58 protein-coding genes (2 of these 58 running past the window's edge) are annotated in these 55916 nt (G+C 53.3%); 29 read left to right on the forward strand and 29 right to left on the reverse strand.

Annotation, left to right across the window (positions count from 1 at the left end):
• From hisH to OZ410_RS11665, 15 genes are all read right to left on the reverse strand, one after another.
• Positions 1 to 236, reverse strand: partial view of an imidazole glycerol phosphate synthase subunit HisH gene (hisH, locus tag OZ410_RS11595; protein WP_277708128.1) — the 5' end (the start) only. It extends 346 nt beyond the left edge of the window; the window shows 236 of its 582 coding nt (coding positions 1-236); its start codon is at positions 234 to 236; its stop codon lies beyond the left edge, outside the window.
• 3 nt (positions 237 to 239) lie between these two features.
• Positions 240 to 1379: a bifunctional histidinol-phosphatase/imidazoleglycerol-phosphate dehydratase HisB gene (hisB, locus tag OZ410_RS11600; RefSeq protein ID WP_277708129.1), complete on the reverse strand. Its 1140-nt coding sequence runs from the start codon at positions 1377 to 1379 to the stop codon at positions 240 to 242.
• A complete protein-coding gene (hisC, locus tag OZ410_RS11605; RefSeq protein ID WP_277708130.1) occupies positions 1376 to 2440 on the reverse strand; it encodes a histidinol-phosphate transaminase in 1065 nt (354 codons plus the stop codon). The genes hisB and hisC overlap by 4 nt, the downstream gene beginning before the upstream one ends.
• Entirely contained in the window at positions 2437 to 3747 is a 1311-nt protein-coding gene (hisD, locus tag OZ410_RS11610) for a histidinol dehydrogenase (protein ID WP_277708131.1), read from the reverse strand. The genes hisC and hisD overlap by 4 nt, the downstream gene beginning before the upstream one ends.
• Positions 3747 to 4604 (reverse strand): ATP phosphoribosyltransferase, encoded by an 858-nt coding sequence (gene hisG / locus OZ410_RS11615; RefSeq protein ID WP_277708132.1) that lies wholly within the window; start codon positions 4602 to 4604, stop codon positions 3747 to 3749. The genes hisD and hisG overlap by 1 nt, the downstream gene beginning before the upstream one ends.
• Positions 4605 to 4795: 191 nt before the next feature.
• Complete coding sequence (locus tag OZ410_RS11620) at positions 4796 to 5611, reverse strand: prohibitin family protein (RefSeq protein WP_277708133.1); 816 nt, start codon at positions 5609 to 5611, stop codon at positions 4796 to 4798.
• A gap of 12 nt (positions 5612 to 5623) precedes the next feature.
• Positions 5624 to 7648: a hypothetical protein gene (locus OZ410_RS11625; protein WP_277708134.1), complete on the reverse strand. Its 2025-nt coding sequence runs from the start codon at positions 7646 to 7648 to the stop codon at positions 5624 to 5626.
• A 183-nt stretch (positions 7649 to 7831) separates the two neighbouring features.
• The gene (fabG, locus tag OZ410_RS11630; RefSeq protein ID WP_277708135.1) at positions 7832 to 8578 is read right to left on the reverse strand and encodes a 3-oxoacyl-[acyl-carrier-protein] reductase; all 747 of its coding nucleotides are present in this window, start codon (positions 8576 to 8578) and stop codon (positions 7832 to 7834) included.
• Between the two features lie 103 nt (positions 8579 to 8681).
• A complete protein-coding gene (gene sucD / locus OZ410_RS11635) occupies positions 8682 to 9554 on the reverse strand; it encodes a succinate--CoA ligase subunit alpha (protein WP_277708136.1) in 873 nt (290 codons plus the stop codon).
• A gap of 57 nt (positions 9555 to 9611) precedes the next feature.
• Positions 9612 to 10550: a UDP-3-O-(3-hydroxymyristoyl)glucosamine N-acyltransferase gene (locus OZ410_RS11640; protein ID WP_277708137.1), complete on the reverse strand. Its 939-nt coding sequence runs from the start codon at positions 10548 to 10550 to the stop codon at positions 9612 to 9614.
• A gap of 5 nt (positions 10551 to 10555) precedes the next feature.
• A complete protein-coding gene (gene efp / locus OZ410_RS11645; RefSeq protein ID WP_277708138.1) occupies positions 10556 to 11122 on the reverse strand; it encodes an elongation factor P in 567 nt (188 codons plus the stop codon).
• Positions 11123 to 11125: 3 nt separating this feature from the next.
• On the reverse strand, positions 11126 to 11911 hold the full coding sequence (lpxA, locus tag OZ410_RS11650) for an acyl-ACP--UDP-N-acetylglucosamine O-acyltransferase (RefSeq protein WP_277708139.1): 786 nt from the start codon (positions 11909 to 11911) through the stop codon (positions 11126 to 11128).
• Position 11912: 1 nt separating this feature from the next.
• On the reverse strand, positions 11913 to 13307 hold the full coding sequence (locus OZ410_RS11655) for a bifunctional UDP-3-O-[3-hydroxymyristoyl] N-acetylglucosamine deacetylase/3-hydroxyacyl-ACP dehydratase (protein WP_277708140.1): 1395 nt from the start codon (positions 13305 to 13307) through the stop codon (positions 11913 to 11915).
• Positions 13308 to 13311: 4 nt separating this feature from the next.
• A complete protein-coding gene (lpxD, locus tag OZ410_RS11660) occupies positions 13312 to 14334 on the reverse strand; it encodes a UDP-3-O-(3-hydroxymyristoyl)glucosamine N-acyltransferase (protein WP_277708141.1) in 1023 nt (340 codons plus the stop codon).
• Between the two features lie 49 nt (positions 14335 to 14383).
• Positions 14384 to 15613 (reverse strand): HD domain-containing protein, encoded by a 1230-nt coding sequence (locus tag OZ410_RS11665; protein ID WP_277708142.1) that lies wholly within the window; start codon positions 15611 to 15613, stop codon positions 14384 to 14386.
• A gap of 105 nt (positions 15614 to 15718) precedes the next feature.
• Here OZ410_RS11665 and porX point away from each other — a divergent pair, with 105 nt between their 5' ends.
• Positions 15719 to 17263, forward strand: a complete 1545-nt coding sequence (porX, locus tag OZ410_RS11670) for a T9SS response regulator signal transducer PorX (RefSeq protein WP_277708143.1) — start codon at positions 15719 to 15721, stop codon at positions 17261 to 17263.
• Positions 17264 to 17268: 5 nt separating this feature from the next.
• On the opposite strand, the gene OZ410_RS11675 is transcribed toward porX, so the two are convergent.
• On the reverse strand, positions 17269 to 17577 hold the full coding sequence (locus OZ410_RS11675) for a DNA-binding protein (RefSeq protein ID WP_277708144.1): 309 nt from the start codon (positions 17575 to 17577) through the stop codon (positions 17269 to 17271).
• 166 nt (positions 17578 to 17743) lie between these two features.
• Here OZ410_RS11675 and OZ410_RS11680 point away from each other — a divergent pair, with 166 nt between their 5' ends.
• On the forward strand, positions 17744 to 18115 hold the full coding sequence (locus OZ410_RS11680) for a hypothetical protein (RefSeq protein WP_277708145.1): 372 nt from the start codon (positions 17744 to 17746) through the stop codon (positions 18113 to 18115).
• A 6-nt stretch (positions 18116 to 18121) separates the two neighbouring features.
• Here OZ410_RS11680 and OZ410_RS11685 read toward each other — a convergent pair whose 3' ends face one another.
• Positions 18122 to 19273 (reverse strand): hypothetical protein, encoded by a 1152-nt coding sequence (locus OZ410_RS11685; RefSeq protein ID WP_277708146.1) that lies wholly within the window; start codon positions 19271 to 19273, stop codon positions 18122 to 18124.
• A gap of 3 nt (positions 19274 to 19276) precedes the next feature.
• Between OZ410_RS11685 and tsaE the strand changes: the two genes are divergently transcribed.
• The 5 genes from tsaE to OZ410_RS11710 all read left to right on the forward strand — a co-directional run bounded on the left by tsaE (position 19277) and on the right by OZ410_RS11710 (position 22587).
• Positions 19277 to 19705, forward strand: a complete 429-nt coding sequence (gene tsaE / locus OZ410_RS11690; RefSeq protein ID WP_277708147.1) for a tRNA (adenosine(37)-N6)-threonylcarbamoyltransferase complex ATPase subunit type 1 TsaE — start codon at positions 19277 to 19279, stop codon at positions 19703 to 19705.
• Between the two features lie 177 nt (positions 19706 to 19882).
• On the forward strand, positions 19883 to 20107 hold the full coding sequence (locus tag OZ410_RS11695; protein ID WP_277708148.1) for a hypothetical protein: 225 nt from the start codon (positions 19883 to 19885) through the stop codon (positions 20105 to 20107).
• 141 nt (positions 20108 to 20248) lie between these two features.
• Positions 20249 to 20890, forward strand: coding sequence for a hypothetical protein (locus tag OZ410_RS11700; RefSeq protein WP_277708149.1), 642 nt, complete (start codon positions 20249 to 20251; stop codon positions 20888 to 20890).
• Positions 20891 to 21013: 123 nt separating this feature from the next.
• Entirely contained in the window at positions 21014 to 22210 is a 1197-nt protein-coding gene (locus tag OZ410_RS11705) for an alanine dehydrogenase (protein WP_277708150.1), read from the forward strand.
• Between the two features lie 2 nt (positions 22211 to 22212).
• Entirely contained in the window at positions 22213 to 22587 is a 375-nt protein-coding gene (locus OZ410_RS11710; RefSeq protein ID WP_277708151.1) for a DUF4258 domain-containing protein, read from the forward strand.
• A gap of 1 nt (position 22588) precedes the next feature.
• Here OZ410_RS11710 and OZ410_RS11715 read toward each other — a convergent pair whose 3' ends face one another.
• Complete coding sequence (locus tag OZ410_RS11715) at positions 22589 to 23755, reverse strand: proline dehydrogenase family protein (protein ID WP_277708152.1); 1167 nt, start codon at positions 23753 to 23755, stop codon at positions 22589 to 22591.
• Between the two features lie 95 nt (positions 23756 to 23850).
• Between OZ410_RS11715 and aroB the strand changes: the two genes are divergently transcribed.
• Both aroB and OZ410_RS11725 read left to right on the forward strand, forming a co-directional pair.
• Entirely contained in the window at positions 23851 to 24912 is a 1062-nt protein-coding gene (gene aroB / locus OZ410_RS11720; protein ID WP_277708153.1) for a 3-dehydroquinate synthase, read from the forward strand.
• A gap of 118 nt (positions 24913 to 25030) precedes the next feature.
• Positions 25031 to 25348: a hypothetical protein gene (locus tag OZ410_RS11725; protein ID WP_277708154.1), complete on the forward strand. Its 318-nt coding sequence runs from the start codon at positions 25031 to 25033 to the stop codon at positions 25346 to 25348.
• On the opposite strand, the gene OZ410_RS11730 is transcribed toward OZ410_RS11725, so the two are convergent.
• From OZ410_RS11730 to OZ410_RS11740, 3 genes are all read right to left on the reverse strand, one after another.
• Positions 25349 to 25870: a DinB family protein gene (locus OZ410_RS11730; RefSeq protein WP_277708155.1), complete on the reverse strand. Its 522-nt coding sequence runs from the start codon at positions 25868 to 25870 to the stop codon at positions 25349 to 25351. It abuts the gene before it with no gap.
• A gap of 10 nt (positions 25871 to 25880) precedes the next feature.
• Positions 25881 to 26360 carry an Lrp/AsnC family transcriptional regulator gene (locus OZ410_RS11735; protein WP_277708156.1) on the reverse strand — a complete coding sequence of 160 codons (480 nt, stop codon included), beginning with the start codon at positions 26358 to 26360 and terminating at the stop codon, positions 25881 to 25883.
• An 83-nt stretch (positions 26361 to 26443) separates the two neighbouring features.
• Positions 26444 to 27466: a M14 family zinc carboxypeptidase gene (locus OZ410_RS11740; RefSeq protein ID WP_277708157.1), complete on the reverse strand. Its 1023-nt coding sequence runs from the start codon at positions 27464 to 27466 to the stop codon at positions 26444 to 26446.
• Positions 27467 to 27803: 337 nt separating this feature from the next.
• Here OZ410_RS11740 and OZ410_RS11745 point away from each other — a divergent pair, with 337 nt between their 5' ends.
• Genes OZ410_RS11745 through OZ410_RS11755 form a run of 3 tightly spaced genes read left to right on the forward strand, consistent with a single transcriptional unit; the run spans position 27804 to position 29371 of the window.
• Positions 27804 to 28172: a helix-turn-helix transcriptional regulator gene (locus OZ410_RS11745; RefSeq protein WP_277708158.1), complete on the forward strand. Its 369-nt coding sequence runs from the start codon at positions 27804 to 27806 to the stop codon at positions 28170 to 28172.
• 33 nt (positions 28173 to 28205) lie between these two features.
• Complete coding sequence (locus tag OZ410_RS11750; protein ID WP_277708160.1) at positions 28206 to 28577, forward strand: DNA topoisomerase IV; 372 nt, start codon at positions 28206 to 28208, stop codon at positions 28575 to 28577.
• A gap of 2 nt (positions 28578 to 28579) precedes the next feature.
• Positions 28580 to 29371 carry a TerC family protein gene (locus OZ410_RS11755; protein WP_277708161.1) on the forward strand — a complete coding sequence of 264 codons (792 nt, stop codon included), beginning with the start codon at positions 28580 to 28582 and terminating at the stop codon, positions 29369 to 29371.
• A gap of 30 nt (positions 29372 to 29401) precedes the next feature.
• Here OZ410_RS11755 and OZ410_RS11760 read toward each other — a convergent pair whose 3' ends face one another.
• The 4 genes from OZ410_RS11760 to ychF form a co-directional block, all read right to left on the reverse strand.
• The gene (locus tag OZ410_RS11760) at positions 29402 to 30334 is read right to left on the reverse strand and encodes a sterol desaturase family protein (RefSeq protein ID WP_277708162.1); all 933 of its coding nucleotides are present in this window, start codon (positions 30332 to 30334) and stop codon (positions 29402 to 29404) included.
• A 101-nt stretch (positions 30335 to 30435) separates the two neighbouring features.
• Complete coding sequence (locus tag OZ410_RS11765; protein ID WP_420917754.1) at positions 30436 to 33093, reverse strand: DNA gyrase/topoisomerase IV subunit A; 2658 nt, start codon at positions 33091 to 33093, stop codon at positions 30436 to 30438.
• A 19-nt stretch (positions 33094 to 33112) separates the two neighbouring features.
• Positions 33113 to 34972, reverse strand: coding sequence for a DNA topoisomerase IV subunit B (locus tag OZ410_RS11770; RefSeq protein ID WP_277708164.1), 1860 nt, complete (start codon positions 34970 to 34972; stop codon positions 33113 to 33115).
• 123 nt (positions 34973 to 35095) lie between these two features.
• Entirely contained in the window at positions 35096 to 36190 is a 1095-nt protein-coding gene (gene ychF / locus OZ410_RS11775) for a redox-regulated ATPase YchF (protein ID WP_277708165.1), read from the reverse strand.
• 122 nt (positions 36191 to 36312) lie between these two features.
• Here ychF and OZ410_RS11780 point away from each other — a divergent pair, with 122 nt between their 5' ends.
• Complete coding sequence (locus tag OZ410_RS11780; RefSeq protein ID WP_277708166.1) at positions 36313 to 37806, forward strand: carboxypeptidase-like regulatory domain-containing protein; 1494 nt, start codon at positions 36313 to 36315, stop codon at positions 37804 to 37806.
• On the opposite strand, the gene OZ410_RS11785 is transcribed toward OZ410_RS11780, so the two are convergent.
• A complete protein-coding gene (locus OZ410_RS11785; protein ID WP_277708168.1) occupies positions 37803 to 38153 on the reverse strand; it encodes a 4Fe-4S dicluster domain-containing protein in 351 nt (116 codons plus the stop codon). The genes OZ410_RS11780 and OZ410_RS11785 overlap by 4 nt on opposite strands.
• 108 nt (positions 38154 to 38261) lie before the next feature.
• On the opposite strand from OZ410_RS11785, the gene OZ410_RS11790 reads away from it, so the two are divergent.
• The 8 genes from OZ410_RS11790 (at position 38262) to OZ410_RS11825 (ending at position 45714) form a co-directional block, all read left to right on the forward strand.
• Positions 38262 to 39323, forward strand: a complete 1062-nt coding sequence (locus OZ410_RS11790) for an acyl-CoA reductase (RefSeq protein ID WP_277708169.1) — start codon at positions 38262 to 38264, stop codon at positions 39321 to 39323.
• Between the two features lie 64 nt (positions 39324 to 39387).
• Positions 39388 to 40452 (forward strand): 3-phosphoserine/phosphohydroxythreonine transaminase, encoded by a 1065-nt coding sequence (serC, locus tag OZ410_RS11795; RefSeq protein WP_277708170.1) that lies wholly within the window; start codon positions 39388 to 39390, stop codon positions 40450 to 40452.
• 31 nt (positions 40453 to 40483) lie between these two features.
• Positions 40484 to 41452: a D-2-hydroxyacid dehydrogenase gene (locus tag OZ410_RS11800; protein ID WP_277708376.1), complete on the forward strand. Its 969-nt coding sequence runs from the start codon at positions 40484 to 40486 to the stop codon at positions 41450 to 41452.
• 50 nt (positions 41453 to 41502) lie between these two features.
• The gene (locus OZ410_RS11805) at positions 41503 to 42141 is read left to right on the forward strand and encodes a DUF937 domain-containing protein (protein WP_277708171.1); all 639 of its coding nucleotides are present in this window, start codon (positions 41503 to 41505) and stop codon (positions 42139 to 42141) included.
• A 74-nt stretch (positions 42142 to 42215) separates the two neighbouring features.
• Positions 42216 to 42662 (forward strand): DUF6146 family protein, encoded by a 447-nt coding sequence (locus OZ410_RS11810; RefSeq protein WP_277708172.1) that lies wholly within the window; start codon positions 42216 to 42218, stop codon positions 42660 to 42662.
• A gap of 33 nt (positions 42663 to 42695) precedes the next feature.
• Entirely contained in the window at positions 42696 to 43013 is a 318-nt protein-coding gene (locus tag OZ410_RS11815; RefSeq protein WP_277708173.1) for a DUF6787 family protein, read from the forward strand.
• A gap of 53 nt (positions 43014 to 43066) precedes the next feature.
• Positions 43067 to 43384 carry a hypothetical protein gene (locus OZ410_RS11820; RefSeq protein ID WP_277708174.1) on the forward strand — a complete coding sequence of 106 codons (318 nt, stop codon included), beginning with the start codon at positions 43067 to 43069 and terminating at the stop codon, positions 43382 to 43384.
• Positions 43385 to 43455: 71 nt separating this feature from the next.
• Entirely contained in the window at positions 43456 to 45714 is a 2259-nt protein-coding gene (locus tag OZ410_RS11825) for a TonB-dependent receptor (RefSeq protein WP_277708176.1), read from the forward strand.
• Positions 45715 to 45736: 22 nt separating this feature from the next.
• Here the strand turns inward: OZ410_RS11825 and OZ410_RS11830 are convergent, their stop codons facing one another.
• Entirely contained in the window at positions 45737 to 46048 is a 312-nt protein-coding gene (locus OZ410_RS11830) for a hypothetical protein (RefSeq protein ID WP_277708177.1), read from the reverse strand.
• The gene (gene folE / locus OZ410_RS11835; protein ID WP_277708178.1) at positions 46048 to 46647 is read right to left on the reverse strand and encodes a GTP cyclohydrolase I FolE; all 600 of its coding nucleotides are present in this window, start codon (positions 46645 to 46647) and stop codon (positions 46048 to 46050) included. The genes OZ410_RS11830 and folE overlap by 1 nt, the downstream gene beginning before the upstream one ends.
• Before the next feature lie 153 nt (positions 46648 to 46800).
• Between folE and OZ410_RS11840 the strand changes: the two genes are divergently transcribed.
• Entirely contained in the window at positions 46801 to 47469 is a 669-nt protein-coding gene (locus tag OZ410_RS11840; RefSeq protein ID WP_277708179.1) for an ABC transporter ATP-binding protein, read from the forward strand.
• A 1-nt stretch (position 47470) separates the two neighbouring features.
• On the forward strand, positions 47471 to 48238 hold the full coding sequence (locus OZ410_RS11845) for a TIGR02757 family protein (RefSeq protein ID WP_277708180.1): 768 nt from the start codon (positions 47471 to 47473) through the stop codon (positions 48236 to 48238).
• 3 nt (positions 48239 to 48241) lie between these two features.
• On the opposite strand, the gene OZ410_RS11850 is transcribed toward OZ410_RS11845, so the two are convergent.
• A complete protein-coding gene (locus OZ410_RS11850; protein ID WP_277708181.1) occupies positions 48242 to 49381 on the reverse strand; it encodes a Gfo/Idh/MocA family protein in 1140 nt (379 codons plus the stop codon).
• Positions 49382 to 49487: 106 nt separating this feature from the next.
• On the opposite strand from OZ410_RS11850, the gene OZ410_RS11855 reads away from it, so the two are divergent.
• The 6 genes from OZ410_RS11855 to OZ410_RS11880 all read left to right on the forward strand — a co-directional run.
• Complete coding sequence (locus OZ410_RS11855; RefSeq protein WP_277708182.1) at positions 49488 to 50978, forward strand: S10 family peptidase; 1491 nt, start codon at positions 49488 to 49490, stop codon at positions 50976 to 50978.
• A 2-nt stretch (positions 50979 to 50980) separates the two neighbouring features.
• On the forward strand, positions 50981 to 51565 hold the full coding sequence (locus OZ410_RS11860; RefSeq protein ID WP_277708183.1) for a hypothetical protein: 585 nt from the start codon (positions 50981 to 50983) through the stop codon (positions 51563 to 51565).
• 56 nt (positions 51566 to 51621) lie between these two features.
• Positions 51622 to 52302: an SGNH/GDSL hydrolase family protein gene (locus OZ410_RS11865; protein WP_277708184.1), complete on the forward strand. Its 681-nt coding sequence runs from the start codon at positions 51622 to 51624 to the stop codon at positions 52300 to 52302.
• Between the two features lie 24 nt (positions 52303 to 52326).
• Complete coding sequence (locus OZ410_RS11870; protein WP_277708185.1) at positions 52327 to 53337, forward strand: glycosyltransferase family 2 protein; 1011 nt, start codon at positions 52327 to 52329, stop codon at positions 53335 to 53337.
• A gap of 95 nt (positions 53338 to 53432) precedes the next feature.
• On the forward strand, positions 53433 to 55352 hold the full coding sequence (locus OZ410_RS11875; RefSeq protein ID WP_277708186.1) for a BatA domain-containing protein: 1920 nt from the start codon (positions 53433 to 53435) through the stop codon (positions 55350 to 55352).
• Positions 55349 to 55916: the beginning of a dihydroorotase gene (locus OZ410_RS11880; RefSeq protein WP_277708187.1), read on the forward strand. The gene runs 689 nt beyond the window's last position; the window shows 568 of its 1257 coding nt (coding positions 1-568); its start codon is at positions 55349 to 55351; its stop codon lies off the right edge, out of view. The genes OZ410_RS11875 and OZ410_RS11880 overlap by 4 nt, the downstream gene beginning before the upstream one ends.

Consider the following 55916-nt stretch of genomic DNA (forward strand, 5'->3'; position numbering starts at 1 on the left):
CCCAGGCAGATGCCGAGAACCGGCTGCCGAAGCTGTGGGATCAAACCATCCAGGCCGGTGTGTTTTAATTTTTCCATAGCAGAGCCTGCCTCCCCAACGCCGGGAAAGATAACCCGGTCCGCCCGGGCAATGCGTTCGGCCTGGTCGCTCAGTTCCGGGTGGATGCCCAGCCGTTCAAAGGCAAAGCGGATGCTCTGGATATTCCCTGCCCCATAATTGATAATGACTACGTCCATGCTTTACAATATACCTTTGGTAGAGGGCAGCACCATCCGGTCCGGGTCTCGTTTTACCGCCATTTTCACGGCTTTGGCAAAGGCCTTGAAGATGGCCTCGATCTTGTGGTGTTCATTCTGCCCTTCCGCTTTAATATTCAGGTTGGCCCGTGCACTATCGGCAAAGGATTTAAAAAAATGTAAGAACATTTCTGTGGGCATATCCCCGATCTTTTCCCTTTTGAATTCCGCCTCCCAGACCAGCCAGCTGCGCCCCCCGAAATCCAGGGCTACCTGGGCCAGGCAATCGTCCATCGGCAGGGTAAACCCGTAGCGCTCCACCCCCATTTTGGATCCCAGGGCCTGGTAAAAAGCATCTCCCAGGGCTATGGCCGTGTCCTCTATGGTGTGGTGTTCATCGACCTCGAGGTCACCGTTTACCCGAATGTCCAGGTCCATCTGGCCATGGCGAGCCAGCTGGTCCAGCATATGGTCAAAGAAGGCCAGTCCTGTACGGATCTGGCTTTTTCCGCTTCCGTCCAGGTTCAGGCGGATGTCGATTTCGGTTTCTGCGGTTTTACGATGAACTTCGGCTTCCCGGGACCCCAGCTTCAGGAAGGCATAAATCCCCTCCCAGGATTGGCCTTCCCAGGCTATAACGGGCTGTAAATCCGAACTGGGAGTAGCCACCTCGCCTGCACCCAGTTCCGGGTGACTGTTGATAAATATACCTTTAGCCCCCAGGTTTTTGGCCAGCTCCATATCCGTAAGCCGGTCGCCCAGCACAAAACTGCCCTCCAGGTCGTAGCCATCCCCGAAATACTCGCCCAACAAACCGGTTCCGGGTTTGCGCGTGGGAGCCCCTTCCTCCGGAAAGGTACGGTCAATGTGGACTGCCGAGAAGTGTATCCCCTCGGCTTCCAGGGTGCGCAGCATAAACTGTTGTACAGGCCAGAAGGTATCTTCTGGAAATGCTTCGGTGCCCAAACCGTCCTGGTTGGTCACCATAACCAATTCAAAATCCAGTTCCCGTACAATACGTCCCAGGTAATGGAACACCCCGGGAAGGAATTCCAGTTTTTCAAAGGCGTCTATTTGCTCGTCAGCCGGTTCCCGGATCAGGGTGCCATCCCGGTCTATAAAGAGGACTCTCTTGCGCTTCATAAGAGGTGTGTTTTATCGAGTTGGGTTAAGGCTTCCAGCAGGCGGTCGTTTTCCTCCGGGGTGCCTATGGTAATCCGCAGGGTATTTTCGCACTGCAGTTCTGAAGAGCGGTTACGGGCCACAATTCCGGCTTCCAGCAATTCGGTATAGCGGCGGGTGGCATCGTCCACCCGGATCAGCAGAAAATTCGCTTCGGAAGGGAAGATGTGCTGCACCAGGGTAAGGCCCCGCAGCGCCTCTTGCAGCCGCTGTCGTTCGGCTTGAAGCAGGGCTACATCCCTGTCCACGCGCTCCGGGTCTGAGAGTACCTGCAGGGCCCGTTGTTGCGTGAGTTCATTAACGTTATAGGGCATCTTGATCCGGTTCAGGTAGCGAATCACCTCCGGGTTGGCCATACAGAGGCCCAGTCGGATGCCCGCCAGGCCAAAGGCCTTGGAAAAAGTCCGGATCAGGACCAGGTTATCGTAGCGCTTCAGGTCTGCCACCAGCTCCTGGGATGCCGAAAACTGTACATAAGCTTCGTCTACCACCACCAGGCCCGAAAACCCTTCCACCAATTCCCGGATGCGGTCCGGGTGCATCAGGTTGCCGGTGGGGTTGTTCGGGGAACAGAGGAACAGGATACGGGTATTTGGCCCAGAAGCGTCCAGCACGGCCTTTACATCGGGCTGAAAATTATGATCCAGCGGAATTTCAATATGCCCCACGGCATTGACCCCGGCCAGCACCTTAAACATCCCGAAGGTGGGTGGCAGGGTTATCACGGTATCCCTGTAGGGCTCACAAAAGGCCCGGAAAAGCAGGTCCAGGACCTCGTCGCTGCCATTTCCCAGTAGCATTTGCGCTTCCGATACCCCCAACTGCCCTGCCAACAGCGTTTTCAGAGCGCGTTGCTGGGGATCCGGGTACCGGTTCACCCCGGTTTCAAACGGGCTTTCGTTGGCATCCAACAGTACCATGGGGCGGCTGGTATCGCTGAATTCATCCCGGGCGGAGGCATAAGGTTTAAGCCCTTTTACGGACGTCCGCACCCATTGGGAGATGCGTGTAGTGGTACTCATGGCGTTCGGGTATTTACGTTTAAGGCCTGCAGCCGCAGGGTTACGGCATTTTTATGGGCTTGCAGCCCTTCGGCAGCGGCCATTTCCTCCACGGCAGGCCCCAGGACACGAATACCATCTGGTTGGATGCGCTGGTAGGTAATAGCTTTGGTGAAATGGTCGAGGTTTACCCCGCTGTATTGACGGGCATAGCCGTGGGTAGGCAGGGTATGGTTGGTGCCCGAGGCGTAATCCCCGGCACTTTCCGGGCTGTAATTGCCCAGGAAGACGGACCCCGCATTGCGGAGTTCCCCCAACAGAAAATCTTCATCCCGGTGGGCGATAATCAGGTGCTCCGGGCCATAGGCATTGATCATATCGGCCAGCTCCTGCTTCCCGGATAGCACCACCAGGGTGCTGTTTTCAAGGGCGGCCCGTGCAATCTCCTTGCGTGGCAGGGCTTCCAGTTGCCGGCCGAGGGCTTCCTGTACCCGGGCAGGAAGGTCCGGCTGGTCGGTAAGCAGCAGCACCTGGCTGTCGGGGCCATGTTCTGCCTGGCTTAGCAGGTCCGAAGCAACGAATTCCGGATATGCCGTCTGGTCCGCCACCACCATAAGTTCGCTAGGGCCGGCCGGCATGTCAATGGCAACCCCCAGGCGGGTAGCCCATTGTTTTGCCTGGGTTACATACTGATTCCCCGGGCCGAATATTTTATATACCGCCGGGATGCTCGCGGTCCCAAAGGTCATGGCTGCAATGGCCTGTATGCCCCCGGCTTTACACAGGGTGGTTACGCCACATTTCCAGGCAGCATAACAGATCGCAGGATGCAGGGACCCGTCCCGGTCCGGGGGTGAACAGAGTACCACCTCCCGGCAACCTGCTATCCGTGCGGGGATGGCCAGCATGAGCACTGTCGAAAATAAAGGTGCGGTACCGCCCGGAATATAGATCCCCACCTTGTCGATGGCCTTTTTTTCCTGCCAGCATTCCACACCAGGCATTGTTTCCAGATGCACAGGGCCTGTGCGCTGGGCCTCGTGGAAGGCGTAAATGTTTTGGTAGGCCAGGTCGATGGCCGCTTTCAGGGCCTGGGGCACCTTTGCCGCCTGGGTTTGGATTTCTGCAGGGGTCAATGGCAGGGCCTCCAGGGTTACATTGTCAAAGGCCCGGGTGTACCGCAGCACGGCATTATCCCCTTCCTGTGCAACCGCATCAAAAATAGTTTTTACCGTGTCTTCCACCCGGGTTGCATCCATTTGGGGACGACTCAGGAGAGCCGACCACTCGGAGGTCTCGGGATACCGATAAACCTTTACGTCTTTCATCAGAGTACCATTTTTTCAATCGGACACACCAGGATACCTTCGGCCCCTGCCTTTTTTACTTCGTCCAGCACTTCCCAGAAACGATCCTGGGAAATTACGGTGTGTACAGAACTCCAGCCCGGCTCCGCCAGGGGAAGTACCGTAGGGCTGCGCATACCTGGCAACAGGTCAATAATAGCATCCAATTGGGCATTGGGCACGTTCATGAGCACATAGCGGTTGCCACGGGCTTTCAGGACCGATTGGATCCGGAATCGCAACTGCTCCAGGATTTCACGCTGGGCTCCCCCGATTTTAGGAGAAACGGCCAGAACGGCTTCACTTTTCATGATTACATCCACCTCCCGCAGGTTGTTTTTGAACAAGGTACTGCCGCTGGATACAATATCGCAGACGGCATCAGCCAAACCAATGTTCGGGGCTATTTCCACCGACCCGTTAATGATATGGGTTTCCGCCTCAATCCCATGGCCTTCCAGGAAATGGGCCAGCGTATTCGGGTAAGAGGTGGCAATGCGCTTGCCCTGCAGGGACAACGGACCGTCATATGCCGCACTTTTCGGTACGGCCAGGGAAACCCTGCATTTGGAAAAGCCCAGCTTTTCAACTACTTCCAGGTCCGGACCCTTTTCAAAAAGGACGTTTTCCCCGATGATGGCCAGGTCCACTACCCCATCCCTCAAGTATTGGGGGATGTCTCCATTGCGCAGGTAAAAAACCTCCAGGGGGAAATTCCGTGCCTGGGCCCGCAACTGGTCCCTTCCATTGTCTATGGAAACCCCACAATCCTTCAGGATTTTCAGGGAATCTTCATTAAGCCTGCCGCTTTTCTGTACGGCGATCTTGATGGTTTGCATAAGGTTTACTCCAATTTGGCGATGACATAAAAAAACCCGCTTGATTGCTCAAACGGGTCCGGAATATGATGGCGTCACAACATAGTTCGCTACCTCGCCTGAGCGTGGACAACGGAATGATGATGTGATACCATGTTCTTCATGAGGGTGCTAAATTAACACAAACTTTCCAAATCAAAAAGCCGGCGGGATTAATTATTTCCCAGGATTATGGGGAGGCCATTATCCCCACTGCCCACCACAATTACCTTGGCGTTATTGGACTCAGAAAGTTTCAGGGTCGCTTCGATCCCCTTGTCCGTCAGGATTTTATCGGTCAGGGAAGCGCTCAGGATGCGGTTGGCATCTGCCTTACCCTGGGCTTCGATTCGTTGGCGCTCCGCTTCTTTTTCGGCACTAACCAGGCGAAATTCATATTCCAGGGATTGCTGTTCCTGTCGCAATTTACGTTCGATGGCCTCCTTGATGGTTTCCGGCAGGGTTACGTCCCGCACCAACACTTCATTGAGCTGGATGTACTGGTCGTCCACGATCTTTTTGGTCTCCTCAAAGATCTCTTTCTGGATGGCGTCCCGCTTGGTGGAATACAGCTGCTCCGGAGTATAGCGCCCTACCACGGAGCGGGCGGCGGAACGGATGGCCGGGAGGAGGATACGGTTTTTGTATTCCTCACTCTTCTCCTTGTGCAATTTACCAAGCTCGCTGTACTTGGGCTGGAACCAGGCCGAGGCGTCCAGTTGGATATCCAGGCCGTTACTGGAGAGTACTTTCATTTTTTCATACACTTCCTGCTGGCGTACTTCGTAAATAAACACCTTGTTCCAGGGGGCCACCAGGTGGAACCCTTCCCCCAGGGGCGGTTCATCGGTGACCACCCCGTCGCCAAAGGTGCGGTACAGTACCCCTGCCTCCCCGGAACCTACCGTAACGGCGGATTTGGAGATCAGGATAATCAGGAAAATGATAAACAAGATGCCCGGCAGGGCTATTTTAGGTAATCTGTCCATAAGTAATTCGATTTATAATATTCCATTGTATTTACGCAGGAACCACTCGGTTCCCAGGCTTGCCAGTACCAAAGCCAGCAGCCATTTGAAGTCGATTAAAGATACGACAATCCGCTCGTTTTTCCGGACCGGCCGGAATTCGGGCGCCTGCAGCAAATAATCCTTCAATTCCTCCAATTTGTCGGGGTAATACAGGGCTCCTCCGGAACCAACTGCCAATTGCCGGAGGCTGGCAAGGTCCGCGGAAAACCTGCGCCCTTCTGCATCGACAGCGGTTATCCGAAACCTGCCGGAACGACTCAGACCGGAATCCTCCTCCTCCACAATAAAGCTGTACTCCCCGGGGCTCAGCCCTGATAGATCGGCTTCAAAATATCCGGAGCGCAACCCCATAGGGTACAGGTCTTGTGCCCCACCCTGGGCGCCGCCTATCTTCAGGACAAGGCGCGCATTGGGGTCAAAAGCAAATGTTTCGTCAAAATATCGCGCTTTGAGTGTTGCCTGCCCGCCCTGTTCGTAAATGGCCCGATAGTCCAGGGTCAGACGGCTGGCACTTCCTTCGGCCGTGAGAAAACGTATCATTTTGCCTACCACGGCATCAAAAGCCTCAAAATTCCCGGTCTCCCGGAAATCCGCCATCCGCCATTGCCAGAGGCCGGCCCCCAGGGTTACGGCTTCCCTGGGTTCCGCTTTGACCAAAGCCAGCAAGGGCTCCCCCAGGGAAATCCCTTTTACCGTTTGCCCCAGCAGGGTCTGGTGCTCAGGCAGGATGCGTACCTCGCCCAGCACCCCTTCCAGAGGTGGATAATCGCTTACCTGCCATTCGCCGGCATCGAAATAATCAAAGGCCCGGTCAGGCTCCGGAAAAATCAATTCATCCGGCCCGGGCGATACCATTTCAAACGTCTGTTGGGCCCCGTTCAAAAAGTCCCAGTCGGTATCCGGGCCAGTCAGCGTCCATACCGGGATGCGTCGCCCGGGCAGGGCCTGCATCAGGGCATTAAAATCCGGGTTCGGCTGAAAAAAAATCAAAAGGTCTGCCCCTTCCAGGGATTCCAGGGCCTCTTCGGGTTTCTGCACGCGAAAGGTGCGTTGCTCATTGGCCGTAATACTACGTTTGAGCGCCCCGATATCCGGATGGTTCAGGGTGCTTACCAGTCGCACATCCACCTGTTCGTCTATAACCTCCAGGCCGCTCAATAGTTGGTTATTCCGGGTATTGCGCTCTGCTTCCAAAGGGGTAATGGATACAGATATCCCATGGAACCCGACTGCCCCGGCCTCCAGGGTCAGGTTTCGCCGCAGGGCCTGCCCACCTGCCCGGAATTCCAGGGTCTCCCGGTAAACTACACGATCATTATCGCGTACGACCAATTCGGTTTTTGCCGGATCGGTGCCGGTGTATGAAAGCAGTAGTTCTACGGGGAACCTGTTGCCTTTAAAGGCATACCTGTTGATGTTGAGCTGGTCCAGGCGCAAATCCCGATAAACGGCCGTATCCCCTACAACAACAGGGTAAACAGGAACCCCATTTTGAATGGCATAGGCATAGCCGGCACCGGCACTTTGGTTGCCGTCCGAAAGCAATACCACTGCAGAGGGTTGGGTGGCTGCTGCCGCATAAGTCTGTCGAAGCGCCCCGGTAATATCGGTTTGCGGGTCTGAAAAATCCAGAGAATCGCCCTGGGCTATACCCTGACCGAACCGATAGGGAAGCAGGGAGAATCGCTCCCGGAGCTCCGTGTCGGACCTGAAGAATACCAAACCCTCCTCCATGGCAATGCGGGCCTGACCGCTATCTACAGAGCTACTGTTATCCAGTAAAATATAGAGTCGGTGCTTCTCAATATGCGCAGCATTCTGCACCAGGGATGGGTTTACCAGAAGCAGGAGCAGGCCAAAAATTGCAAAAAAACGCAGCAGGGCAAGCAGCGGGCGCCGGGGCTGCGGCTTGCTTTTGTAGTAGTACTGGAATACTGCCCAACCCAGGCTGAGGACCGCACAGGCGATAATCCACAAAACAGGGTAGTCGGACATTCCGGGTATTTACGATTCGGTTTGGTTCAGGTGCCGGTTAACCTGGCGGTCTACTCCGTAAACCACCAGCCCGAGTATCAGCACAACACCAATATAAGCCAGTAACATAGCCTTTGGATTTAAGATTCTATGCTGCCTGCCCCAGGTGCTGGCCGGGAGGCCCGGTCAGGGCCCGGAGTAGGGTTATGTGAGCATGCCCCCGTCTACATGGAGGACCTGCCCGGTAACGTAAGCCGAAAGATCGGAGGCCAGGTAGAGACAGGCATTCGCCACATCTTCGGGCGTGCCGCCCCGTTTAAGGGGGATGGCATCCCGCCAGCCCTGAACGGTCTTCTCATCCAGCTTACCGGTCATTTCGGTTTCGATAAAGCCCGGTGCAATGGCATTGCACCGGATATTGCGGGAGCCGAGCTCCAGGGCAATACTCTTGGTAAACCCGATCATCCCGGCTTTGGAGGCCGCGTAGTTGGACTGCCCGGCGTTGCCTTTCACCCCAACCACGCTGCTCATATTGATAATGGAGCCACTGCGTTGTTTCAGGAAGGTCCGCTGAATGGCCTTAGTCATGTTGAAAACGGATTTAAGGTTCACATCGATAACCTGGTCAAAATCTTCCTCGTTCATGCGCATGAGCAGGTTGTCTTTGGTGATCCCGGCATTGTTCACCAGGATGTCTACGCCCCCGAAATCCTCCAGGACCTGGGAAATCAGCTGTTCGGCCTCTTCAAAACTGGCCGCATTGCTCTTATAGGCTTTGGCCTTTACTCCGAATTGCTCGAGTTCCTGCTGCAATTCCAGGGCCGGGCCCTCGCTACTGCTGTACGTGAATGCCACATCAGCCCCATGCTGGGCAAATACGGTGGCAATTCCTTTTCCGATACCTCTGCTGGCCCCGGTGATTATGGCCTTTTTCCCTTCCAGGATTTTCATGAGTATGCTGTTTTGGTTGGATCTATCTCAAAGATAAAGCGGAATAGGCATTCCGCCATAAAAAAATCCCGCCTGAGCGGGACTTTATAACGCTTTTAACGCCTCAGGATAGGACTGCTTTTACCTTCTGCCCGATTTCGGCAGGAGAATCCACCACGTGGATCCCGCATTCCTTCATGATGCGCTTTTTGGCCTGGGCGGTGTCGTCCGCACCTCCCACAATAGCCCCGGCGTGACCCATGGTCCGCCCTGCAGGGGCTGTTTCCCCTGCTATAAAGCCAACCACCGGCTTTTTACTGCCGCTTTCCTGGTACCAACGGGCGGCCTCTGCCTCCAATTGGCCACCAATTTCACCGATCATGACTACACAGTGGGTTTCTTCGTCTTCGATGAGCATCTGGAGGGCCTCACGGGTAGTGGTCCCGATTATGGGGTCTCCGCCAATTCCAATAGCTGTGGTAATACCAAGATCCTGGCGCACCACCTGGTCCGCTGCTTCGTAGGTGAGCGTCCCGGACTTGGAAACGATTCCTACATGGCCCTTTTTAAAGACAAAGCCGGGCATAATCCCCACCTTGGCTTCCCCGGGAGTAATTACTCCTGGGCAGTTTGGCCCAACCAGGCGCGCCCCGTATCGCTTCACATAGTCATAGGCCTTGATCATATCGGCTACCGGGATACCTTCGGTAATGGTGATGATCACCTTGATGCCCGCATCTGTAGCTTCCATTATGGCATCTGCCGCAAAGGCCGGGGGTACAAAGATGATGGAAGTGTCTGCACCGGTTTCGGCCACGGCATCCGCCACCGTGTTGAAAACAGGCTTGCCCAGGTGTTCCTGTCCGCCTTTACCAGGGGTTACCCCCCCAACCACGTTGGTGCCGTACTCGATCATCTGCCCGGCGTGAAAGGTCCCTTCACTCCCGGTAAATCCCTGTACAATGATTTTTGAATCCTTATTGACTAAAACGCTCATTCGATCTCATTTTAATTTGCACAAAAATAGGCCTTCTTCGGGGAATGTCCCCAGCAGTCAGGTCCGTTTTTTCAGTTCTTGTATCAGGCCGGGCAATTGGCGTACGGCGGCAAGCTCCTTGAGCCGCTCCCGGGCTTCTTCCACCGGGCTGCCAAAATAGGTCTGCCCGCCCTTCAGGGATTTGGAGATGCCGGTCTGGGCCAATACTACCGCTCCCTTGCCGATGGTAATGGCGCTGGTTACCCCAACCTGCCCCCATAGCGTGACTTCATCTTCCATTACCACGCAACCGGCTATTCCGGTCTGGGAGGCAATCAGGCAGCGCTGACCGATTACCGTATCGTGCCCCACGTGTACCTGGTTGTCCAGTTTACTGCCGCGTCCGATCCGGGTATCGCCACTAACGCCACGGTCTATAGTGCACAGGGCCCCGAGTTCCACGTCGTCCTCCAGGACGGCCCGCCCCCCGGAAAGCAGGCGGTCAAAGCCCTCAGGACGCTTTTTGTAGTAGAACGCATCGGAACCCACCACCGAACCGGATTGTACGACTACCCGGTTACCGAGGATGCAATGGGCCCCGATTACGGCATTCGCATGTATAATACAATCCTCGCCGATTACGGTCCCTTCCCCTATCACCACATTGGGTCCCAGAGCGGTGCCCTTCCCAATTCGGGCACTGGGGTGAACCCCGGACGCGGCCTGGCGAAAGGGCCTGAAGTGGCGGGTCAGGGTATTGAAATCCCGGAAAGGATCGTCGGAAATCAGGAGGGCTTTACCCTTGGGGCACTCCACCTTTTTATTGATCAGTACCACGGTTGCAGCAGATTGCAGGGCCTTGTCGTAGTACTTCGGATGGTCTACAAAAACGATGTCGCCCGGTTCCACCACGTGGATTTCATTCATGCCTTCCACCGGAAAATCGGCAGGGCCTTCATAAGCGGAGCCGATAATTTCGGCAACCTCTGCGAGGGTATGGGTCCGCGGGAATTTCATACGCCTTACTCCTTAGCCCGTTCCATATAGGAACCGTTGGACGTATCCACCTTTATGCGGTCGCCTTCATTGATGAAGAGCGGCACATTGATGCGGGCCCCGGTTTCCATAGTGGCCGGTTTGGTGGCATTGGTGGCGGTATTTCCCTTTACGCCGGGCTCGGTATGGGTAACCTCCAGGATCACGCTGGCGGGCATATCCACGGAAAGGGGCATGCTGTCTTCGGTGTTGAACATGATGGTTACTATCTCCCCTTCCTTCATGAGCTCCGGGGCATCCAGGGCGCTGCGTTGCAGGGCAATCTGGTTGTAATCGTCTGTGTTCATGAAGTGAAAGGTATCCCCTTCGCTATAAAGGTATTGGTAGGAACGGGTTTCCACGCGCACGTCTTCGATCTTGTGCCCTGCGGAAAAGGTATTGTCAATTACCTTGCCGGTGGTCAAACTTTTCAGCTTGGTTCGCACAAAAGCAGGGCCTTTCCCGGGTTTTACATGCAGGAATTCGACAATCTTAAAGATGTCGTGGTTGTATCGGATACAAAGTCCTTTACGGATATCGGAAGTTGTTGCCATAAATTAATTATTACTGAAATAGCCTTTCATAATACCCCGCTGGGAATCGCGGATAAATTGTAAAATCTCATCCCTTTCGGGGGTAGCCTCCATTTCTGCCTCAATAATCTGGACGGCTTGGGTATTGTTATAGTTCCGCTGGTAGAGGATGCGGTATATGTTCTGGATTTCCCGGATTTTCTCGGTGCTGAACCCGCGTCGCCGAAGCCCGACGGAATTAATTCCCACGTAAGACATGGGTTCACGCGCCCCTTTCACGAAGGGCGGCACATCCTTACGCACCAGGGAACCCCCGGTCACAAAAGCATGGTTGCCCACCGAAACGAATTGTTGCACCGCAACCATACCGGCCAGAACCACATGACTCCCAATGGTAACATGCCCGGCAAGGGTGGTGTTGTTGGAAAAAATACAGTTATTACCCACTATACAGTCGTGGGCAATGTGGCAGTACGCCATTACCAGGCAGTTTTTGCCGATCACCGTCTTCATCCGGTCCGCAGTACCCTTGTTGATGGTGGCGCATTCGCGAATGGTTACGTTATTGCCGATTTCCACGGTGGTTTCCTCCCCATTGTATTTCAGGTCCTGGGGCGGGGCGGATATTACCGCTCCGGGGAAGATGTTGCAATTCTTACCGATGCGTGCCCCCTCCATGATGGTTACGTTGGAGCCGATCCAGGTCCCCTCACCTATGGTCACATTGTTGTGAATGGTGGCAAAGGGTTCGATGACCACATTCTTGGCAATCTTGGCACCGGGATGCACATACGCCAGCGGCTGATTCATACTATTGATTTTTGGTTTTGACGATCTGCGCCATGAGCTCGGCCTCCGAAACCAGCTTGCCGTTGGCGTAGGCGTAGGCCTGCATATGGCAAATGCCGCGTCGGATGGGAGACATCAGGTCGCATTTGAAGATCAAGGTGTCGCCCGGCACCACCTGCTGCTTGAATTTCACATTGTCGATCTTCATGAAATAGGTCAGGTAGTTTTCAGGATCCGGCACAGTGCTCAATACCAGGATACCCCCGGTCTGCGCCATAGCTTCAATCTGCAGGACCCCCGGCATAACAGGCGCTCCAGGAAAGTGGCCGACAAAGAACGGTTCGTTCATCGTCACATTTTTTACGCCTACCACGTGCTTGTCGGAGAGTTCCAGGATTTTGTCGACCAGCAGAAACGGCGGGCGGTGCGGCAGCATCCCCATAATCTGGGATACATCCATTAGGGGCGTTTTGTTCAGGTCGTATTTGGGGACGTTGTTCCGTTTTTCCAGCTTGATCATCTTCGCCAGTTTTTTGGCGAACTGGGTATTGACGTAGTGGCCGGGTTTGTTGGCGATGACTTTTCCCTGTATCCGCATCCCGATCAAAGCCAGGTCCCCGATCACATCCAGCAACTTGTGCCGGGCCGCTTCATTGGGATGGTGCAGGGTCAGGTTATCCAGGATGCCGTTGGGCTTCACGGACAGTTTGTCCTTCTTAAAAGCCTTCTGCAATTTCTTCATTGTGGCCTCGGAAATTTCCTTGTCCACATACACAATGGCGTTATTCAGGTCCCCGCCCTTGATCAGCCCGTGTTCCAACAACATTTCCAGCTCGTGCAGGAAACTGAAGGTGCGGGAATCCGATATTTCCAGCTTAAAATCCGAAAGGCGCTCCAGGGTGGCATTCTGGGTGCCCAGTACCTTAGTGCCAAAATCTACCATGGTGGTAATTTGGTACTCTTCTGACGGGATAACCGTGATCTCGCTCCCGGTGGCTTCGTCCCGGTATGTAATCACGTCCTTAACGACATAAACCTCGCGGTCCGCCTCCTGCTCCACGATCCCAGCCTGTTCCAGGGCTTCTACAAAGAATTTGGATGAACCATCCATGATCGGGGGTTCGGGGGCATCCAGTTCGATCATGACATTGTCGATCTCCAGCCCCACCAGGGCAGCAAGCACGTGTTCCGAAGTCTGGATTTTCACCCCCCGCTTTTCCAGATTGGTACCGCGTTGGGTGTTAATGACATACGTGGCATCCGCCTCAATAATAGGCTCCCCTTCCAGATCTACGCGTTTAAAGGCAAATCCGTGGTTTACGGGTGCCGGCACAAATTTCATGGTGACGTTTTCGCCGGTGTGGAGCCCCACACCTTTAAGGGTCACCTCTTTTGCAATGGTACGTTGCTTGGTCATATCCCTATTTGGAATTTTCTTTTTCTAGGTCAGATAGCCGGTTTACCAGCTTGGGCAGGTTCTTGAAATGCACATAGGATTTGTTAAAGTCTGCATATCCAAGGGCCGGAGAACCTTGCAGCACTTCGTCATCGCGCACGTTGCGCGAAATTCCGGACTGCGCCTGCACCTTTACCCGATCTCCGATCACAATATGCCCCACAATCCCGACTTGCCCGCCAATCATACAGTGCCTGCCAATTTTGGTAGATCCGGCAATGCCTGTCTGGGCCGCAATGGCCGTGTGTTCCCCGATTTCCACATTATGTGCAATCTGGATCTGATTATCCAGTTTAACGCCCCGCCTGAGGATGGTAGAACCCAGGGTAGCCCGGTCTATGGTGGTGCCGGCACCCACATCTACATGGTCCTCCAGGATCACGTTCCCGGTTTGCGGTACCTTAGAGAACTCTCCGTTTTCGTCCGGAGCAAACCCAAAGCCATCGGCCCCGATCACGGCCCCGCTGTGGATCACACAACCCTTGCCGATCACGGTTTCGGAATAGATTTTAGCCCCGGCAAAAACCACGGAGTCGTCGCCGATAACCACATTATCTCCAATGTAGACGTTGGGGTAAATCTTTACGTTGTTTCCGATTTGCACATTGTTCCCCAGGTAGGCAAAGGCTCCCAGATAGAAATCCGATCCATACTGGGCACTATCGGAAACGAAAACCGGGGATTCAATCCCCAGCTTGTTGTTTTTGACCTGATTGTAATACGCCAGCAATTTCGAAAAGGATTTATAGGCGTCATCCACTTTGATCAGTGTGGATTCCAGGGGCTGTTCCGGGGTAAAATCTTTGTTGACGATAATGATGGAAGCCCCTGTACTGTAGATGTACGGCGTATACTTCGGATTGGCAAGGAAAGTCAGGGAACCCGCGGTACCTTCCTCGATTTTGGAGAGGCGGTGTACAGCGATTTCCGGGTTGCCTTCCACCTCACCTTCGAGGATGCCTGCAATCTGACTGGCCGTGAATTCCAAGGGTTTAGAAGCTTTGTGATTACCGTGGGGACAAAAGTAAGAAAAATTGTTAAATGCCCTTTTTGGGATAACAGATATAATGCTTCACCACAGGTTCCGAAAGGACCTCCAGATTCAGGCGGTCCGTGCGGCTGGCCACGTCGGTTATTTTTCCGTTGGATAGCAGGATATTGATGTTCTGTCGCTTCCTGTTGTAGGCCCTGTTTTCCACCTGCCCACCGAAAACAAAATAGGCAGCTTCCGCTTCGCTAAGCCCCCAGGCCTCACAAACTCTGGCTTTCTTTTTGGCCAGCTTTTCGGGGGAAACAGGTTTTTGCCGCAACTTGATGGAGGGCAATTGCCGGTGAAGCAACATCCGGCACAAGCGACTCAGTACGGGATCTTTGGTGTCCATCCAGCGCTTCAGGGCATACAGGATGTCTACATCGTCCAGGCGCGCAAAGGCCTCCAGCTGCCCTGTCGTGATTCCCCCGGCCTTCTCCGGTTTCCCCAAAAAGGTACCCAGGGCACCCCCCGGGGATTCCAACAGGCCTTGCCGTTGCAACTCCCGGGCCCGGCGAATTATGCGTACCAGAATTTGCTCTGCGGCCAGGCCCGTCTTGTGCAGGTATACCTGCCAGTACATAAAACGGCGGGCCATCAAGAATTTCTCCACGGAATACACCCCTTTTTCTTCCACCACCAGCCGGTCCTCATGCACATTGAGCATGGTAATCAGCCGCTCTGCATTAATGTTACCCTCCGCCACCCCGGTATAGAAACTGTCGCGCTTCAGGTAATCCAGGCGGTCCATATCCAGCTGACTCGAAACCAGTTCATTCAGGAATTTCCGCGGGTGTTTTCCCGTAAAGATGGACAAAGCCATCTCCAACTGACCTGAACTTTCCCGGTTCAGCGCCTCCATAAAGGCAAGAGAAATGGCTTCATGATCCATTCCTGGGATCCATTCCTGCTCCAGAGCATGGGAAAATGGACCGTGCCCGATATCGTGCAGCAGGATGGCCGCAAGCAGGCCCTCTTCCTCTGCTTCGGAAATCTTAACCCCTTTAAGACGAAGCATGTCTATGGCTTCCTGCATCAGGTGCATGGCGCCCAGCGCATGGTGAAAACGGGTATGGTGCGCCCCTGGATATACCAGATAACTCATCCCCATCTGGGAAATTCGGCGCAACCGCTGAAAAAACGGATGGTCGATTAAATGGAATACCTGGCTGTTGGGTATGCGTATAAATCCGTAAATTGGATCGTTGAAAATTTCGAGCTTGGAAAGTCGCTTCAAATCCTGATGCGTTAGACCCGTCAAAGGTAGCAAAATGCCGTTAGTTTCCGGCAGCGTCCGCAGGGCACTCCCGGCCCGTATATCCCCAAAGGAGCCCCAATTACTATGAAGAGTTTTACCATCTTATGGGTAGACGATGAGATTGACCTGCTGAAATCCCACCTGATGTTCCTGGAGGAGCGCAATTACCATGTGGTGACCTGCAACAGCGGGCAGGATGCCCTGGATGCCGTCAAGGAGCGGCCCTTTGACATTGTTTTTCTGGACGAAAATATGCCCGGGCTATCAGGTCTTGAAACCCTTACTGAGCTTAAACGCCTGGATGCTTCCCTGCCAGTGGTCATGATTACCAAGAACGAAGAGGAATCCATCATGGAGGAAGCCATTGGCTCCAAAATCGCAGATTACCTGATTAAACCGGTTAACCCTAACCAGATCCTGCTTTCCCTGAAGAAAAACCTGGACCACTCCCGCCTGGTTTCTGAAAAGACTACCGCCGGGTACCAGCAGGAATTCCGGAAGATCGCCATGGACCTTTCTATGGTTCGCACCCCTCAGGAATGGGCTGACCTGTATAAAAAGCTCATTTTCTGGGAGCTGCAACTGGAGTCGATCGAGGATAAAAGCATGTTTGAAATCCTGGAATCCCAGAAATCCGAAGCCAATCAACAATTCGGAAAGTTTGTGGAGCGGCATTATGCGGATTGGATCAACGGGGAGGATTCCCCGGTAATGTCACATACGCTGTTTCGGGAATGGGTGGCGCCGCAATTGGAACAGGGCCCAACCCTGCTGGTAGTGATCGACAACCTCCGTTACGACCAGTGGTTCGCTTTCGAGGATGCGCTGAATCCCTTCTTCCGCAAAGTTGTCGAAAAGCCCTTTTACAGTATTCTTCCTACGGCAACCCAGTACGCGCGAAATGCCATCTTTTCGGGTCTGATGCCCTTGGATATGGAAAAACGCCACCCCCAATGGTGGAAGAACGACACGGATGAAGGGGGTAAAAACCTTCATGAGGCCGACTTTCTCGGGGCTCAGATCAAACGCCTGGGGCTGGACCTAAACTGGGAATACCACAAAATAAGCTCCCTGAAACAGGGCAGGCACCTGGCGCAGCAGTTCCGCAGCATGAAAGGACGGGACCTGGTTGCGGTGGTGTACAATTTCGTAGACATGCTCTCCCATGCCCGCACGGAAATGGAGGTTATAAAAGAACTGGCTTCGGACGACAAGGCCTATCGGTCTTTAACCCTGAGCTGGTTTAAGAATTCTCCCTTGCTTGCCATTATACAGGAAGCCCAGGCCATGGGATTTCGGCTGATCATCACCACGGACCATGGTACTATAAATGTAAAACAGGCGTCCCGGGTGGTGGGCGACCGGGAAACCAGTTTAAACCTCCGGTACAAGACCGGGCGCAGCCTAACTTATGAAGATAAGGATGTACTGGCTGCACCCCGCCCTGCCGAATTGCGACTGCCGAGCATCAATATGAGCAGCTCATTCATTTTTGCGAAGAACGACCTCTTCTTTGCGTACCCGAACAATTTTAACCACTATGTGAGTTATTACCGGAATACCTACCAGCACGGGGGGATTTCCCTGGAGGAAATGGTAGTGCCCTTTGTGGTGCTGGAGGCCCGTTAAGAGGGCTATTCTGTTTTGGGCCGCCGGTTGCCATGCAAATAAGTCCCTTCCAGGATTTCCATCACTTCGTCCGGTGCCCCGATACAGATGGAAAAATTCACTTCCAACACGAATTCCTCTTCGTAATAATACGTCTTACGACCCCGGTCGTATTCGATTCTGGCGTCGTAATCCCTGAGTTGGTCCAACAGGTAATACACCGTGCGTTCGCTGATTTCCAGCCGCCTGGCTATATCCGAAGGCCCGCCGGAACACTCCATCCGAATCAGATGATGCAACCGCTGCAATCGTTCAATATGTTTAATGTTTCTCATACGTGTGATCTTATTAGATTAGGTTTCGGTTAACCGGACGTGTAATATAGTATATTTTCTCTATTAACAAAATATATTCTCTATTTATTTTCTGTTTGAGATATTTCATAGAGTATTTTCTTATTTCAACAGAAAGCCGTACCTTGGTGCAACTTAAGATCAGGACATGTTAAAAACCATCGACCGGCTTATCGAATTCATTAATTATGCAGGGCTGAGCGCCAGGCAATTCGACATATCTATAGGGGCAAGTAATGGCTACACCCTGCGCATGCACAAGAACCGCGCCTCCATCGGGAGTGATGTTATAGAGAACATCATCCGCACCTATCCAGACCTGAATGTGGTTTGGCTGCTCACCGGGGACGGGAAGATGCTCAAGTCCCAGGAAGAAGAGGATATTCTGGATTTTGACCAACTACCTGCCCGCAAGCAACAGGAAATTGAACGCATTATTGAAGTGAAGATCCGCGAGCGGCAACGGGAAGAACTCAAGGAGCTGCTTAAGGAGGTTACGGATGAATTTAGGAGGGATTAGAACTGCTTACTTGCCTAAAGCTTCCTTGTATATGACTTCCTCAAACTTTGATTTTAATATCTCTCTATAATATTCTGCCTGCAGGATTCTCTTGACCGAAAATGAGAAAAGGATAACCACCCATATTGTTAGAAAAACAAAAGGTAGAATATTCACGTTGCCAAAAGATTCAATAATTATAGAGTCCAAAAAAAGGATTTCGAATACTTGGTACAGGTATATCATCACTGGTGCTAAATAGGCGAATTTCCACCATTTATTGCTATTGAAGAATTGGATTAAACTGATTAGAATTATGGCAACTTTAGCACCCAAATACCAAACGAAAACTTTGATTGACTCAAAGCCAAAGCTCGGAAAATCAAACCCGAGCAAGGTAATTTTATCGATATTAAAAGGAATATAATTCCATATTACTATCAACAAGGAAGCGACTAAAATTGAGATAGTTAATAGGCCTCTGCTTAAAACTTCTTTTTGATGATAATTAGAAAATTTATTTGCTTTAAACTCCTCATCATTATTCAAAACCTCTAGCACCCGATATACCTTGCACAAATAATGGTTCTGACTTGAAGACTTCTCATTGTTAATTAGCGTTTTAGCTGTTTTGTTTATTCTTTCATATTTCTTGCCTTCAATTTCCTTTAAAATTTTTGGTAGTGGAATTGATAGCTGGTCTTTAACTACTTTTTGAATTCGACGATCCAAATAGATTAAAAGAACCAGGTAACCAACCAACCCAATGATTGCCTTTAAATTAACCAAAGAGAATAACAGGTTTTGTTTGGCAACACTTGAAACAAAATCAAAGTAGAAGAAGGAGATGAGTAAAAGTAGTCCATATTTTGAAAACCCCTTTGCTGCCAGAAAATAAATGGAAATTAATAGTATTGGAACTATACCGGTTAATACAAGCCAAACAAATGTTTGGTTATCATAATAACCGTGTTGGAATTCCATTCCAAATAAAACTAATTCAGAGCTTTCAATTGCTGGAAATAACAAATGAAGGTATATCAAAAAAGGTATGGATATAATGCTTAGTGCAAGAAATACATCTAAGTAAAAAACAGAATTTTTACTTTCGCTATTAGCCCACCTATTCATTTTGACATACATTATGCTTGAAAGAAGGCGCCTATATCTTCTATCCAAACAATGAATATAATCTACAATATAGCGGAAATAGATTCAATATCAAAGAAAATTTTAGACCAGTTGCCGTGTAAAGTCGTTTGCCTGTTCGGGCCTTTGGGAGCCGGAAAGACCACTCTGGTGCAGGCGATCCTTAAATGTTTGGGGGGGCTCACCCCGGCAACCAGCCCTACGTTTTCCGTGATAGAGGAACACCCCTTGCCCTGTAGCCCCTCCCCTGCCTACCACCTGGATTGTTACCGGATCGAAGACCCCGAAGAGGGCTATGACCTGGGGTTGGAGGAAATCCTTACAGGGGACCATTGGGTGTTTATCGAATGGGCCGAACATATTTTACCGCTGCTACCCAAGTCGCGTGCGGTAATTCACCTATCCGTAATCAGTCCAGATACCCGGCAAATTCACCTGGAAATCTTACCCTCTCCCGCCTGACAGCTTCCGGAAATTCCAGAAATTTTTATTGTATATTAATCGATGAACTGCATATTTTTCGACTAAAAGCTTGTTTTCATCGGTGAAATGCACTATATTTGATTTTTAATTGCAGATGCAGGCGTTAGAATTTCCTACATTTGTTAATGAAAATGAAATTTAACTCCTCCGATTACGATGAACACTAAAAAATTAATATTTGGTCTTTTTGCTTTCGCTATTTTGCTGGGTGCCTCTTGTACAGCTGATGGCGATGGTTTGTACGATAGTATAGATCGCACAGATGTTACTCCTGATAGAAAAAAGCAGAGTATTGATCGAACTGATGTTACTCCCGATAGGAATAACAAACAAAGTATTGATCGTACGGATGTAACTCCTGATAGAAAGAAAAAGGATTAATTCAATCCTATAAATAATTTGAAACCGGGCATTTTTCGATGAAGTGCCCGGTTTCTTCTTTATAATGCATTCATATGTAATTAGTAACTCCAATATTCATCGGAATTGATCGTTATAAGTGTGTCCCAAATTTTTAAGTCGATGACTTCAGATGAAATCCAGGTAAAAAAAAGCGCCAGAAGGAGGATTTGGATTGAATCCATTGCTCTCTTCTTTATCATCGCATCTCCTTTTGTTTTTAAGGCCCACGATTATTTTTCTCGGGATCCAGAAGCTACATTAAGTTTTATTGGTATTACCATTGATAATAATGGCTTCAACAACTTAAATGCATTTGCATGGTTCTTTGTGAGTAAGTTCATTCCTTTATATCTCCTCTTTATATGGTTTTTTACATGTAAGCATTGGTGGTATCACATCTTGTTAATTCCTATTTGTATGTATGCATTTCAACTCTTCGAAGTGCTTGTATCTCCGGATTTGAATATTGATACAAAGAATGTGATGTGGTTGTTGCCTGTATGTATGGTGGTAATCCCCTTTGTCTATTTTGTTAGATTAAAGATTTATGATAAATATGTTCATGGGATCGATCTAGAAGCGATGGATGCCGAACTTCAATATTATAAGAACAAAGAAAAAGAGGAGTTAAAGAAAGTTGGTCTTAATTTGAATTCAGATTATGAAACCTCGCTTGACCCAAAACTTTCCGATCAAGTTCCTAAGAAGACCTTAAGTCGACTCTTCCACAGTATCCAACATTCCCTGAAAAGCCTGTTTTAACGTTTCAGGGCATCGTGACAATCCACAAAAGAGGGCTTAGGCCCTCTTTTTCATTTCCTGCAAATCCGGCAATTATCGTACATTTGGGAGATACCGTTCGGGTGGTTTGACCCATGAGAGCCTATGAACCAACCTTCTTCGCCATTCAGCAAGCAACAACTCCTGCCCCAGGAAGAAAAACTGGAAGTCCTCAGGCAAAAAGGTGAACTTTTCATTGGTATCCCCAAGGAAAGTCAATACCAGGAAAAACGCATCTGCCTCACCCCGGATGCCGTAAGCGCCATTACAGCCCACGGCCACAGGGTCCTGATTGAATCCGGTGCCGGAGAGGGAGCCAGCTTTTCTGATCTTGATTATACGCAGGCCGGGGCCGAAATTACGCGGGACACCAAGAAAATATTCGGGTGCCCGATCATCCTAAAGGTAGAACCCCCTACCCTGGCGGAAATTGATCTGATTAACCCGCAAAGCACCCTGATCTCAGCCCTGCAGATCAAGACCCAGCAAAAGGAATATTTTGAAACCCTGGCCAAAAAACGCATTACGGCCATTGCCTTCGAGTACATCCGGGACGAGGATGGCTCCTACCCTGCCGTGCGTTCCCTGAGTGAAATTGCCGGGATTTCTTCCGTCCTGATCGCCTCCGAAATCATGGCCGCTTCCGAGGGGAATGGACTTATGTTCGGTAGTATTTCCGGCGTCCCGCCCGTGGAAGTGGTAATCCTGGGTGCCGGTACCGTTGGGGAGTTTGCAGCCCGGTCTGCCCTGGGCCTTGGGGCCAACGTAAAAATATTTGACAACTCCATCACCAAACTGCGTAAGATCCAGTCCCATCTGGGGCGGCCTTTATATACGTCTACCCTGCAACCCAAAAACCTCTCCAAGGCCCTGCGCCGTTGCGATGTAGCCATAGGGGCGGTCCGCGGAAAGGACCGGGCACCCGTACTGGTGAGCAGCCAGATGGTGGAGAACATGAAAAAAGGAGCGGTAATCATCGACGTCAGCATCGATATGGGCGGATGCTTCGAAACCAGCGAACTCACCTCCCACAAAAAGCCCACCTACCAGAAATACGGGGTCATTCACTATGCCGTGCCCAATATCCCGGCCCGGTATCCCAAAACCGCCTCCATTTCGATCAGCAACATCTTTACGCCCTACCTCTTGAAAATAGGGGAAGACGGGGGGCTTGAAAACTCCCTGAGGTACGACAAAGGGTTGCGCAACGGCCTATATATGTACCACGGCATTCTGTCCAACCACACCGTTGGGGAATGGTTCGGCATGAAATCCAGTGACATCAATTTTCTTATCTTCTGAATATGGGGTTTCTAAAACGATTCGGATGGTACCTGATCGGGCTGTCTATCGGATTGATCTTTTTAGCTGTTTTCCTGCGTAAGAAATCTGAGGAAACCGGGGTGGAGTTCTGTTACCTCCCCAATTGCAGAGTCCTGAAGGACCTGCGCTCCAAGCCCCTGGAAAAAGGGGCTGCACTGCAGGTGCCTACAGATTCCCTGGCCGTAGCTTACTTACTGAAACACGGGGAAGTCCTTTTCGGGCAAAGTACGCCCAGAAAGGAACCTTGCGGTGTCTATGTGGTGGAGGGGCAATACCAGGAGCAGGCATTGCGCCTAACCCTTGAAAACTGCGATTCTGTTTGCCGTCTGCTGGAGTACCGCCCCCTGCCTGAATGAATTACATCCCCCGGCGCTTGCGCTCCTTGCGCAGCAATTCGAGCTCCCGGTTGGTTTGCCCGGCAACTGAGGTGTTTTCTTCGGCGCGCCGGATCAGATAGGGCATTACATCCCGCACCGGCCCGAACGGCAGATATTTGGCCACGTTGTAGCCCTGGCCTGCCAGGTTAAAACTGATGTGGTCGCTCATCCCGTACAGCTGGCCAAACCAGATACGGGGGTCTTTGCGATCAAAGCCGCGTTGATCCATTTCGGCCATCAGGGCATAGGAGCTCTCCTCGTTGTGGGTACCCGCAAAGAGGGAAACTATGTCCAGGTGATCCAGGGCATAACGCACGGCGGCGTCAAAGTTGGCATCGGTTTCTGCTTTGCTGGCACAGATGGGTGTGGGATATCCCTTTTCCTCTGCCCTTTCGTTCTCCTTTTCCAGGTAGGCACCACGTACAATCTTGATCCCGATCCGGAACCCATCCCGCCGGGCCCGCTCTTGTAACCCCTGAAAATATTCCATACGGTCCCAGCGATACATCTGCAACGTATTGAAGACAATCCGCTCTTTGGTATTGTAGGCGCGCATCATCTCTTCCACCAACTGGTCGGCAGCGGGCTGCATCCAGCTTTCTTCCGCATCGATCAGCAGGGAAACCCCAAGGTCATATGCCTTTTTACAGGCAGTGTCAAACCGTCGGATAACCCGCTCCCACTCTGCGGTTTCGGCTGTGGTAAGAGGCTGGCCCGCACTCACTTTCTGAAACAGGGCAAAACGCCCCAGGCCAGTGGGTTTGAAGACCGCGAAGGGCATGGCGTCCTTTAGCCTGACAAACTCCATAATCTCCAGCGTCTTAGCCAGAGCATCGTCCAGGGGATCTTCAGTGTCCTTTCCTTCCACGGAATAGTCCAGAACCGTGCAAACCCCCTTTTCCCACATCCGCTCTACTACGGGCATACAATCCTCTTCGTTCACCCCTCCGCAGAAATGGTCAAAAACCGTGGTGCGGATCAATCCTTCCACGGGCAGGTTGGCCTTGATGGCAAAATTGGTCAGGCTGGTGCCAATTTTCACCAGGGGCTCATTGGAGATCATTCGAAACAGGTAATACGCCCGTTCCAGTTCGGCGTTCGATTTCAGGGCAAATGCCGTTGCGGTATTTTCAAAAATCCGGTCCATTATTTTCAAATTCGCAATCCCACAAATATACTGTGCCCGCCCCTGAGGTCATACTAAAAAAATGGGTATTTTGCACCCCGGAGAAGCCCAATTCCATGACCCCTATCCACACCCCGGAATACGACATTTACTTTGGCGAAAATGGTGCTGCAGCCTTGAAGGACCACCTGCGGCAGCATGCGTATTCCAAGGTATTCCTGCTGGTGGACAGCCATACGGAGAAGGATTGCCTGCCGCGGTTAAAGGTATTATTGCCCGAGGCTGCCGGGTGGCCCGTATTTTCCATCCCGGCAGGGGAACCGCACAAGCACATACATACCTGCCTGGAGGTGTGGAAGGCCCTTTCCGCACAGGGGGCAGATCGCAAAAGCCTGCTGATCAACCTGGGAGGCGGGGTAGTAACGGACCTGGGAGGCTTTGTGGCCGCCACTTACATGCGGGGTATCCCGTTTATCCATATCCCCACTACCCTGTTATCTATGGTAGATGCGTCTGTTGGGGGTAAAACCGGGGTAGACCTGGAAGGGTTAAAAAATCAGGTGGGAGTGATTGTCCAGCCCGAGATGGTTTGGATTGAATCCGGCTTTCTGGCCACCCTGCCGGAGCGTGAAGTTCGCAGCGGTTTTGCCGAAATGCTGAAACACGGCCTGATTTGTGATGCGCCCTACTGGGATTCCCTCCGCGCTTTGGAGGCACCCGCCACCGATATGGAACAGATCCGGCACTCTGTGGAACTCAAAAACCGGGTGGTGCTGGAAGACCCCAACGAAAGGAATGTGCGTAAAATCCTGAATTTCGGGCATACCCTGGGGCACGCTATCGAAACGTACTTCCTGGGGCACCCCAGCAGGGAAGCCCTCCTGCATGGTGAAGCCATAGCTGTCGGGATGGTTCTGGAGGCTTTCCTCAGTATCGCAGCCTGCGGGCTGGACCCGGCCACCTGTGCGGACATTAAAACTACCATCCTCAGGATTTACGGGCAGCCTGCCATTTTGAAGGAAGACGAAGCACCCATCCTGAAATTGCTGGTGCACGACAAGAAGAATGCAGGCGGTCGGGTGCTATTTACCCTTCTGGAGAATGCCGGGGTGGCCCGTTTTGACTGTGAAGTACCTGCAGAATCCCTGCATCAGGCTTTCCAATACTACAGGGAATAAACCCTTTACCTACCGTAACGCCCACTTACACAACTCTTTTTACCGGCCGATTTGATTTTGGGTTAGATTGGTGTAACAACATCCGCGACTCCCCCGGCGCGACCTCAACCCGACCCATATGAAAAGAGCCATTATCGATTCCCGAAAGCTCACTCCGGAGCTCGCCCGTATGCTGATAGATACTTACCCGCAAGGATATGGAGATGAAGACATTATCACCTTTAAGAATCCCTACGGGGATTGGGTGGAAGCCGTGCAACTCCAGACCACGGAAACACTTTATCTGGTGAAAATCTCAAAAAGCCTGAATTACCTGATGGCGCATTTTGAGGAAATGGATGCGGACCCAGAGCAAGAGGTCCCGGAAACCACACCCATGGCCCTGGAATCCGAATACGACGGATCCCTGGAGACCGATGTGGCCTTTGAGTTCTGACTAACGCCCCAGATAACGGGCACGAAGCACGTCCCGATGGTGGCGCTGGTGGCCGCAAATAATGCAACCCAGGGTACCCAGGAACATCTCTTGGGTGCTGGCTGTACCTTTCCAGTGCAGGTCGGCCTCTGAAAATGTTTCAAAAAGGGTAATGGTGGCAGACCTTACGGCCTGATATTCCGCAATAACAGAATCAGCGCTACGCCCATTCGCCCCGCTTTGGGGCACATAAGCGTCCTGGTCGAACCCAGGCAGGGGGGTGTTATCCTTTCGTCCAAAACGCAACGCCCGGTACTGAAAGACACGTTCCGTATCCAGCACATGCAGCAGGGCTTCGGCCACGCTCCACTTCCCTTCTGCATATCGGTGCAGCCACAGGTTATCCGGGATGCTTTGGATGAACTTAGGGAAGTTGTCGCGCTGCCGGCGCATAAAACCCACCAGGCTGTCCTGGGGGTCCAGGGTTTCCAGGTAAGGCCGGTAATATTCCGGGCAATCCTTCAGGAAAGGGCCGAGTTGCATGCTACCGGGATCAGAGTTCGTTGAAGATGGTGTGCATCAGCCGCTTCTTATCGTTGATGCTCTCCTCCAGGGAGATCATGGTTTCCGTCCGGCTGATACCGTCAATATCGTCTATCTTAAAAATGATATTCTTGGCATGCGTGGTATCCTTGGCCCTGATCTTGCAGAAAATATTGAATTTTCCGGTAGTGATATGTGCCACGGTTACGTTGGGAATCTCATTGAGGCGCTCCAGCACAAACTTGGTCTGGTGGGTCTTTTCCAGGAAAATGCCCACATAGGCGATAAAGGAATAGCCCAGTTTTACATAGTCCAGCGTCAGGGAGCTGCCTTTAATAATACCGGCTTCTTCCATTTTCTTTACCCGTACGTGAACCGTTCCGGCCGAAATCAGGAGCTTTTTCGCGATATCGGTGAAGGGGGTGCGGGTATTGTCGATCAGCATATCCAGGATCTGGTGATCGATTTCATCTAATTTAACCTTGCCCATGTCTATAAGGTTTTAGGCAAAAATACATAATTGCCAAATATTACATAACAAAAGCCGTGAAATATTGAATATACCGCAAGAAATCAGGGTTGAACGCCCTGTATGAGGGACAACAGCCCGGAGCGACTGTTAAGAGCTTTTCTGCCCTGCGGAGTTGCAGCATCCAGGGTTTCATGTGCGAATCGGGCCAGGGTAAGCCCCTCTTCCGGCCATTCGGGAATAAAGGCAATCCGACCTGCCTGTAGTGCCTCCCGGTACTGTATGGCCAGGGATGTTCCCCGGGCCAGGGCCGGGTTACAGGCCTCTGCATGCTTCACGAGCAGGTCCACCATCAGTTTCCCGTTTTCCGGAATAGCAGCATACGATTCCAAAGGCACCTTCCTATGCGTACCCTGGCTGATATGGTACAGGGCAGAAACCAGGGCGGCATATACGTAATACCGCGTCTCTTCCCGCTGGTAATCCCCGGGATAATGGCCAGCTTCAAAAAGGAGGGTGGGCGTGCCTGCCATTTGGAACTGGTCGCCTACACAATTGGGGTTAAAGCCATCATCATAACGGCCAATGCCCCCGGGCAGTGCCGGTTTCAGATCGGCCGCCATAGCCGCAATCAGCTGCATGGCCTCCTGGCGCTGGGGCGGCACGGAGCGCCCGGCATCCATAGATGGCGCCAGGAAGGACAGGGTTGCCGGAGTGGCGGTTTCGCCTACATTATAAATGGTACGTTGGTCGTGCAGGTTAAAGCAGAAATGAGGGGCAAAGCCTTCATATTGCTCCCTTAGGATACGACTTTCAGGTTGTGTCTTTTCTTTGGCGTCGCGGTTCAGGTCTATCCCGTTTGCATTTACCCGGGTATAGGCCTGCGCCCCGTCCGGGTTCAACTGCGGAATAATTCTTAGGGTCACTGATGCCTCCAGGGCGCTGGCCCGGGCCCCGCCTTTTCCCAGTTCGTTTATCAAGTCCAGTAGCGCTTTGGTGGTAGTGGCCTCATTACCGTGCATCTGAGACCACATCATAACCCGGGAGGGACCATGACCCCAATCCAGGATTGGAATGGGTCTTCCCTGAACGGATTGCCCGCCAATATGCATGCGTATGAAATCCATGTTCTCCAACAATGGGAACACTTTTCCGGGCGGAAGATAACGCCCGGTGACCTCACCTTGGCGTATCGATTGGTATACGTGTTTTTCTGGCACCACGCCCCAAAGTTAGCAGTCCTTATGGTTACATTTGTAAAACAAAATGTTACATTTGTATACATTAAAAGAACGCTTATACCGCTTTGTGTTACATGTGTAAAGGTCGTTTTTATGAATTAACATAGTGTGCTTTACATCAACACTTTATATTACTTCTTTTAAACTTAAAATAGAGAATAAAAGAAACGTATTATGGCTGTATTAGCCCTTCAATTTTATTTACTTCAGAAAAGGGGTTACCATGGTAAACAGTGAGGAATTCAAGGGCAGGTTGGAACGTATTTGCGATTATTACGAATTGACTGCCGCTGCCTTTGCAGAGGAAATCGGGGTGCAGCGTTCCAGTATCTCCCACTTGCTCAGTGGCCGGAACAAACCCAGCCTGGACTTTATCATGAAGGTAATCCAACGCTTCCCCGAGGTGGATTTGTACTGGCTGTTGAATGGCAGGGGTACCTTCCCTCCTGCCCCCGCTATACCCCCGGAGGAATCACAAAAAGAAACACCCCCTCCAAACCAGGCCCGTGAGCAGGCGCCGGCAGTAGAGCGCATCGTTGTTTTTTATGCGGACGGGACCTTCAGGAGTTATAAGCCCGGAGAGTTGTTATAAGTTTTCAGCAAGGTAAAGCCGTATATTTGCTTTATGAAGAAATTGTGTTGGCTGCTGCCCCTTCTGACTCTTTTTTCCTGTTACCAGCCCCAACGGGATTGTCAGGCTTTCCGCAACGGGAATTTTACATTTACGGCTAACCTGAATGGCGAGGAGGTTACCACCCGCTTTGTGCGTTCAGATTCCCTTGAGGTGTCGCACTATGCGGGAAATGTGGATTCAGCCAGTGTCCGTTGGATCAATGATTGCGAATACATCCTTACCGACCTGCATCCGGAATCCCGGGCCGAGGCCAAACCCATCCACATGAAAATATTGTCCACCACGGAGAATTCGTATACATTTGAGTATAAAATAGTAGGGACCCCGGAAGCCTCCAGGGGTACCGCCTTTATTACCGAATAGACATGTTCGACATCCTGACGAGCCCCGATGCGTGGATTGCCCTGCTCACATTGACGTTCCTGGAAATTATTCTGGGGATAGACAACATCATCTTTATTTCCATTGCCGCCGGGAAACTGGAGGAGAAACAACGCCGGAAGGCCACTAACCTTGGGTTGGCACTGGCCATGGGGATGCGGATCCTGCTGCTGTTCGGGATTACCTGGCTTACCCAGCTCAAAAAACCCCTGTTCACCCTGGATCAGTCCTGGATGCACGGCTCCATTAGCGGGCAGGCCCTGATCCTTTTTGGGGGCGGGTTGTTCCTGTTGTACAAGAGCACCAAGGAAATCCATGAAAAAGTGGAAGATCGGGGGCACGACGAGCGGGAGGTCAAAAAGGCGCAGTCTTCCTCCCTGGTCAATGCCATTATCCAGATCACAGTGATCAACATTGTGTTTTCCTTCGATTCCATCCTGACGGCCATCGGGATGACCAATGGCATCTCCCCCAATCCGACGGACGCCCTGGTGCTTATGATCCTTGCGGTTGTGGTCTCCGTGATCATCATGATGTTGTTCGCTAACCCGGTGGGGAACTTTGTGAACCGTCACCCGTCTATCCAGATCCTGGGATTATCCTTCCTGATCCTGATTGGCTTTATGCTGATTGCCGAGGCGGCCCACTTGTCTCACCTGGTGGTCTTCGACAATGAGATTGGAAGTATCCCCAAGGGATACCTCTACTTCGCCATCGCCTTCTCCCTGATGGTGGAATTCCTGGACCTGCGACGGCTGAATAACACTAAAAAGTAAGGGCTAACCCCCTGCCTGGGTAAGGCAGGATCAGGCCTTGGCCGATTCCTTCAAGAGGGCCTGCTGCTGGCGTACGGTCAGGGTGCTGCGGTCAGGGCTCCATCCCGGAGGCCCGAAAACATACATAAAGGCCTCCCGCATGGTTTTGGCAGTCCGCACATCTGCCCAGATATCCTTGAATTCGTGGGTCAGGATCACCAGGGGGTTGTAGGAATTGGGCGCATGTACCACCCCATAGCGGATGTCGATAGATTCGTCCAGGGGCTGCCAGGTACCGAACACCCGATCGAAGATATTGAGGATACCCCCGTGATTTTTGTCCATATACTCCAGGTTCTGGGCGTGGTGGACCTGGTGCATGGTATGGGTGTTGATCCACTTTTCGAAAATCCCCAGCTTACCGGCGTACACGGTATGCAACTGGAACTGCCACAGGGCTTCTATTCCCAAACACACCAGCACCATTTCTGGCGGGAAACCGACAGCCGGCATCCATGCATAGAACAACGGCTTGTAAAGCAGGGTAAACCAACCGTTTCGGACGGCGGTGCCCAGGTTGAAGTTTTCGGAAGAATGATGAACGATATGCGCTGCCCAAAGGATGCGGATTTCGTGGTTGGCCCGGTGAAACCAGTAATAGGTAAAATCATCTGCCAGCATACATAGCGGCCAGATGTACCACGCATAGCCAAAGGCTTCGTACCCCAATACATTGGTGCGCACCCCACTTTGGGGATCCAAGGGGTTGAAGAATTCAAATACCCCCTCGAACAGGGCCAGGGAAACCAAGATTTTGAGGGAAGCCCCTATAATGGCCGATCCCACCCCCATAAAACCGCTGGCGAATAAATCTTTCCAGTGGTAGATATGGTGGTCTCCCTTGGTTTTGCTGTAGGCGAGTTCTAGAATGATGAAGGCTATGAAACAGGGAACCCCGTAGACAAGTGGATCTGCGAAGTTCATTGGGGGAAATTTTGCATGAAGATTTTTTCAGGGTGCAGTATACGATCCTTTTTGGACAATTAAAAGTTTCCTCTTGTTTTAAAGTGTAAACGTAACACTCATTATTCAAAAAGCTTCCCTTGTCCCTCCTCATCAGGACCGGACTTCTTTTTTGGATCAGGGTTTTCACTTTCTGACAGGGCCACATCCTCCTCGTCTACCACTTCCATTTCCGAAGCCTGTAATTTTTTCGGCGGCTCATACGGCAGCGGATCCAGGGTATTTATTTCCAAAACCTTTTCCCGAGTTAACTGGTTGCCCATGGCGGAAATTCCTTTTACGGCAATAAATTCTTCCAGGTTCACCTCCAGGTTGGGTTTGCGTTCCTGCCCGCGTTTTTTGGCAAAGACCACTTCGGCTATGGGGCGGTAGTCCGTAAAGACGCGCTCCAGATAGGATTTCGGGTGGTCTGTAATAATATGTTCTTCCCGATCCGGTTGCTCTACCAAAAACCGTTTTACGTAAAACAATTCCTTGCTGCCTTCCCAGTAGATCACCGAAAGGGGTTTGTCAGGATCCCATTTTTCCAGCACAATCATGTTGTCGTCAAAGTGCATGTTCAGGTCCGGGATTACCGTTTTCAGGTTCCCCTTTTGGTTGATGATCAGCAAGCGGTCTTCTGCTGTAAACTCTCCAAGGAGTTCCCCCCGGTCGTCCACATTCAGGCGCAACACGGTTTCGTCGAACCATATCTTCCGCGGTTTGAGGGTAGACAGCCCCTTCTCCTTCAGCTCAATACGCTTAACGGCGTATTTGGTGACCAGGTTGCCCTTGGCATTACGGCCTTTGATCAGGACATCGGCAAAATCCAGGTCCCATTTTAGTTTTTTGATGCTGCCGGCCTGCCGCAGGAGCACTGTGACGATTTCGGCCTCCCCATTAGGGTTGGCCGTAAAGTACAAGACCTGGGAACTTGCCTTGTCACCCGTCAGGCTATAGAGTTTATCACGGGTAATAGAGGTCACATTAAAGCGCTTAACGTAGGTGGCCCCGCCCCGCCCCTCTTTATAGATCATGTTGTAGGTGGTGCGCTTATCTTTTTTCTTGAATACGGCAACGTGTATGATGTTCTTCCCGATAAAGATCTTACTGTCTACCTTGGTCACCATCATTTCGCCAGCCTCGGTAAAGACTATAATATCATCAATATCGCTGCAATCTGTTACGTATTCGTCCCGCTTGAGGCTAGTACCCACAAAGCCTTCCTCCCGGTTCACATACAGCTTGGTATTGCGGATGACCACCTTGGTGGCCTCGATATCGTCAAATACCCGGATTTCGGATTTTCGCTCCCGCCCCTTGCCATATTTCTTTTTGAGTTCCTTAAAATAGGAAATAGCGTAGTCGGTCAGGTGGGCCAGGTGGTGCTTGGTTTCGGCAATGCGGGCCTCCAGGTTGTCCAGATGCTCCTGGGCTTTGTCCAGGTCAAAACGGGAAATCCGTTTGATCCGGATTTCGGTAAGGCGTACAATGTCTTCCTCGGTAACCTCCCGCTTCAGATGGTTCGTATGCGGGGCCAGGCCTTTGGCAATAGCCTTGAGCACCCCGTCCCAGGTTTTTTCCTCCTCGATGTCGCGGTAGATGCGCTCTTCAATAAAGATACGCTCCAGGGAGGCAAAATGCCATTGCTCTTCCAGTTCCCCCAGCTGGATCTCCAGCTCTTCCCGCAGCATATCGACCGTGTGCTCCGTGGAGCGTTCCAGCATCTCCGTCACCCCCATAAAGATGGGTTTATTGTCCTCGATGATGCATCCCAGGGGGGAAATTGAGGTCTCACAGGCCGTGAAGGCGTACAGGGCATCGATGGTTTTATCCGGAGAAATCCCGGAAGGAAGGTGCACCAAAATCTCGACTTCGGCAGCGGTATTGTCCTCAATGCGTTTAATCTTGATCTTCCCCTTGTCGTTGGCTTTCAGGATGGAATCGATCAGGGAAGAGGTATTGGTCCCAAAGGGGATTTCCGTAATGACCAGGGTATTCTTGTCCCGCTGGGAAATCCGCGCCCGGGTGCGCACCTTGCCACCCCTGAGGCCGTCGTTGTAATTGGTAACGTCGATAATCCCGCCTGTGGGAAAGTCCGGGACCAGCGTAAAACGCTTGCCCTGCAGGTGCTTCACGGAGGCATCGATGAGTTCGTTGAAGTTGTGGGGCAGGATTTTGGTAGAAAGGCCCACCGCGATGCCTTCGGCCCCCTGGGCCAGCAGTAACGGGAATTTTACCGGGAGGTTTACCGGTTCCTTTTTACGCCCGTCGTAACTGAGCTGCCACTCTGTAATCTTCGGGCTGAAGACCACATCCAGGGCAAACTTGGAGAGGCGTGCTTCTATATAACGCGGTGCAGCGGCCCCGTCTCCGGTCAGGATATTCCCCCAGTTTCCCTGGGTATCGATCAGCAGTTCCTTTTGCCCCAGCTGTACCATGGCGTCGGCAATACTGGCATCGCCGTGGGGGTGGTACTGCATGGTATGCCCCACCACATTGGCCACCTTGTTGTAGCGGCCGTCATCCATTTCCTTCAGGGCGTGCATAATCCGGCGTTGCACCGGCTTTAATCCGTCTTCGATAGCAGGTACCGCACGCTCCAGGATCACATAGGAGGCGTAATCCAGGAACCAGTCTTTGTACATGCCCGTTACCCGAGTAAGGGCATCCTGGTCATGCTCCTGCTCCTCAGGCATCCCCTGTCCCGCTTCGTTTACAGCTTCGTTCTCGTCTTCCATGCGCAGCGCGTACTAGGCTTTATAAGGTGTTTTCCTCCAGGAGGTCCACTTCTACTTTTAGGTTTTCGATGATAAATTCCTGCCGGTCGGGGGTGTTTTTGCCCATGTAGAACTTCAGGAGTTCTTCAATGGACATGGCCTTGTCCAGCATCACCGGCTCCAGGCGGATGTCGTCCCCTATAAAATGTTGGAATTCATCCGGGGAAATTTCCCCAAGGCCCTTGAATCGGGTAATTTCTGGTTTGCCCTTCAGGGTGCCGATGGCGGCCTTCTTTTCCTCTTCGCTATAGCAATAGATGGTCTGCCGTTTGTCCCGCACCCGGAAAAGCGGGGTCTGCAGGATGTAGAGGTGTCCCTCTTTAATCAGTTCCGGGAAAAACTGCAGGAAAAAGGTAATCAGCAGCAGCCGGATGTGCATCCCGTCCACATCCGCATCCGTGGCAATCACGATGTTGTTGTAGCGCAGGTCCTCCATGGAATCCTCAATGTTGAGGGCGGCCTGCAAAAGGTTGAATTCCTCGTTTTCGTAAACGATTTTCTTGGACATCCCATAGGAATTCAGGGGCTTCCCCCTCAGGCTGAAGACGGCCTGGGTATTGACATCCCTGGATTTGGTAATGGACCCTGAGGCGGAATCCCCCTCGGTAATGAAAAGGGTGGACTCCAGGCGCCTGTCCTGTTTCATATCGCCCAGGTGGATCCGGCAATCCCGCAATTTCTTGTTGTGGAGGCTGGCCTTCTTGGCGCGTTCCCGGGCCAGTTTCCGGATCCCGGACAGCTCTTTGCGCTCCTTTTCGGCCTGGATGATCTTGCGCTGGATCTTTTCGGCCACCTCGGGGTTCTTGTGCAGGTAGTTATCCAACTCCCGCCCCACAAAATCATTGATGTAGGTCCGCACGGTGGGCAAGTCCCCGCCCATGTCCGTAGAACCCAGCTTGGTCTTGGTCTGGCTTTCGAAAACCGGCTCCATTACCTTAATGGAAATGGCGGCTATTACAGACTTGCGTACATCGGAGGCATCGTAGTTCTTCCCGTAATAATCCCGGATGGTCTTCACCAGGGCTTCCCGGAAAGCCGCCTGGTGCGTCCCTCCCTGGGTGGTGTGCTGGCCGTTTACAAAGGAGTGGTATTCCTCGCTGTATTGAGTTTTGCTGTGGGTCAGGGCCACTTCAATGTCGTCTCCCTTCAGGTGGATGATGGGATAGAGCATGTCTTCCGCATTGGTGTAATCTTCCAGCAAATCCCGAAGGCCATTTTCGGAATAGTACTTCTCCCCGTTGAACACGATGGTCAGCCCCGGGTTCAGATATACGTAGTTGCGCAGCATGCGCTCCACGTATTCGTTCCGGTAGCGGTATTTCTTAAAGATGGATTCGTCCGGGGTAAAGACTACCTTGGTGCCCCGTTTGCGCGAAGTTTCCTCCAGGAATTCCTCGTTGGTCAGGTCCCCCGCGCTGAATTCCGCCGCCCGGGACTGGCCATCCCGCGTGGATTCCACCCTGAAGTAGGCAGAAAGGGCATTGACCGCCTTGGTACCCACCCCGTTCAGGCCCACTGATTTCTTGAAGGCACGGGTATCGTACTTCCCTCCCGTGTTCATCTTGGAGACCACGTCTACCACTTTGCCCAGCGGGATTCCGCGGCCGTAGTCCCGGACGCTGACCCGGTCTTCCTTGATGGCGATTTCGATGGTTTTCCCGGCCCCCATCACGAATTCATCGATACAGTTGTCGATTACTTCCTTCAGGAGGATGTAAATGCCGTCGTCTGCCGAAGAACCGTCCCCGAGCTTTCCGATATACATCCCGGGACGCATACGGATATGCTCCTTCCAGTCCAGGGACCGGATATTATCCTCGGTGTATTGGGATTGTGCCATAATCTGGGGGTTTGACCCGCTAATATAGGATTATGGGGACGAAATCAAAATCCGCCTGCCTTAAAGTAATTAACAATAAGGGGAACGGTTGTTGATTACCGGGGGTGGCAAGTGCCGGGCGGCTTACACGTTAAACCGGAAATGCATCACATCCCCATCCTTAACTACATATTCCTTGCCTTCCACCCGCATTTTTCCGGCTTCTTTTACCTTGGCTTCGCTGCCGTAGTGGAGGTAATCCGCAAAGGCGATTACCTCTGCGCGGATAAAGCCCTTTTCGAAATCCGTATGGATCACTCCCGCAGCCTGGGGGGCGGTAGCGCCTACCGGGATGGTCCAGGCCCGCACTTCTTTTTCCCCGGCTGTGAAATAGGTCTGCAGGTTCAGTAATTTATAAGCGGAGCGGATCATTTTGGAAGCCCCGGGCTCATCCAGCCCCAGGTCTTCCAGGAATAACTGCCGCTCCTCGAAGGTCTCCAGTTCCGCAATATCGGCCTCGGTGGCCACGGCCAGCACCAAAACTTCCGCCTTTTCCCCGGCAACAGCTTCTTTCACCCGGTCTACATGGGCATTGCCGCTGCTGGCGGATTGTTCATCCACATTGCAGACATAGAGCACGGGTTTGTCGGTAATCAGCTGCATGGGGCGCACAAATTCCAAGTAGGCATCTTCGTCCACAGCAATAGCGCGTACGGAGGTTCCGCTTTCCAGACCCTGTTTCAGGGTTTCCAGCACCTGAGCCTCCTTCTGTGCCTCCTTATTCCCGGTGCGGGCAGCACGACCAGCTTTTTCCAGACGCTTTTCCACCGTTTCCAGGTCTTTAAGCTGCAGTTCCATATCGATGGTCTCCTTGTCCCGGATGGGGTCTACGGACCCGTCTACGTGTACCACGTTGTCATTGTCAAAACACCGCAGTACATGGAGGATCGCATCCGTTTCCCGGATGTTTCCCAGGAACTGGTTCCCGAGCCCCTCCCCTTTGCTGGCCCCTTTCACCAGGCCTGCAATATCGACAATCTCCACGGTGGCAGGCACTACGCGCTGGGGGTTTACCAGGGTCTCCAGCTGCCCAAGCCTCGGGTCCGGCACGTTCACTACCCCGATATTGGGTTCAATGGTACAGAAGGGGAAATTCGCGCTCTGCGCCTTGGCATTGGAGAGGCAGTTAAAGAGGGTGGATTTTCCGACATTGGGCAAACCTACGATTCCGGCTTTCATCTTGCGGTGATTTTGGCGGCAAATATACGCTTTCTTAAGGGTTGACCACCGATGTGCTGCCCAGGAAAACACCACTTGTAACAAAATGGGCGCAAGGGCGTCTTAAACACAGATTCCAACCCATGAAAAAAGCACTCAATTTACGCCTGTGCGCTACCCTTCTGCTTGGCCTGCTGGCTTCGGGCCTTCATGCCCAACAACGCACCTGGAAGCTTACCGACGCCCAAACGGGCAGCCCTGTGATTTTTGCAACGATCCGGACCGGGGCCCAAAGCGGCACCATCAGCAATGAGGAAGGCGCCTTTAACCTGGATCCCGGCCAGGCTAAAACGGGTATTCAGATTTCTTGTATGGGATACCGAACCCTTACCCTTACATCACAGGAATTGGAGAATGCCCCGGAAACCCTGCAAATGACCCCGGCGGCCATTGCGCTCAATGAAGTCCGGGTAGGCGAAGCCATCCCTTCTGCAGAAACGGTCATTAGCCGGGCACGGGCACGCCTGGAGCAGAATTATGCCCTGGGTACAGCTTCTTTCAGGGTTTTTTACCGGCAGTCCGAAGCCATGGCCTTCGACCGGCTGGACCTGGAACTGGAAAAAGCCTCCGACCTGAACCGGGAAGCCCTGAAAGCGGCCGATGCGCGCCTGCGTCGTCTTGGGCAGGATTTGGTAAAAAGCCAGGCACGGGAATATCTGGACCTCAATGGGATGCTGCAAATACATGCAGATACCCTGGGTGCCCTGCGCATATCCAGGGCCACCGCCCTGGTGGACCATAATCGCGACTACTCCCCGGAACAAATCCAGCAGCGGGCCCAGGAGATTATTCTGGACCATCTGGATACCACACAGACCTACAAGGTAAAGACCGGAATATTCAAAATTGAAGACAGTGTGTCTGTGGCCGACGAATTCCTGGAGCAGGAAGACGCCTCCCGGGACAGTTCCGACTTCGGGATGCTCCGGCACAGCCATAAGGAATTGCTGCGGCTGGCCGGCTGGCAGGGCAACCACCTGAACCGGCTGCTGGACGCAGACTGGTACCGTTACGCTTTTCTGGGGGCCACCTATTTTGACGGGAATTACGTCTATGCCATTGCGTTTTCACCCCGTCGGCACAAGGCCAAATTTTCCGGGACGCTCTATGTAGATGCGGCCAGTTATGCCGTCCTGAAAATGGACTACGCCTATGCCGAGGGACGGGAAGGGGAAAAGGTAAACCTGAAGTTGTTACTGGGTATCAAATACGCCGAAAACCTGTATAGGGGCACTGTTATTTACCGCCGTAATATGGAAGGGAAATACGCACCCTATTTTATTCAAAGAGAACAGGGTAACTACATTTACCTTCATCGTGGCTTAAAATTTATTGAGAACAGTGCTGCAGGGCGAAAGGTCGCCTTCGATTTTCTCATGGAAGGCGGGGTGCGCACCCACCAAAATCTCCTTGTGCAGCCCATGGAATCCGAAGCCGGCAATCCTTTTGAAGGGTATACGGAGCCCAAACAGATTTATGTACGGCAGCTGGACCGTTTTGCTCCTTCGGTATGGCAAGACCCGGAAGTCATGGCCCCGCTTGAAGAGATGCGGCAATTCCGGGTGGAAAAGCCCTAGTCCGGATGCATAAACCGCTGCTTCCCGAGCAGCTGTTCTTCCGTCTCTACATGGTCTTCGTCCGGCACACAGCAATCCACCGGACAAACGGCTGCGCACTGGGGCTCTTCGTGGAAGCCCATGCATTCGGTACATTTATCCGGAGCAATGTAATACACCTCGTCGCTAATAGGGTCCTGGACGGCATCGGCATCCACTTCCTTCCCATCGGGCAGTACTACCTTTCCGGCAAGGGAGGTACCATCGCTGTAGCGCCATTGATCGGCACCTTCATAAATGGCGGTATTTGGGCATTCGGGCTCGCAAGCGCCGCAATTGATGCATTCGTCGGTAATAATTATGGCCATCTCGTTTTTCTTTTTCCAACGTGATCTCCCGGCCAAAAGTTGTATCCGGCAGCCGGGATGTCTATTTTTGCCCAAAGTTAATGGCAAAACCCCAAGCCTACAAATCCCATGCGTCTGAATTCCCATATGCAAAAAGCCCTGACTGCCCTTGGAGCAGAAATTCGGGAAGTGACCGCCCTGCAGGATAATGCCCCTGAGGCCCTGGCTGTAGATTTTCCCGAATGGGACCAGTTGCTTCGGCAGGTGGCCGTGGAAAACCCGTGGTTTACCCCAGCCGAGGTTACGGAAGCCCTGAAGCAATGGGGGGATTGCCTGTACCCAGATGCCCTGGAATCCTGGATGCAATCCTACCCGGAGCCGGAAGGAAAACCCCGCAAAGTGGGGTTGGTAATGGCCGGAAACATCCCGCTGGTGGGCTTCCACGACCTGCTTAGTGTGCTGGTTACCGGAAACCATGCTATGGTGCGCTGCGCGTCCAATGACCGCAGATTATTGCCCTTTTTATGGCAACGTCTCTGCCGTTACCAACCGGAGTTGGAGGGCCTTGCAGGCTTTACGGAAGGCCGGCTGGAGGCATTCGATGCCGTCATTGCTACGGGCAGCAACAACACTGCCCGCTATTTTGAATACTATTTCCGGGACAAGCCTCACATTATCCGTAAAAACCGGAACAGCATCGGGGTACTGGATGGGGAAGAAAATCCCGAGGCCCTGGCCGGGCTTGCCGCAGACGTGTTCCGCTATTTCGGGATGGGATGCCGCAGCATCTCCAAACTTATGGTCCCTGAAGGATATGATTTTGACCCCCTGTTCCAGGCTTTTTATCCCCACCGGACCCTGCTGGAGCACCCGAAATACGCCAACAATTACGATTACAACAAGGCCGTTTACCTGATGAGCGGTGCCCCCATGCTGGACAATGGGTTTCTGCTCCTGAAAGAGGATTCGGGCCTGGGTTCCCCCATAGGCACCCTTTTTTACGAGCCCTATGCCTCACGGGAACAAGTCCAGCGGCGTTTGGCGGAAAACCAGGCGCAGTTGCAATGCGTTGCCGGGCCACAGTGGGTGGCAGGCGCCATTCCTTTCGGGACCACCCAGAAGCCCGGGCTTTCAGACTATGCCGATGGGGTGGATACTGTTGAATTCCTGTTGAGAATTCGGGCAAATTAAATGGAGGAGCCCTGCGTGGTTTCACACATAATTCAGACCTTTAAGGCCTTAAAATCGAGAACCGATGAAAAAGCACAATTTCAGCGCTGGTCCCTGTATCCTGCCCAGGGAAGTTATGGACAAAGCCGCGGATGCCGTTCGCGACCTGGACGGCACCGGGCTTTCGCTGATTGAAATATCCCACCGGAGCGCAGAATTTGTAGCGGTTATGGAACGCGCCCGCAGCCTGGTCCTGGAATTGATGGACCTGGAGGGCAAAGGTTACGAAGTGCTCTTCCTGCAAGGAGGTGCCAGCATGCAATTCCTGATGGCGGCCTATAACCTGCTGGAAACCCGTGCAGGGTATATCAATACCGGTACCTGGAGTGGCAAAGCCATCAAGGAAGCCCGGTTGTTCGGGGAAGTGTTGGAAGTCGCTTCATCCGAAGCGGACCAGTTCCGGAGCATCCCGAAAGGTTTCGAAGTGCCTGCAGGCCTGGATTATCTGCACCTGACCACCAACAATACCATTTTCGGCACTCAGTTTAAGGATATCCCTCAATGCGATGCCCCCCTGGTGGCCGACATGAGTTCCGATATCTTTTCGCGCTCCATGGATTTCAGCCAGTTCGGGCTGATCTATGCCGGGGCCCAGAAAAACATGGGGCCGGCAGGAGCCACCCTGGTCGTCGTCCGGGAAGACCTCCTGGGCCGGGTCACGCGCAAAATCCCTTCGATGCTGGATTACCAGGTACACATCTCCAAGGACAGTATGTTTAACACCCCTCCGGTCTTTGCGGTATACACCTCCATGCTTACCCTGCAATGGCTGAAAGCGCAAGGCGGAATTGCCGCCATGGAGGAACGCAATGCCAAGAAGGCCAAGCTGCTGTATTCAGAAATTGACCTGAACCCCCTGTTTCAGGGATTTGCGGCCACAGCGGATCGTTCAGACATGAACGCCACCTTTACCCTAACGGACCCGGAACTTAAGGATCGGTTCGACCAGATGTGGAAAGCGGCCGGCATCAATGGCCTGAACGGCCACCGCTCCGTGGGCGGCTACCGGGCATCTATGTACAATGCCCTGAGCCTGGAGAGTGTGGGCGTTCTGGTGGACGTGATGAGCGACCTGGAACGCAAAGCCTGATTTTAATCCCAAAAACCTGAATTCATACATGTTGCGAGTATTGGCAAACGACGGCATTTCCGATGCCGGAAAAGAACGCCTGGAAGCTGCCGGCTTTGAAGTCCTTACCACCCGGGTAGCCCAGGAACAACTTACCGCCTTTCTGGACCGGGAGAAGATCGCTGCCCTGCTGGTGCGTTCGGCCACCCAGGTTACCCCTGAGGTGATCGACGCTGCAGGCCATCTGAAAATTATCGGCCGGGCCGGCGTTGGCCTGGATAACATAGCTGTGGAACATGCCCGCAAAAAGGGCATCCCGGTGATCAATACCCCCGGCGCCTCGGCAGATTCTGTAGCCGAGCTGGTGTTTGCCCACCTGATGGGTGGGGTGCGCTTCCTGCACGACTCCAACCGACAGATGCCTCTGGAGGGGGACCAGATCTTTAAACAACTGAAGAAACAGTATTCTAAGGGCACCGAGGTAAAGGGTAAAACCATGGGGATCGTGGGCTTTGGCCGCATTGGCAAGGCTGTGGCCCAACGCGCTTTGGGCCTGGGCATGAAAGTGGTCTTTGCCGACCCCGAAGTAACCCATGCCCAGGTAAGCCTGGAATTCGCAGACGGGCAACGCCTGCATTTTGACGTACAGGGCGCTCCTTTTCGGGAAGTATTAGCAATGTGCGACTTTCTTTCGCTGCATGTCCCTGCCCAGGATAAACCGCTGATCGGGGAAAAAGAACTGGGGCTGATGAAACGGGGCGCGGCCATCATCAATACCTCCCGGGGCGGGGTGCTGGACGAACCTGCCCTGCTCCAGGCCCTGGAGGCCGGGCATATCCGTTTTGCCGCACTTGATGTCTTTACCTCGGAACCTGCCCCGGAAGTCCAGTTGTTGATGCACCCCCAACTGTCCCTGAGCCCCCATATTGGGGCAGCAACCAGGGAAGCTCAGGATCGCATTGGGCTGGAACTGGCCGACCAGTTGATTGCCTGGCATAAAAACGGGTTTCAGGAGGCCTGAATAGCCCAAAAAGGTAGTATCTTCCATACCGAATACTAAACACTACAAAAATGTCTGGAATTTTAGACCTGATGAGCAGCCCCATGGGGCAACAACTGATCCGGGGCGTTTCGCAGGAAACCGGCCAGCCGGAAGACCAAACTGCCAACCTCCTGTCCATGGCCATGCCCCTGCTGATGGGTGCCATGAAAAAGAATGCCTCCACCCCGGAAGGGGCAGCAGGCTTGATGAACGCCCTCTCCTCCAAACACAGCGGAGGTATCCTGGACGACCTTGGTGGTTTGTTCAGCGGGGGTGTGGATGCCTCTGTCATGAAGGACGGGGCCGGTATCCTGGGACACGTCCTGGGAAGCCGTCAGCCCGCTGTTGAAAATGCCCTGAGCCAGAAATCCGGCATGGACCCTTCTGCCATTGCCAACATCCTTAAGATAGCGGCACCTATCGTTATGGGTTTCCTGGGGCGCCAGCGGGCCCAGACCAACGTTTCCGATGCAAACGGACTCACCTCCCTTTTGGGGAGTATGCTGGGCGGGCAACCGCAGGCTAACCAGAGCCTGATCACCAGCCTGATCGATACCGACGGGGATGGCAGCGTGCTGGACGATGTGGCAGATATGGTTCTGGGCAGTTCCTCCAAAAAGAAAAGCAGTGGCCTGGGCGGCTTGCTCGGCGGGCTTTTTGGGAAATAACAAAGACCTGAATGCAATGTTAAACCACCGGGGCCTCCGGTGGTTTTTTTGTACCTTATAAAAAAATCTTTTGCATGAAAACCCTTCCATTTATGTTGCTTGGGCTGGTCTTAGCCTCGGCCATGGCCTGTGGTACCCCAAAGGGTATTGAGGTTAGTGAAACCGAACGGGAAATATTCGCCCGTCAAACCCCGGATAGCGTACGGATTGCGGATGCCGAATCCCAGTATGAAATCGTGATCATAGACCCCGGGTTTTACAATTGGCTGGTGAGTGTAGCCAAGCCCGAAGGCTATTATTCCCAGACCTTTCTGGAAACCCGCAATGCCATCTACGTAACCAATTGGAACCAGCGCGCATTGTTACCCAGGCAGTATGACTCTTCTCTATATGTATGGCCCATAGATTACGACCCCAAAATCAACTACGGTTACGAGGTCAATTATAAACTTTACAACTACTTTATCTACTTCCAGCGGAAGTATAATCAACGGCTGGGTCCCTTCCTGCCCCGCATCTAAATTGCGTATATTTGCGGCCTCATTATGGCTGGAATGAAGAAACTCAAAGCCCGGTGGGGCATTACCTCCAATACCCAACTGCTTATTATTTGCGTGGTCTTTGCGATTACAGGCTCTGCATCGGTATGGGTGGCCAAACCCTTCCTGCACTGGATTCGCCTGGATTCACTGAAGGAAATAACCGAGTGGTGGGGACCCTGGATCTACTGGAGCCTGCGCATTCTGCTGATTTTCCCATTCTACCAGGTATTGCTGGTGCTGTTTGGCTGGCTTTTCGGGCAATTCAAATTCTTTTGGGCCTTTGAAAAGAAAATGCTGAAGCGTCTGGGTCTCGGAGCGCTTCTGCCCTGATTTATCATTTTCTTAACAGTTGAACAAGCGTAGCGGTCCTTATTTTTGCTGCCATGCGTGTTCTTGCCCTACATAGGATTGCCGCAATCCTGCTGCTGCTACTGCTGCACCTGCCCGCCCTGCAGGAGGCTCTGCACGGTATGCGGGAGCACTCGGAGTCCCACTGCAAGGAAAACTTCAGCACGCATTATCACTCTACCGAGTGGCATTGCGATTTTGACCACTACCATTTTTCCCCAGCCCTGGAAGCGGCCATTCCCCTAACACCACAACCCGTATTCCGGGCTATTTATGCCGCTCCGCTAGCCTATTACCCGGTCTACACGGGTGGGGATTTTAGCACCCTGCAGCTGCGGGGTCCGCCCTGTTGAAAAGGTTTTTCTGTTTTGTGCCCGGATACCAACGGGCAACACCTTTTCAATAAACTACAATCGCATTACTCATGAAATACTTTATTGTAGGGCTTCTAGCCCTTTTGGCCCAGGGCACCTTCGCCCAGGCAGAACTCCATGGAAACATTAACGAAGCTTCCTCCGGCAACCCCCTGGAACAGGCTTCTGTTTATTTTCCGCAACTTGGTGCGGGAACATTAACCGACGCCAATGGGAATTTTGAAATCCGCAACCTCCCGGCCGGCACCTATAAACTGGTGGTCTCCATTATCGGGTATGCTGCCTTTAGTGAAAACATCCGCCTGACATCAGGCGACAACCAGCGCAACATCAGCCTGCAGCCCAGTGCCATAGAAATGGAAGAGGTGATTGTCTCCACTCCCTTCCACAAACTGCAACGGGAAAATGTTATGAAGGTGGAACAATCCCCGATGAAAGCCCTCCGCCGTATAGCCGCTCCAACACTTGCCGAAGGAATCCGGGAGTTGAATGGCGTGGAAATGGTGAGCACCGGGGTTGGTATCGGCAAACCCGTGATTCGCGGGCTGAGTGCCAACCGGGTGCTGGTCTACACCCAGGGCATCCGCCTGGAAAATCAGCAATTCGGTTCCGAACACGGGCTGGGCGTTAACGATGCCGGAATTGAAAGCGTGGAAGTCATTAAAGGTCCGGCTTCCCTCTTATATGGCTCGGATGCCCTCGGGGGCGTCCTGTACCTGAACCCGGAGCGCTATGCGGATGCCGGGCAGGTGAAGGCCGATGCGGGGCTAACGGGATTCAGCAACACCTATGGGCTTATGGCCAATGCCGGCGCAGGGGTTTCGGGTGAAAAGTGGAAGTTCCTGGCTCGGGTGGCCCGCACCTCCCATGCCGACTATAAAGACGGGGAAGGTACCCGCGTGACCAACAGCCGCTTTGGGGAATGGGACCTGAAATCAGGGCTGGCTTACCAGGCCGGGCGCTTCAAAAACGATTTTCGCTACAATTACAACCTGGCAGAACCCGGGATTCCGGAGGAAATCGGGGAACAAAACAAAGACCGGACCCCGCTGCTCCCCTACCAGCGGATTGAAAGCCATATCCTGAGCAATACCTCCGAATGGTTCCTGCCAGAATCCAGCCTGAAGCTGATTTTGGGCTACATGGCCAATAACCGTCAGGAGTTTGAAGAACACGAGGAAGAGCCCCTGCCAGGCCCAGGCCCCATTGAGGAAGAGGAGGAAGGCCCGGCCCTGGATATGCAACTCAATACCCTAAATTACAACCTCCAATATCAGTTTGGCCTGGGGCTTGAAAACGTGGAAACCATATTGGGCATGCAGGGGATGTGGCAGACCAACCGGAATGCCGGGGAGGAATACCTGATCCCGGATGCCACGGTGGCCGATATCGGCTTAATGGCAACCTCACACATTCATTTCTCCCAGACGGACCTGCAACTGGGGCTCCGGTACGACCACCGGAACATTCAGGGAGACGCTACGGGCGATGTGGCCAGCCCTGAGTTTATCCCGGCTCTGGACCGCAATTTTGGGAGTTTCAACCTGGCTGCAGGCCTGCGCACCGACCTGGGGAATGGAGTAACCGGACGGGTTAATCTGGCCTCGGGTTTTCGTGCCCCCAACCTTTCGGAACTGGCCTCCAACGGAACGCATTCCGGTGCCAATCGCTTTGAAATTGGGAATGCAGATCTGGTAAACGAAAAGAACTTCCAGACCGATGTATCCCTGGAATACCAGAACGAACACCTGGAGTTAGGTGTGAACGGGTTCTTCAACCGGGTACGGGACTTTATCTTCCTGGCCCCCACGGGCGATATCAACGATGGTGACCCCGTCTATCAATACCAACAGGAGGATGCCTCTCTGTACGGAGGGGAATTTGGTTTGCACCTGCACCCCCACCCCCTGGATTGGCTGCACCTGGAAAGTAATGCAGCCCTGGTAATCGGCTCCCTGGATAATGGGCGCGACCTGCCGCTGATTCCGCCCTTTACCTGGCGCAATACGCTGCGGCTGGAAGCAGGCAAACTGGGAACATCCCTCTCCAATGCCTATGCCTTCCTGCGCCTGGAAAGTGCTTTCCGCCAGGAACGCGTAAGCCCTTTCGAAACGGAAACCCCTTCGTACAACCTGGTACATCTGGGCTTTGGGGCCCAAACGGAATGGATTGGACAATCCCTGGAGTTTCGGGTACACGTAAACAACCTGCTGGACGAAACCTACGTGGCACACCTGAGCCGTTTAAAGCCGGACGGGATACTGAATCCGGGACGCAACGTCAGCCTGGGAATGACCCTGGTGCTTTAATCTCAAAAAATTCTGGGAGTATTTATTTGACCGCCGGTTTTCCGGCGGTTTTTTTTGTGCCCCGCAGCAGGAAAGTATAGATCCACATCAGGGTAAAGGTGGGCACTACATCCGTGCCCGGGAGGAGCTCCTCTACAAAGGTGATAAAGGCCGCTGCCGTGCCGAATCGACCGGGATACATCCGGGTCATGAACCAGCTGGCCAGGGGCGCCCAGATCAGGTCCAGGGCAGGGCCGAGGCCCGGAATCAGCATAGAGAGCATGCCAATGCCGTCAAGCAACAGGCTAAGGAACAATTTCTTGTATTTCCCTTCCGGAGATTTCATGGCTGCCATCAGGACAAATCGGAGCTAATGAGTTTCAGGAACTCATTCCGGGTTTCGATTTTTTCAAACTGCCCCCGAAAACCAGAGGTTGTGGTCACGGAATTCTGTTTCTGAACCCCCCGCATCATCATACACATGTGCGCGGCTTCAATAACCACGGCAACCCCTTTCGGTTTCAGGGTATTATTGATGCATTCCAGGATGTCGTCCGTAAGGCGCTCCTGTACCTGCAGCCGCCGCGCAAAGACATCCACCACTCTGGGAATCTTGCTGAGGCCCACAATGTGCCCATCCGGGATATAGGCCACATGGGCCTTGCCAAAAAACGGCAGCATATGGTGTTCGCAAAGGGAGTACACCTCTATATCTTTGATCAGGACCATTTCGCTGTAGGATTCACGGAACATGGCGCCTTTTAGAATTTCCACGGCATCCTGCCGGTATCCCTGGGTAAGGAAAAGCATGGCCTTGGCGGCCCGCTCGGGTGTTTTGACCAGGCCCTCCCGTTCTGAGTCTTCACCCAGGTCGTCCAGAATACCCTCATAGCGGTTTCTCAGTTCCCGGGTTACTTTGATGTTGTATTCTTCCAGATATCGGTAGGGAGCCATGGTCAGTGGATTTGCCCTAAAGATGGGAAAAAAAACCCAGATGAGCCCGCATAGCGATGGCAAATGATCGGCGGTATTGCATCGGAACCCACCGAGGTACATTTTGCCAGAATAGCGGTATTGCGTACTTTCAGACCCCGAAAGGAAAGCACTATGATCCGCGCCCGACACATCCATAAATTTTACGGAAACCTGGAGGTCCTCAAGGATGTGGAACTGGACATTAGCCCAGGAGAAATTGTCTCGGTTGTCGGTGCCTCAGGGGCAGGGAAAACCACCCTGCTGCAGATTCTGGGTACCCTGGACCGGCCCAGCCCCGGGTATCCCACTCGTATTGAATTGAACGGGCAGGACCTAACCGGCATGGGCTCCCGGCAACTGGCCCGGTTCCGCAACGAGCACATCGGGTTTATCTTTCAGTTTCACCAGCTGCTTCCCGAATTTACCGCCCTGGAAAATGTCTGCATTCCGGCCTTCATCAAAGGGACCCCCAAAGAAACGGCCGAAAAGGAAGCTAAAGAGCTCATGGTGTTTCTGGGACTGGGCCACCGCCTTACCCACAAACCCGCTGCCCTTTCCGGGGGGGAACAACAGCGCGTTGCCGTGGCCAGGGCCCTGGTCAACAAACCGGCGGTAGTCCTGGCGGACGAACCCAGCGGCAACCTGGATTCGGCCAGTGCGGACCGGTTGCACCAACTTTTCTTTGAATTGCGGGACACCTACGGGCAGACCTTTATTATCGTGACCCATAATGAAGAACTGGCTGAGATGGCGGACCGCAAACTGACCATGGTAGACGGCAAAATCGTTTCCCACAGCTAGCATGACTTTCGAGGCCTTACAGGAATTTATGGAAGCCAAGGCCGGGCAGTACCAACGGCCCGAATTCCTGGAAGCAGACCCCATTCAGATCCCGCACCGGTTTTCGCGGCGCGAGGACATCGAAATTGCCGGGTTCCTGACAGCGACCATTGCGTGGGGCAACCGCAAGAGCATCATCCGCAGTGCCCAGCGGATGCTGGAATACCTGGAACACACCCCTTTTGACTTTGTGATGCAGGCAGGGCCGGAAGACCTGGCCAGGGTAGAACCCTTCGTCCACCGAACCTTTAACGGCCTGGATTTTAAAACCTTCCTGATAGCCCTAAGACATCTCTACCGGGAATACGGGGGAATGGAACCATTATTTGCCCGTTATGCCGCAGATGGCAGCTTACAACCGGCTATTTCAAGGGTACGGGAACATTTTTTTGAAGTCCCGCACCAGGCCCGGACCGGCCGGCATTTCTCCAATCCCGAAAAAGGGTCGGCGGCCAAACGCATCAATATGTTCCTGCGGTGGATGGTACGGCCTGCCGATGCCGGGGTAGATTTCGGGTTGTGGACGCAGCTCAACCCTTCGCAGCTTTCCTGCCCCCTGGATGTGCACAGCGGAAAAGTAGCCCGGGCACTGGGGCTGCTCAGGCGCAAACAGAACGATGCCAAAGCCCTGCAGGAACTGGATGCGGCCCTTCGGAAACTGGACCCCAAAGACCCTGTGAAATACGATTTCGCCTTATTTGGCCTTGGGGCTTTCGAACAGTTTGGATAAGGTTTATTCCTTCACGATCCCATATCCCTCGGGCAGGTCAATCGCAATCTGCCGGCCGCCATCACCGATAGAGCGATAAATAGCTTCCACAATAACCATATCTCTCCGCCCCATTTCACCTGGGGCCCGGTTGGGGGAGCCTTCCAGGATATGGCGGGCAAAATCGTCCATTTGCAGCTTTTGCTGGGATTCGTGCGGGAATTCTATGGGGCCTTTTGAGGTATTTCCTCGTAACGGCCCGTAATTATTCGCCGGTTGTAATTCAAACCAGCCCGCTTCACAGGAGCCGTACAGGCGGTTGGCATTGGCGTTGTGGGAAGTCATCATCTGCCCCACTACCCCTCCGGGAAAGGTAAACTGGGCGGTGATGGTTTCGTCCGTATCCCTGAAGTATTCCGGGCGGGTACTGAACTCCTGGGCACTTACCCCAATGGGATTTTTGCCACAGCTGTAAATGCAGCTCTGGATAGAATACACGCCCATGTTCATTAAAGCGCCCCCACCGGAGCGCTCCCGGTCCAGGCGCCACTGCTCCGGGTTGCCGCGCGAAATATACCCGGCATCCGCGCTCACAAAACGCACGTCCCCGAAGGTTTTTTCGCGTACCAGGCGCTTGATTTCCTGCGTATACGGCTCGGATTGCAGGCGGTAGCCCACACTGAGTTTTACACCAGCTTCCCTGCAGGCATTTATAATCGCATCGCACTCCGCAACGCTAACCGCCATAGGCTTCTCACAAATCACGTGCTTGCCGGCCCGGGCGGCGCGGATACAGAACTCTGCATGCATGCTGTTGGGCAGCACCACGTAGACAATATCGATGTCCGGGTCATTGGCAATGGCATCGAAAGATTCATAGGAATAGACATGGTCCTTGCCTATCCCGTATTCTGCCTGCCAGCGTTCGGCCTTGGCCGGGGTGCCGGTCACAATCCCGGCCAGGTGGCAATGTTTGGTCTGTTGCAGGGCCGGGGCCAGCTGATAGGTACTGTAACTGCCCAGCCCGACCAGGGCCACGCCCAGGGAGCGTCCCTGCCCCTGACGCGGTGTTGCCCCTTTTATTGAAAGGTGCGGTCCTGCCCAGAGGGCAGCCGCCCCTAATGCCATCCGGCTGCTGAAGGTTCTTCGGCTCAGGTGTTTCATGTTGGAAATTTCCCTAAAGATAGGAAACAAACCCCTGAGCCTTACCCGGGGGTGTATATTAAAAGTGTTATTTTTATACCTGTAGAACCCAAGACGAGAACCACCTATGAAAAGAGCTTTCCTCTCCCTGGCGGCGGCCCTGCTGCTTGCCTCCGGGCTTTATGGACAAAACCGGAAACTCCCGGCAGACACCACCGTGACCACCCAGCACAGCGTAACTGTTAACGGCCAGACCTTTTCCTATACCGCAGAAACAGGGACCCAGCCGGTTTGGGATGAAAAGGGCGTACCTACCGCTTACCTCCACTACACCTATTACACCCGCAACAATATTAAGGACCGCGCCTCCAGGCCCTTGCTCATTTCTTTTAACGGAGGCCCGGGCTCCGGGTCCGTCTGGATGCACCTGGCCTATACCGGCCCCCGAGTGTTGAAAATTGACGACGAAGGTTACCCGGTTCAGCCCTATGGGGTGGCAACCAACCCCTATTCGGTATTGGACGTTACCGATATCGTTTATGTTAACCCGGCCAATACGGGGTATTCCCGCACTATCCCGGAAAGCGGAAAGGAAGTGGACCGGGAGAAATTCTTCGGGATCAATGCCGATATCAAATACCTGGCCGAGTGGCTAAACACCTTTGTATCCCGCCACAACCGCTGGCAATCTCCCAAATACATTATTGGCGAAAGCTACGGGGGTACCCGGGTGATGGGCTTGTCCTTGGCCCTGCAGGAACAGCAGTGGATGTACCTGAACGGGGTAATCATGGTATCCCCCGCAGATTATAAGGTTATCCGCGTGGGCGGGCCGGTGAGCAGCGCCCTGAATTTGCCCTATTACACGGCGGCAGCCTGGTACCACAAGGCCCTGCCCGCCGAGTTGCAGCAGAAGGACCTGTTGGATATCCTCCCGGAGTCGGAAGCTTTTACCGTGAACCATCTGATCCCGGCCATTGCCAAAGGCGGCTTTATTGACCCGGCTGAGCGGGATGAAATTGCCGGGAAGATGGCCTATTATTCAGGACTGGGTAAAACCGACATCCTGCAGCACAACCTGGACGTGCCCACCCAATTTTTCTGGAAGGCCCTGCGGAGGGATAAGGGCGGGTTTACCGTTGGCCGGCTGGACAGCCGTTACCTGGGGATCGACAAAACCCTGGCTGGTACCCGACCGGACTACGCGGCCGAGCTGACTTCCTGGTTGCATAGCTTTACGCCGGCCATTAACTATTACTTCCGCAATGAGCTCAACTGGAAAACCGACGTGAAGTACAACATGTTCGGACCCGTTCGGCCCTGGAACAACGAGAACGACAATACCCGCGATAACCTGCGTCAGGCCATGGCAGAAAACCCCTACCTGAATGTGCTGATTCAGTCCGGGTACTACGACGGGGCAACCACCTATTTCAACGCCAAATACACCATGTGGCAGGTAGACCCCAGCGGTCGTATGAAGGATCGTTTTGAATTCAAAGGCTATCGCAGCGGGCATATGATGTACCTGAGGCGGGAAGACCTGAAGCAGGCCAATGAAGACCTGAGGGCGTTTATCCTGCGTACGCAGGCCAATGGAAAAAGCGCAAAGTACTGATTATGAAGACCAAGGTAATTCTCTGGAGCCTCGCAGGCCTCCTCTGCTGGACGCAACCCCTAAGCGCCCAGGACATCCCTTCTGCCAGCTGGCAGATCGAAACGGCCCTGATGGCCGTGCCGGCGGACTACCGGGCCAGTGCCCGGGTACTCGGGTACAACCCTTCCGGTGAACTGGTTACCCTAAAGCAAGGCGACGGCCCCTACATTGCCCTGGCCGACGACCCTGCCAACCCCCGCTTTTCCACCGCGGCCTACCACAAGGAACTGGAGCCTTTTATGGCCCGCGGGCGCGCCCTGAGGGCCGAGGGTAAAACCGCTCCGGAGGTCTTTGACATCCGTGAGGCAGAGGTAAAAGCCGGCACCCTCCCCATGCCGGACAAGGCCACCCTCTGCATCCTTACGGGGGAGGTGGAAGCCGGGACCGGTAAGATCCTGAACCCCTTCACCCGCTATGTGTTCTATATCCCGTACGCAACAGGGGCAACCACAGGCCTGCCCACCACGCCAGCTCCTCCGGGGCATGCGTGGATCATGGACCCGGGCACCCACCGCGCCCATATTATGATTACCCCCCCAAAACAATAAAATTACGGCTCCTGCCCAACGTCATGAAAGCAACCTTTAAATCCTTTCACACCCTTATGCTGCTCCTCCCCATTTTTTTCAGCAATCCAGTACAGGGGCAGGACTGGCCCAACCTACAGCAGTTCCGCGACGACAATACCGCCCTCTCTCCCCCTGCCGCGGATGAAGACCGGGTGGTGTTTATGGGGAATTCCATAACCATAGGCTGGCTCCATCAGATGCCGTCGTTTTTTGAGGGCAAGCCCTATATCAACCGGGGCATTGGCGGGCAAACCACCCCACAGATGCTGCTGCGTTTTCGTCAAGATGTGATTGCCCTGAAACCCAAGGTGGTTGTAATCCTGGCCGGGACCAACGACATTGCCGGGAATACGGGCCCCATGACCCTGGAACAAATCCTGGACAACCTGGTCTCCATGGCTCAGCTGGCCCGGGCCAACGGGATTGAACCTGTTTTGTCTTCTGTCCTGCCGGCCTTTGACTATCCCTGGCGCCCGGGATTAAAGCCCAATGAAAAAATTCCCCGTCTCAATGCCATGATCCGGGAGTACGCAGCACAAGAAGGCCTGGTATACCTGGATTATTTCAGCGCTATGGCCGACCATCGCAATGGCCTGGACAAAACCCTGGCCACTGACGAGGTGCACCCCACCCCCAAGGGCTACCAAATGATGGCGCCCCTGGCGGAAGCTGCCATTGCTGAGGCCCTGGAAAAATATCGGGGTCGTCAGGAATAAAGCCCGGCTGTCTGCTTTCAAACCATGGAAAAACCCCTTGTAAGCCTGTTGATGCCCTTTCGTAATACGGCGGCTTACCTGCCGGAATGCCTGGATTCCATCCGGGTACAATCCTATCTGCATTGGGAACTGCTGGCTGTGGACGACCATAGCACAGACGCTTCCCGCAGCCTGCTGGAACAGGCGGCCCGCGAGGATGAGCGCATCCGGGTGCTGGAGCCCCAGGGCAGGGGGATTATCCCGGCCCTGCGCCAGGCCTACCGGCATAGCCGTGGGTCGCTGATCTCCCGTATGGATTCGGACGACCGCATGGACCCCCAGCGGATGGAAACCATGAGCCGGCAACTGGTGGAAAATGGCGAGGGACACCTGGCCCTCGGGCTAGTCCGCTATTTTTCGGATCGGGGCATTTCCAACGGTTATGCCCGGTACGAATCCTGGCTGAATGCCCTTACGGCTTCCGGAGCCAATTTCAGTGAAATCTATAAAGAATGTGTTATCCCGTCTCCCTGTTGGATGGCCTGGCGTACGGACCTGGAGCGCTGCGGCGCCTTTAAGCCCGATCGATACCCGGAAGATTACGACCTGTGCTTTCGATTCTATGCGGATGGCCTTACATGCCTGCCTTCTTCGGAATTGCTGCATTACTGGCGGGATTACGAGGCACGCACCTCCCGGAATTCCGAGCATTACGCCCAAAATTATTTTCTGGAGATCAAAACCCATTATTTCCTGCATTTGGACCACGATCCCACGCGACCCCTGGTGATCTGGGGTGCTGGCTTCAAGGGCAAGAAGGTTGCGCGGTTGCTGGACCAGGCAGGCGTGCCCTTCCGGTGGGTCTGCGACAACCCGAACAAAATCGGGAAGCGCATCTACGGCCATCTGATGGAACCCTATAGGGTATTGCAAAAAGAGGACCGGCCCCAGAGTATCGTTACGGTAGCGAATGCCTCCGCCCAAAAGGATATCCGGGTATTCCTGGAGGGGCACTGCGGGCAACAGGCCATGGAGGACTTTTTCTTTTTTTGCTAAGGCCGCCCCCAGGGCTGTCCGATTCCTGTTTGGCAAGCGAAACAGCCTGCGGGCTGCCTGATGAATTTCCTATCTTTGAATCAGAGATATCACCTATGCTGTTTACCCACCCGGAATTGCTTTGGGGCCTCTTAGCCCTGATCCTGCCTGTACTGGTTCACCTGCTGCGGCTCCGCAAATTCCGAAAGACTCCGTTTACCAATGTCAGGGTTTTACAGCGGCTGCAATTGCAGGCCGACCGAAGCAGCCAGTTGAAGAAATGGCTGCTCCTTGCAGCGCGCCTGGGCCTGGTTGCCGCCCTGGTGCTGGCATTTGCGCAACCCTACCGGGCCAACCCCGGGGCCACCGACCCCAGGGAGGTAGTTATTTACCTGGACAATTCCTTCAGCATGGAAGCCACTGCCGGTTCCACTACCCTGCTGGGTGCGGTGGTACAGCATTTGCTCCGTGAACTTCCCGGGGATTTTCGCTGTGCTGTCTTAACCAATGACGGGCAGTATCCCGTGCGTTCCCTGGATCAGCTCCGGCAAACGCTTCTGGGGCTGCAATTCACCTATCAGCAGGCGAATCTGGAAACCCTTCAGATGCGCGCCCGCCCCTATTTTGGCGAAAGCCCCGGAGCCCAACGTGAGTTGTGGTTGTTTTCGGATTTCCAGGGGATGGGATTGGAGGAGGCTGATCTGGCGGAAGACGTGAGGATCCGGGCGGTACGGCTGCAACCGGATGCGCTCAGGAATATGTCCCTGGACACCGCCTATATCATTTCCCGGGGTGAGGATTTGCTGGAATTACAGGTAAATGTGAGCCTGCAGGACGATGGGCAGGGCAGCCCGATTTCCCTTTTTAACGCCGATACCCTAATAGCCAAGAGCTCGGCGGATATCGGGGCCGGAGGATCAGGCAGTGCCCGTTTCAGCCTGCCCGATGGACAGGACATCCGGGGTGCTGTCCGCATCCTGGACGAAGGCCTGCCGTACGACAATACGCTCTACTTTACGCTGAACGCCCCGGAAAGAATAAAAGTCATGAGTCTGGGGCCTGGGGATAACGGGCCCCTGCAACGCATATATACACCGGATGAATTTGAATTTACCACCTCCGGGATAAGGGAAGTAGATTTCGGGCGTCTGCTGGAACAGGACCTGGTGGTGCTGAATGCCCTGGAAACCTGGCCTGAGGCCCTTATCCAGGTTATGGAACAACTGCTGGAGCAGGGTACCAAGCTACTGGTCATCCCCGCCAGGGAAATGGATGCCGTAGGGTATAACCGATTTTTGGAACCCGCCGCCGGCTGGCGCATTGCCGGGCGCGTAGATACCGAAAACCGCATTTCCGGCATCCGTTATGACCATCCCCTGTTCCGGGATGTTTTTGAATCCCCTGTGGATAATTTCGAATATCCCGGGGTTCGTTCCTATTACCAGGTGGAGGGCTCGGGGCCGGGAATCCTGGATTTTCAGAACGGCGAGCCCTTTTTGCTGGGTTCCGGCAACCTTTTCCTGCTAAGCGCCTCCCTGGATTCCCAGGTGAGCACCTTCAGGGAATCTCCGCTTATTGTACCGGTTTTTTATGGGGTTGCACGATATAATCTGGCCTTCCCGGAGCTGTATTTTACCATCGGGGAAGAGGCCTTCGCACGGATTGGCTTGTCTCAGGCCGACGATGCCGTCTTTGTGCTGGAACAACCCGGAGCTCGTTTTATCCCGGAACAACAGGGGGCCGGGCGCAACACCCTGCTTCGGTTTGGATCAGAACCCCAGGTAGCCGGGACCTATGAATTGGCAGAAAGGCCCGAATCCGGGTACCGCTTCAGCTTTAACTACCCCAGGCGGGAAAGCCAGGCTTTGCGGCATACCCCAACCCTGCCCGATGGGCTGGACCAGGCCTCAGATGTATCAGGCCTGCTGGAAGGCTATCAAAATAGCATCCGGGTAACGGAGCTTTGGAAATGGTTTGTTATTTTTGCCTTGATCTTTGCGGCGGCAGAACTTCTGCTCCAAAAATTCCTGCGATGAAGCTCGTACTAAAATCCGCGACCTTAGTGACCCCGGGCCAACCCGGGATACACGGCAAAAAGCGGGACCTTTTGATCGAAAACGGGCGGATCGCCAAAATCGCCGCCAACCTGGACACGCCCGAAGGGGTCCCGGTGATTACCCTGAAAAATTTACATGTGAGTCCGGGATGGTTCGACCATAGCGTAAGCTTTGGAGAGCCCGGGTTCGAAGAGCGGGAAACCATATCCAATGGATTAAAGGTCGCAGCCTCCAGTGGTTTTACGGGCATTGTACTAAACCCGGATACCCGACCGGTACCGGACACCAGCGGGGACGTGGTATTCCTGCGCGAGGCTGCCCGGGAAAGCGTTGCCGAACTCTTCCCTCTTGGAGCCCTGAGCCTTGGGCGCCAGGGAGTAGATCTGGCAGAACTTTACGATATGCACGGCGCCGGAGCGGTAGGCTTTAGCGACGGCAAACACCCGGTGGAAAACCCCAGCCTGCTTAAACTGGCCCTCTTGTATGCCCAGCATTTCAAGGGCCTGATATACTCCTTTCCCCTGGACGGGCAAATGGCACCGA

This window comes from Robiginitalea aestuariiviva, assembly GCF_029537735.1.
In the GTDB taxonomy this organism is placed as follows: Bacteria; Bacteroidota; Bacteroidia; order Flavobacteriales; family Flavobacteriaceae; genus Robiginitalea; species Robiginitalea aestuariiviva.

What these genes read in the sequence shown, in the direction of transcription:
- hisB (WP_277708129.1), bottom strand. Translation starts at nt 1,379, where the DNA reads ATGAAGCGCAAGAGAGTCCTCTTTATAGACCGGGATGGCACCCTGATC.
- hisC (WP_277708130.1), bottom strand. Translation starts at nt 2,440, where the DNA reads ATGAGTACCACTACACGCATCTCCCAATGGGTGCGGACGTCCGTAAAA.
- hisD (WP_277708131.1), bottom strand. Translation starts at nt 3,747, where the DNA reads ATGAAAGACGTAAAGGTTTATCGGTATCCCGAGACCTCCGAGTGGTCG.
- hisG (WP_277708132.1), bottom strand. Translation starts at nt 4,604, where the DNA reads ATGCAAACCATCAAGATCGCCGTACAGAAAAGCGGCAGGCTTAATGAA.
- OZ410_RS11620 (WP_277708133.1), bottom strand. Translation starts at nt 5,611, where the DNA reads ATGGACAGATTACCTAAAATAGCCCTGCCGGGCATCTTGTTTATCATT.
- OZ410_RS11625 (WP_277708134.1), bottom strand. Translation starts at nt 7,648, where the DNA reads ATGTCCGACTACCCTGTTTTGTGGATTATCGCCTGTGCGGTCCTCAGC.
- fabG (WP_277708135.1), bottom strand. Translation starts at nt 8,578, where the DNA reads ATGAAAATCCTGGAAGGGAAAAAGGCCATAATCACCGGGGCCAGCAGA.
- sucD (WP_277708136.1), bottom strand. Translation starts at nt 9,554, where the DNA reads ATGAGCGTTTTAGTCAATAAGGATTCAAAAATCATTGTACAGGGATTT.
- OZ410_RS11640 (WP_277708137.1), bottom strand. Translation starts at nt 10,550, where the DNA reads ATGAAATTCCCGCGGACCCATACCCTCGCAGAGGTTGCCGAAATTATC.
- efp (WP_277708138.1), bottom strand. Translation starts at nt 11,122, where the DNA reads ATGGCAACAACTTCCGATATCCGTAAAGGACTTTGTATCCGATACAAC.
- lpxA (WP_277708139.1), bottom strand. Translation starts at nt 11,911, where the DNA reads ATGAATCAGCCGCTGGCGTATGTGCATCCCGGTGCCAAGATTGCCAAG.
- OZ410_RS11655 (WP_277708140.1), bottom strand. Translation starts at nt 13,307, where the DNA reads ATGACCAAGCAACGTACCATTGCAAAAGAGGTGACCCTTAAAGGTGTG.
- porX (WP_277708143.1), top strand. Translation starts at nt 15,719, where the DNA reads ATGAAGAGTTTTACCATCTTATGGGTAGACGATGAGATTGACCTGCTG.
- OZ410_RS11675 (WP_277708144.1), bottom strand. Translation starts at nt 17,577, where the DNA reads ATGAGAAACATTAAACATATTGAACGATTGCAGCGGTTGCATCATCTG.
- OZ410_RS11680 (WP_277708145.1), top strand. Translation starts at nt 17,744, where the DNA reads ATGTTAAAAACCATCGACCGGCTTATCGAATTCATTAATTATGCAGGG.
- tsaE (WP_277708147.1), top strand. Translation starts at nt 19,277, where the DNA reads ATGAATATAATCTACAATATAGCGGAAATAGATTCAATATCAAAGAAA.
- OZ410_RS11695 (WP_277708148.1), top strand. Translation starts at nt 19,883, where the DNA reads ATGAACACTAAAAAATTAATATTTGGTCTTTTTGCTTTCGCTATTTTG.
- OZ410_RS11700 (WP_277708149.1), top strand. Translation starts at nt 20,249, where the DNA reads ATGACTTCAGATGAAATCCAGGTAAAAAAAAGCGCCAGAAGGAGGATT.
- OZ410_RS11705 (WP_277708150.1), top strand. Translation starts at nt 21,014, where the DNA reads ATGAACCAACCTTCTTCGCCATTCAGCAAGCAACAACTCCTGCCCCAG.
- OZ410_RS11710 (WP_277708151.1), top strand. Translation starts at nt 22,213, where the DNA reads ATGGGGTTTCTAAAACGATTCGGATGGTACCTGATCGGGCTGTCTATC.
- OZ410_RS11715 (WP_277708152.1), bottom strand. Translation starts at nt 23,755, where the DNA reads ATGGACCGGATTTTTGAAAATACCGCAACGGCATTTGCCCTGAAATCG.
- aroB (WP_277708153.1), top strand. Translation starts at nt 23,851, where the DNA reads ATGACCCCTATCCACACCCCGGAATACGACATTTACTTTGGCGAAAAT.
- OZ410_RS11725 (WP_277708154.1), top strand. Translation starts at nt 25,031, where the DNA reads ATGAAAAGAGCCATTATCGATTCCCGAAAGCTCACTCCGGAGCTCGCC.
- OZ410_RS11730 (WP_277708155.1), bottom strand. Translation starts at nt 25,870, where the DNA reads ATGCAACTCGGCCCTTTCCTGAAGGATTGCCCGGAATATTACCGGCCT.
- OZ410_RS11735 (WP_277708156.1), bottom strand. Translation starts at nt 26,360, where the DNA reads ATGGGCAAGGTTAAATTAGATGAAATCGATCACCAGATCCTGGATATG.
- OZ410_RS11740 (WP_277708157.1), bottom strand. Translation starts at nt 27,466, where the DNA reads ATGGATTTCATACGCATGCATATTGGCGGGCAATCCGTTCAGGGAAGA.
- OZ410_RS11745 (WP_277708158.1), top strand. Translation starts at nt 27,804, where the DNA reads ATGGTAAACAGTGAGGAATTCAAGGGCAGGTTGGAACGTATTTGCGAT.
- OZ410_RS11750 (WP_277708160.1), top strand. Translation starts at nt 28,206, where the DNA reads ATGAAGAAATTGTGTTGGCTGCTGCCCCTTCTGACTCTTTTTTCCTGT.
- OZ410_RS11755 (WP_277708161.1), top strand. Translation starts at nt 28,580, where the DNA reads ATGTTCGACATCCTGACGAGCCCCGATGCGTGGATTGCCCTGCTCACA.
- OZ410_RS11760 (WP_277708162.1), bottom strand. Translation starts at nt 30,334, where the DNA reads ATGAACTTCGCAGATCCACTTGTCTACGGGGTTCCCTGTTTCATAGCC.
- OZ410_RS11765 (WP_420917754.1), bottom strand. Translation starts at nt 33,093, where the DNA reads ATGGAAGACGAGAACGAAGCTGTAAACGAAGCGGGACAGGGGATGCCT.
- OZ410_RS11770 (WP_277708164.1), bottom strand. Translation starts at nt 34,972, where the DNA reads ATGGCACAATCCCAATACACCGAGGATAATATCCGGTCCCTGGACTGG.
- ychF (WP_277708165.1), bottom strand. Translation starts at nt 36,190, where the DNA reads ATGAAAGCCGGAATCGTAGGTTTGCCCAATGTCGGAAAATCCACCCTC.
- OZ410_RS11780 (WP_277708166.1), top strand. Translation starts at nt 36,313, where the DNA reads ATGAAAAAAGCACTCAATTTACGCCTGTGCGCTACCCTTCTGCTTGGC.
- OZ410_RS11785 (WP_277708168.1), bottom strand. Translation starts at nt 38,153, where the DNA reads ATGGCCATAATTATTACCGACGAATGCATCAATTGCGGCGCTTGCGAG.
- OZ410_RS11790 (WP_277708169.1), top strand. Translation starts at nt 38,262, where the DNA reads ATGCGTCTGAATTCCCATATGCAAAAAGCCCTGACTGCCCTTGGAGCA.
- serC (WP_277708170.1), top strand. Translation starts at nt 39,388, where the DNA reads ATGAAAAAGCACAATTTCAGCGCTGGTCCCTGTATCCTGCCCAGGGAA.
- OZ410_RS11805 (WP_277708171.1), top strand. Translation starts at nt 41,503, where the DNA reads ATGTCTGGAATTTTAGACCTGATGAGCAGCCCCATGGGGCAACAACTG.
- OZ410_RS11810 (WP_277708172.1), top strand. Translation starts at nt 42,216, where the DNA reads ATGAAAACCCTTCCATTTATGTTGCTTGGGCTGGTCTTAGCCTCGGCC.
- OZ410_RS11815 (WP_277708173.1), top strand. Translation starts at nt 42,696, where the DNA reads ATGAAGAAACTCAAAGCCCGGTGGGGCATTACCTCCAATACCCAACTG.
- OZ410_RS11820 (WP_277708174.1), top strand. Translation starts at nt 43,067, where the DNA reads ATGCGTGTTCTTGCCCTACATAGGATTGCCGCAATCCTGCTGCTGCTA.
- OZ410_RS11825 (WP_277708176.1), top strand. Translation starts at nt 43,456, where the DNA reads ATGAAATACTTTATTGTAGGGCTTCTAGCCCTTTTGGCCCAGGGCACC.
- OZ410_RS11830 (WP_277708177.1), bottom strand. Translation starts at nt 46,048, where the DNA reads ATGGCAGCCATGAAATCTCCGGAAGGGAAATACAAGAAATTGTTCCTT.
- folE (WP_277708178.1), bottom strand. Translation starts at nt 46,647, where the DNA reads ATGGCTCCCTACCGATATCTGGAAGAATACAACATCAAAGTAACCCGG.
- OZ410_RS11840 (WP_277708179.1), top strand. Translation starts at nt 46,801, where the DNA reads ATGATCCGCGCCCGACACATCCATAAATTTTACGGAAACCTGGAGGTC.
- OZ410_RS11845 (WP_277708180.1), top strand. Translation starts at nt 47,471, where the DNA reads ATGACTTTCGAGGCCTTACAGGAATTTATGGAAGCCAAGGCCGGGCAG.
- OZ410_RS11850 (WP_277708181.1), bottom strand. Translation starts at nt 49,381, where the DNA reads ATGAAACACCTGAGCCGAAGAACCTTCAGCAGCCGGATGGCATTAGGG.
- OZ410_RS11855 (WP_277708182.1), top strand. Translation starts at nt 49,488, where the DNA reads ATGAAAAGAGCTTTCCTCTCCCTGGCGGCGGCCCTGCTGCTTGCCTCC.
- OZ410_RS11860 (WP_277708183.1), top strand. Translation starts at nt 50,981, where the DNA reads ATGAAGACCAAGGTAATTCTCTGGAGCCTCGCAGGCCTCCTCTGCTGG.
- OZ410_RS11865 (WP_277708184.1), top strand. Translation starts at nt 51,622, where the DNA reads ATGCTGCTCCTCCCCATTTTTTTCAGCAATCCAGTACAGGGGCAGGAC.
- OZ410_RS11870 (WP_277708185.1), top strand. Translation starts at nt 52,327, where the DNA reads ATGGAAAAACCCCTTGTAAGCCTGTTGATGCCCTTTCGTAATACGGCG.
- OZ410_RS11875 (WP_277708186.1), top strand. Translation starts at nt 53,433, where the DNA reads ATGCTGTTTACCCACCCGGAATTGCTTTGGGGCCTCTTAGCCCTGATC.